Source organism: Pantoea sp. Taur (assembly GCF_009830025.1).
GTDB classification, from domain to species: domain Bacteria; phylum Pseudomonadota; class Gammaproteobacteria; order Enterobacterales; family Enterobacteriaceae; genus Pantoea; species Pantoea communis.
Genome location: NZ_SZZZ01000011.1, coordinates 57672 through 115342, shown reverse-complemented (window position 1 = coordinate 115342; position 57671 = coordinate 57672). Strand labels below are relative to the sequence as shown.

Sequence of the window (57671 nt, the reverse complement as noted above, 5' to 3'; positions counted from 1 at the left end):
TCCTCGTCAAGGATGAAGCGCAGGCCAAATCCCTGCTGGCCCAGTTGGAAAAGGGCGCGAACTTCCAGCAGCTGGCAAAAAAACACTCCACCTGTCCATCAGGACGTAACGGCGGCGACCTCGGTGAATTCCGTAAAGGCCAGATGGTGCCCGCCTTTGATAAAGCGGTCTTCTCCTGCCCGCTATTGCAACCTTACGGACCGGTGAAAACCGCCTTTGGTTATCACATCATCAAAGTGCTGTGGCGTAACTGATCACTTTTTACTTTTCATCTGCTGCAACACGTTGCTGCACTGGTTGGCGTCGGTATCACTGGGTGAAATCAGTGCCAGCAGTGCGGCGGCCGGCGCCACCACTGCGCCCAGCGCCACCGCAGCAGCGCCACGTGCGATCAGCGGCCCGGCTTTCACTCCCGCATCCGGATTTTTGAAGGTGCCACGCACATACAGTGGCGATCGCAAGGTGATGATACGAATGCCTTTGCTCTCTGGATTAATGGATAAGTCCAGCCTTTCATTGGCAAAGTTAACGTTGCCGGTGACATTAATCACCGCATTCTCCGTATCCAGCACAAACACTTTCGGCGTGGCGAGACCCTGACGGATATTGAGATCGGTGGCGGCACAGTTGATGCGCACCTCATCATCGCCAAACAGTTTGCCGACCACATAGTTACCGACATTCAGGCCGGCAATTTCCATCAGACTACGGCTGATCAATCCGTCATTCATCAGCAGTTTCAGCTCGCCGTTGCTGGTCCCCAGAATATCCGCCACCGAGTTGCCGGTACCGCTCAGGCTGGCATCGCCGTTTAACTGACCCAGGCTACGCTGCATCGCCGTGACATTCGGGAACAGCTGACGCAGTTGCAGCTTACGCGCATGCAAATCCGCGCGACCGCGCATCGGGCTCTTATCCCCTTCCAGATGAATGGTGGAGTTGATACTGCCGCCTGCCATGCCGAAGCGCAGCGGATCGAGCAGCAGGTCACCGTTTTTCAACTGCAGATGGGTATAAAGGTCGCTAAGCGGCAGCTTGCTGCTGTGTTCGATGCGTTTTCCGCTGAATTTCACATCCGCATCCATCACGTCCCAGCTTTTGGTATCAAACTTGTCATGTGGCAGCACGCGATCGGCCGGTTGCGTTGAAGCGTCACCACGCTGGGCTTTAGCCTGCTGGGTTTTCTCACTGCCCTTGCCCGAATTCACGCCAATCAGCGGGCCTAAATCCGCCATGCGCAACTGGTTCGAGGTTAATTCTCCGGTCAACGTTGGGCGCGGTTTCACCTGGTGATAAGCCAGCGAGCCGTGAATATCGCTATCGCCAATATGCCCATTGAAGTTTTCGTAACGGAACAGCGGCCCTTTCTCTTCATTGAAGCGCGCGATCAAATGGCCGTCAGTTTCGTACGGCGGCGTATCAGGCAGCAGCACGCCGGTTAAACCGTACAGATTCGCCAGCGTATCGCCAGCAAAACGCAGACGCACATCCAGCCCGCCGAGATTTAAAGGATCCTGCAACGTCCCGTCAACGCGCACGCGCGTGGTGCCGTTGCGCACATCCACCTGCAGTGGGAACGGAGTGGTTTTGCTGCGCAACGAGAGCATGCCGCCGATCTTGCCGTCGCCAGTTAATTTCTGATTGTTGTATGTCCCCTCCGCCTGCCAGCCAAAGACAAAATCGCCCGCGCCTTTCTGCTGGTCATTACCGCCCGCTACCTGCGCGTAAGGCACCGGTTTGCCCAGTGGATTAAGGGTGACGGTCACATCGGCTTTATTGATGGCATCGCGATAGCGAATCTGACCTTTGTCGAACAGAATATTATCGAGGCGGAAAGACCAGGCAGAAGGCGGCGCATTGGCATCGCTGTTCTCGCTGCTGGCTAAGTTGAAGGTCCAGTTATTCTTTTTATCCGCCGTCTGCACCAGCCGCGCATCGGGCAGCTGCATTTTAATCCACGGCAAATAAACCTGTTTATGCAGGAGCGCCAGCGGCGCAAGCGTGGCTTCAACGCGCTGCAAATGCACCATGGTGACATCGGGAATATTCGGCGGATTGCCCAGCATAATGTCATCGGCATGCACCTGCGGCCACGGCACCCAACTGCGCCAACCGGGTTCTTCGCGATTGCGCACCCAGGCAACACCCAGATCACCCCGAATGGCGAAAGGCCGGTTTAACTCAGTGGAGACTTTTTGGTTGATGGTTGGCTTCAGGCGGTTCCAGTCAAACGTGGCGATAATCACCACCACCACCACAACCAACAACAATAAAATCCCGAAAACCCAACTCAGGACTTTTCCCGTACGTGACATTCTGCTTCCTCCTTGCCCTCAACGTCTCACATAACTGTAGTCGAGACGTTGCGGATCGGGATCAGGGAAGCTCGAGCGCCAGGGATTCCAGCGTGCTGAAGGGAACAGGCCGCGAGAAGAAATAGCCTTGTGCCGCCATTGCAGGCGAATTGCGCACCTGCTGCCACTCCTCTTCGGTCTCCACGCCTTCAACAATAACGCCGTTGCAATAGCGATTGATCAACGCCAGTAGCATGGAGAACAGCGAGCGGCCTTCATCGGTAGAGCGCAGCAGCATGAACAGTTCGCGCGACAGTTTAATGTAGTCATAGCGCAGCTCAGTCAGCGCAGAGAAGTTTGCCATGCCTGATCCAAAGTCATCAAGCCACAGCGGGCCCAGTTCAGGCATCTTCGCCACCATCTCTTCCTGCGGCAATGCATGGTGCTCCGTGAGTTCAAATCGCACCCAGGGGAGTTGCGTAATCAACTGGCGGATATCGTCATGCTGCTCAATGGCTAACAGCGTCGGACCATCAATATTCACCGAGGCCACCAGCTGACGCTGACTGAAAAAGTGTGACCACTGTAATAACAGCTCAAGCTGTTCCTCGACGACATCAAGGCGCTGCGCGATAGTCAGCGCATCAAAATAGGTTTCGGGCGACAACCTTTTCTCTGGTGCGGAGGGGTGTGTCACCGCAGTCAGTAATTCAATAGCCAGTAAACGGCCGGAGACCTGGTAAATCGGCTGGAAAGTATAGAATCGTTGGCACTGCTGCCAGAAGAAACGCGTTTCCTGTTGTTGCTCCAGTTCAATTGAAATAGGCAGCCGATGACTTAAATTGTTCATCACCATGGTTTTTTCCTGGTAGGTGGTGGGTGCCTGCAAATTGTTTCTCAGCGGCAAGTATCGGCGAGTAACACGATAACTTTATTGGTCTCAGCCACCTCACGAGCAGTTGAGTGTATCAGCGCGTTTCAGGCTTAATCGGCAAAACAAGCGGCGCTTTGTCCGTTAAATCGCCGTGGAAAGTGGGTGCAGGCACCTTAAGTTAAATTAAAACATCGTTTTAAAAACCATTGACAGCTGCCATACCAGACGCGAGACTCGAGGGCAGAATTCACTACAGGCCGAAGACCATGACGCAGAAGAACATTGCCATCATTGGCGAATGCATGATTGAGCTGTCCGAAAAAGGTGAGAACATCAAACGTGGTTTTGGCGGCGACACGCTAAACACGGCGGTTTATCTGGCACGCCAGTCAGATAGCCAGCAGCTGCGGGTGGACTATGTCACCGCGCTGGGCACCGACAGTTTCAGTGACCAGATGATCGCTGCCTGGCAGCAGGAGCAGGTTCACACCCAGCTCATTCAGCGCCTCGACAATAAAATGCCGGGCCTCTATTTCATTGAAACCGACGAACACGGCGAGCGCACCTTCTGGTATTGGCGCAATGATGCCGCTGCGCGCTTCTGGCTGGATGGCCCAGAGTCTGACGCGATTTGCGCCCAGTTGGCCCACTACGATTACCTCTATCTCAGCGGTATAAGCCTGGCGATTCTGCCGGCCACCAGCCGAGAGAAACTGATGGCACTGCTCAGCGCCTGTCGCCAAAACGGTGGCAAGGTCATTTTCGATAACAATTACCGTCCACGTCTGTGGACAGACAAATCCAGCGCGCAACAGGCTTACGCTGAGATGCTACGTCATACCGATATCGCCTTCCTGACGTTGGATGATGAGCACCTGCTGTGGGGTGAACAGCCGCTGGACGCAGTGATTGCACGCACGCGCGAAGCCGGTGTACAGGAAATTGCCATCAAACGCGGTGCCGATTCCTGTTTAGTGGCGATAGGCGATGAGCCGCTGCGTGAAGTGCCCGCCATCAAGCTGGCAAAAGAGAAGGTGATCGATACCACTGCCGCAGGCGACTCTTTCAGCGCCGGTTATCTGGCTGTACGTTTAGCCGGAGGGAGGGCAGAAGATGCGGCCGCGCGCGGTCATCTCACCGCCAGCACGGTGATCCAGCATCGCGGAGCCATTATCCCTTTAAGCGCTATGCCGCAATAACCCTCCCCTCAACATTTCCCAGCGGCGCTATGTCAGGCACGACGCCTGGCGCCGCTGGATATCCGTTGGCACGATGCAGGGCGCCAGTCGTTCACTTTACCGCTGTTGATTTGATAATCACGACTTACACAATGCACAGGATAATTTGCCTTAAATCCCGAGATTACACTGTGAATTTTAACTAACCTCGCCAGCGATCCATCTTTGGCTCATATCCGCCTACGCCAGTTTAGCAACCCTTACCATATCAATTTAAATTCAATAGATTACGGACAGAAATCGGGCCGCCAGGCATAGTCCGAAACTGCAGAAATGGTGGGTTTTCGGCTGGACGCCAGCGCGAAAACAGACCATGTTTTAATCAACAACAGCAGGACGCTGTTAATCCGGCCGCGAACAAAATAATGACAACACGACTCGCTCAGGACTGATTTATGCACACAGAAATCATTAATATCTGGCCACACGGTGATGCGCCAGGCGCGAGTGATTCGCGCGCTCAACCGCAAATCGTCGATCTCGCCAAAGAGTACGAACCCTATGACCGTGCCGCGACCGGCGTGCGTTGCCCTGAAATGGCGATCTGGCATCCGGAAACCTCCAACGGCATTACGCTGCTGGTGGCGCCCGGCGGCGGCTATCAGCGAGTGCTGATTGACCGTGAAGGCAGTGCCCTCGCCACGTTCTTCACATCGATGGGGTATACGCTGGCAGTGATGACTTATCGCCTGCCCTACGATGGCCATCACGAAGGTCCCGATGCCCCACTGGCCGATGCACAACGTGCGGTGCGCGTGTTGCGCGATCGTGCGCAGCGCGGCATGAACGGTAAATACATTGTGATGATGGGCTTCTCAGCGGGTGGGCACGTGGCTGCCAGCCTGGGGACGCGTTTTGGTGAGAAAATTTATCCAGTGCAGGATCAGGCCGACAGCTTCTCGCCACGTCCAGATGCCATGGTGCTACTCTACCCGGTGATCAGCATGCGCGACGGTCTGGCACACGAAAGCTCGCGCACTCGCCTGCTCGGCGCATGGCCGGATCAGAGGTTGATTGATGCGTATTCCATGGAAACGCGCGTACATGCGCAGACACCGCCCACGCTGCTGATTCACGCTAGCGATGATGACGCGGTTTCGGTAAACAACAGCATGGTGTTTTTCAGCGCCCTGCGTGAGCACAAGGTGCCGGTGGAAATTCACTTTTATCAGAAAGGCGGCCATGGATTTGGCATTCGCGGCGTCGCGGATCTGCCCCTCGCCAGTTGGCCGATGCTGGTCACCGAATGGCTCCGCGCTAAGACATAATCCCCTTCATAATTTGAACCGCAGCGGCGCTGGCTGCATGCAGTCACCCCAGTCACCGGCTTAAGTCAGTGACTGGCGATGAACATACTTGCCGCCTTACTGCGGCTCAAATTATTTCAGGGATAATTCATGCCCTGAAACGCAGCGACGTGGCTGCATGGATGTGATGTTCAAAAGCGCCTCAAGGCGCTTTTGTGCTGCTACTCAAATTTTTTTGGCGATCTCATATGCCATGAATCATAAGACTTTATGACTCGGCCATGAATGATAAATCCTGCGTCATGACGAGGGTTGAGCCGGGTCGGTCGCACTCGCGCTGCCGTTACTTTCCGGTTTAGCTTCATCAGAAGCCGCCGGTGCCGCAGGCGCATCCGGTACCTTCATCACTTTATCCCAGCCGTCCTGCAGCATCTTCACGTTGGTCTCAGCTTCACCTTGTGGTTGAATCAGCACCATCGTCAATTCCTGCGTCAGCTGCTGGCGCAATTCCTGATTCAGCTGGTCACGCGTCAAGCCACTGAGAAACGCCTGACGCAGCTTTTGATACTGCTCCGGCGCGATATCCACCACCGCATTCTGCTGCGAGCGCAGACGCTGCCCCATCAAGATATCGGTATCCGTGCGCGCATAGGTGGCGAACAGCTTATTCAGTTCCAGCAGCTTCTGCGCCATCAGCGCATCAAACTCATCCTGCGGTAACCCTTTATCACGTACTGCCGCCAGTTCTTTCGCCACCTGGTTCATGTTCTGCGCCAGCGATGCGTTCGGGCTGTCCATGTTGATGGAACACTGCGCACGCTGGTAAAGCACGCGGCAATCAAAGCCCACCTGCACGCTCTGTGCTTTGCTGTCCGCCAGCGCGCGTTGCACATGCCAGAACAGCGCTTCACGCGCCAAATCACTCTGCCAATAGTGCTGTAAGTTCTGTGAGTCACGAATCGGTTGCCACGGCGTATCCCACACCAGCGACAGGCGATCCTGACTCATCCCGCCATTCACCAGATTGACGGGCTGATGCGGCAAAGGAGAGAGCGTAGGCAGCGCTGCGGGCGCAACCCGTTTACCCTTCAGTGCGGAGAAGGTTTTGTTGATTTGTTCTGCCATGCTGCGGCTGTCAACGTTGCCCACCACATACAGGGTCATGCCATCCGGCGTGTACCACTGCTGATAGAAACTGTTGAGCTGTGCAATATCCACCGGCGCACGCGGCTGCTCGCCCGGATCGTGCGCCAGCATCGCTGAACCCTTCAGGCGATAGCGCCACCAGACATCCTGGGTATTTGGCGGCCAGGTGGCAATCGGATCGGTCGCGGTCAGCGCGGTCGAAACCACCTGCTCATTAATGGTCATTTTCCCTGCGGTCGCCGCCAGCCAGTTCAGTGCTTCTTTCAGCAGCTCCGGGCGGTTGTTGGGCAAGCTCAGGTTATATTGGGTGTAATCGTACGATGAGATCGCTGGCGGCAACGGGCGTTGCGGATCCATGGCTTGCTGCCACAGTGCACGCTGTTGATTGGTATCCAGCGCGGTGTTGTGCACCATTGCCAGACGCGGTATCAGATGGCTGAAACCGGTTTGCTGAGCGCTCTCCACCAGTGAACCGGTGTTAACAATCAGACGTAATTCAATACGATCGCTTGGACGTTGTGGCGTGGTGAGTAACTGCCAGCTAAAACCATTGTCCAGTTTGCCTTCCTGCCATGCGGGATCGGGCTGGAGTGTCTCGGCGTGCGCGCCAAAGCCGGATGCCGCAAGGATTAATCCGCCAACCAAAAGTCGAATTCTGGTGCCCTGCATGTGAACCCCTACATAAACAGATCAACGCTCGTTATCGCGACATGTACGGTCACATCATTGGTGACCGGCGCGGCCCATAGCCGCCACGTTTAATGAAGAACAGACTCTTTGACCACAGGAAGGTCAGGATGTCGCGCAACGAGGTAAAAAATCGGGAAAAAAATCAATGGGGTTTATTATGCAAATGCCCGCTGTCAGGGCAAGCGACAGCGGGCATTTCTCAGGAAATTAACGCAAATAGACGATCAGACGCTGGTTTGTGAGGCGTTATTGACCTTTTTCGCTGAAGAAAGCGTCGCTTTCATCTGCTTCTCATCCAGCTGACCGACCCACTTCGCCACAACAACCGTCGCCACGCCGTTACCCACCAGGTTGGTCAATGCACGCGCTTCGGACATAAAGCGGTCGATACCCAGAATCAGCGCCAGACCCGCTACCGGCAAATGTCCGACTGCAGACAAGGTGGCCGCCAGCACGATAAAGCCACTGCCGGTCACGCCCGCTGCGCCTTTTGAGGAGAGCAGCAGCACCACTAACAACGTGATCTGGTGGAAGATATCCATGTGCGCATTGGTGGCCTGGGCAATGAATACCGCCGCCATGGTCAGGTAAATCGAGGTGCCATCAAGGTTAAAAGAGTACCCCGTTGGAATAACGAGACCCACCACCGATTTCTTACAACCCAGCTTCTCCATCTTGTCGAGCATACGCGGCAGCGCAGATTCAGATGAAGAGGTACCCAGCACGATCAGCAGCTCTTCTTTGATGTAGGCAACAAATTTGAAGATGTTGAAGCCGGCCCAGCGTGCAATCAAACCTAACACCACCACCACAAACAGCACGCAGGTGATGTAGAAGCAGATAATCAGCTGACCGAGCTGCACCAGTGAGCCCACGCCGTATTTACCAATGGTAAACGCCATGGCACCGAAGGCACCGATCGGCGCAAGGCGCATAATCATATTGATAACGCCGAAGATCACTTTGGAGAAGCTCTCAATGACGTTGAACATCACAGTACCGGCGTTACCCAGACGATGCAGGGCAAAACCAAACAGAATAGCGAACAGCAGCACTTGCAGGATATTACCGCTGGCAAAGGCACCGATCACACTACCCGGGATAATATCAAGCAAGAAGGCAACAACACCCTGTTCTTGCGCCTGCTGGGCGTAAACCGCCACGGCTTTGGCATCCAAAGTCGCCGGATCAACGTTCATCCCCGCGCCCGGCTGCACCACATTAACCACGACCAGGCCAATAATCAGCGCGATGGTGCTGACAATTTCAAAATAGAGCAGCGCAACTGCGCCAGTCCGTCCAACTGCTTTCATGCTCTCCATGCCGGCAATACCGGTCACCACCGTACAGAAAATCACGGGGGCGATGATCATCTTGATCAGCTTAACGAAACCATCGCCAAGCGGCTTCATTTGCGCGCCTAACTCAGGATAGTAGTGGCCTAACAGGACGCCGATGCCGATGGCAACCAGCACCTGGAAGTAGAGGCTTTTGAACAGTTTCATAACAGGTGTCCAGGTATAGACGGAATTCACCGCCGTTATTATGGAGAACGCATGCGGCAAGCCGCCTGGAAGCGAAAAACCTTACCGATTGCGGGAAAATAACACTCCGATAACAGGATTAATATACCCTTACATTCCTTACAAAAGTTACAAAACTCTAACTATGAACTGAAACGCTTCAGCAAACTATCTGACTGCAATTTCGTGAGGAAAATCAATAAACAATGTGATTATTCAGGATGTGACGAGCTGTCAAGCCAGCGTTGGTTGAAGACGTTAAGAGGGAGCGCTTCAGCGTATAAGTAGCCTTGCCCTATAGTAATTCCGCGTGCCAGCAGCCAGTCTCGCTGCTCATCGGTTTCCACGCCTTCAGCAATAACATCCAGATGAATGATGTCCGCAATCGCCGCGACAATACGCACCATGGTGTCATCATCCGGTAGCGCCGCGACAAAACTGCGGTCCATCTTCAGCTTGTTCACCGGCAGCGCTTTAAACTGATGCAGGTAATTGAGATTGGAATAACCCATGCCAAAATCATCCAGCGCCACGGCCACGCCGGTTTGCTGCAATGAACGCAGCAGCGAAATCGCTTGCTCGGCATCGCCAATCTGCGCGGTTTCGGTAATTTCCAGCACGAAATTGCCGGGTGCAATACGATGGCGCTCCAGCAAGCCCTGCAAATGGCTCACCATGCTGGGGTCACGCAACTGAACTGCCGATATATTGACGCTCAGCGGAATATTGATGCCCAGCTTCTGCCACGCGGCAAGGATGCGGCAGGCTTCTTCAAACACCCAGCGCCCAATCGCGGAAATCACCCCAATCTCTTCCGCGCTGGCGATAAACTCTTCTGACAAACCATAGCTGCCATCCGGCATACGCATACGCAATAGCGCTTCCGCGCCCGCCAGCTCACCGGTTTGCATATTGATTTGCGGCTGCAGATAGAGTGCAAATTGACCATCCTGCAACCCCTGCAGGATATCGTGCTCCTGCGTCAGGCGTTTTTGCGCCCGCTCAGTCAGCGCCGGATCAAAGAACAGAATCTGGTTTTTGCCCTGATGACGCGCCGACATCATGGCCGAGGTCGCGCGGTCGAGTTGCTCGCTGGCACTGACGACGCTGTCATCATGCAGCGCCAGGCCAATACTGGCGTTTGGACGCAGCTGAAGTTGATGCAGGTTCACCGGCTGGTTAATGCGAATCATCAGGTTGCGCGCCAGACGCATGGCGCGGAACGGGTTGTGCGCGCGCTTCATCAGCAGCGCGAAATCACTGGGTCCGGTTTGCGCCAGCAGGGTGTGGTCGTCAACGGTGCTACGAATCTTCTCCACCAGCGTCAGCATCAGGGTGTCGCGCTGTTCATCACTCAGTACACCGTTGGCTTCCTGCAACGTTTCAATACGAATCACCATCAATCCCCACGGCTGACGGCTATGGCGATGACTGGCGTGCTGATCCAGTAACGCAAGGAACAGGGCACGGTTGGGCAGGTCGGTCACGGCAAAATGGGTGGTCATGCGACTCATTTCATCATGAATCGACTCCAGCACCTGTTGATTGCGGTTGTAGCTGCGGATCAGCATGCCGATTTCATCGTCGCGATGATTATGCGGCAGGTCGAGCTTGTGCGTGAGAATGGCCTGCGGTGGCAACTCCTGCAAATCACGCGACAAACTTCTCAAAGGATGGACAATCAGACGATTGATACACCAGCTAATCGACACGGAGAGGATCAGCGCCAGCAGCAAATAGGTAGTGATCATCGTCGATAACGTGCTCAGCAGAAACTGATAAACGCGTGACGAGTCAGCCTGCAGCACCAGATAGGCAATCGGTTTGGGCAGCCCGGTGCGTTCAACCGAATAGAGCGGTAGTGTAATTTGCACCGGTAGCTCGAACAGACGCGCCACGAAACGCGGCACCGGTTTTTCCGGCACAAAATCGGCGTGCAGCGCCTGAAACGCATTCGGCAATACTACATCGGCACGAGACAGGATGCCCGCCGGTTTCAACGTATTCAGGATGCGTTCAGCTTGCGGAATATCGCCTTTCAGAACGGCTTCCGACAGCGGTTGGCGCACCGTGTGCGCGATATTTTCCATCTGCTGGGCGTAGTCAATCCTGCGCTGCTGCACAAAGTGGAATAACTGGATGACGATAAAAATGCTGATGGTCACCATTGCCACGGCGGACACCGTTGCCATCTGTTTTATCGTTAACGAGCGACTGACGCGCAACAAAACCCTCTCCCAACCACTTAAATCGACTATGTATACCCTAAATTATTCAAGGTGCAGGCAGGCGGCAAGGGAATGAATCCCCAGGAGCTTACTCAGGTAAGTGACTGGGATAAATGAGCACAGCCAACGCACCTGCAACTTGAAGAATGACGGGTATAGATGAAATGCGCAGCGAGTATATCGCAGGTCAGCATTTTTATGCGCCGGGATAAAGTCGAAAAAAGGCAGGAAGGGCGAGATAAAGTGGTGATTAGGAATTGTGCACGTTAAAGTCGCGGCGCAAAATTAGCGCCGCGCCCCCTGCTATTGCGGATAAGGCACCCAATCGCCGCCGTTCAGACGAATCCAGGGTTTACCCTGATACATCATCACCACCGCATTATCATTCTCGGACACCACCGGTGATTGCGGCAAATTATCCGCTAACACCGACATATTGACGTTCGGCGCGTTAAACACCTGACCATCCACCACACGGGAAATGATCTCGGAAATCGCCAGCAGACTGGTTGGTGTATCAATGCTCAACGGCTGTCCCTGGTGTGGCGCTTTCATCCCGACAAACTTAATGCCCACCGGCACATGCGTAATGCTCGGGCTGGGAATATCACGCAGACCGGACATCTGCATTTTATCGCCCTGCAGCGCAGCACCGTGCTCCGGTACCACCAGCACCATCACGCGGCGTCCTGATTTCTCCAGATTGGTCAGGAATGTATCCAGCTGATCAAACAGCATTTTAGCGCGCGGCTGCCAGTCAGCGGTGCGCGTGCTGCCGAGTTCGCGCGTGCCGTCATGCAACGGAATCAGGTTATAGAAGGTGGCACTGCGCGCATCGCTGCTTTTAGTCCGATCGTCGAGCCAGCGCTGCATCAATTGCCCGTCATTGAACACTGGCGAACCATCAAAGGAGGTCAATTCTGGCGCAATTCCCGCTTGTGACATCAGCGGTGCCTGCAAATTGCCCTCTTCACGCAGCTCTTTGAGATAGTTACCAAACACGCCGGTATGATCCATCATCAGTTCCTGCTTAAAGCCCAGTTTCGCCAGGTTATCAAACAGATAGCAGCGCTGGTCGGTGGCCTTATACAGATTAGAGTGTGAAGTCTGGCCACAGCTGGCACGCAGCAAACGAATCCCTGCCGGACCGCTGTAGCCGGTGGCAGAGTTGTAGTTGTCCAGCAGGATATCAAAATGCTTCCATAGCGGATGGTCACGCAATTGTGCTACATCCATGTCCGACCATGACAGCGAACAGATGTTAATCACTAGAATATCAAACGGCTGAGAATCCGCGGGCAGCGCATCCGGGAAATGGGTGGCGCGCTGGCGCTCACTGTCGTAGAAACGATTGAGCCAAGAGGTCAGATTGGCACTGGTCGGTGGTGCAGATTGGTCCAGTCCCTCCGGTGCTTTGGTCGCGGCTGGAGGGTTATTCAATGCCACTTCCGGTGTCGCCGCTTTGGTTGGCAGCAGATTCATCGCCGGTCCGGCAATGGTCAGCACGTTAAGCCAGATCAGCATCAGTGAAACCAGCACCGTGATGCGGATCCACTGCGCCACGAACATATAGATCACCAGCAGCACAAAGCCTGCGCCAATCATTTGCCAGTTGATAAAGCGCTCCAGCAGATCGAGCAGATAAGCTGAGGAGAAGCCCGCGACCTGGCTACCCTGGCTCATGATCGAATCCAGCCCCGGCAGCCAGGTGTCATGCCAGAACAGCGCAAAGCCAATCGGCAAGGATACCCAGTGACGCACACGATGCAAACGACGTGACGGCAGCGGGAACAGCAGCCACGCCAGGAACACCAGATTGCTCAGCGCATGAAAATTAAGGTAGCCGTACCACAACAGACCAAATTTGATCAGGAAGTAGAAATTCCAGCCGCCGAGACCGCGCCACCACGAAGCGTGCAGCGTCGAAGGTTTGTTATCACTCATTACGGTTTGGTATCCGTTTTAGCAGATTTGCGTTGCCACTGCCCTTCCGACTTCAGCGCACGCGGTGGCAGCAGACGCATCAGCAGGCTGGTGCTACTGCGCGGTAACCAGCGCACAAACAACGATTTCAGGAACAGTAAAATTAATAACAGCAGGATCGCCACCTGCACCCAATCCATCAGTGTCATCAGCGGCGATCTCCATCAAGATTGAGAACAATAGGTTGCGGGGTTTGCGCCCCACGCAGGTCAGAAGCGGACACCTTGTTTGCACGCGGGGCCTCAATCGGTGCCATCGGCACTTCACGCTGCGCCACCGGCGTCAGCTGGCGAATCTTGTGCACTTCCGACAAAATCTGGTTGTCCTCGAACCACACCACGCGGTTACTAAACAACTCATCGTGCGGCAGCGAGAAAATCGATTTCAACGCAATATCCAAATCGTTGAAGCGGCAGGATGACAGAAACAGATAGATGCGATCGTTAATCAGCGTCACCAAATCACCAAAACGACGCGGTTTACACAGCGTCAGAATCTGCTCGGGTTTCAGCTGCGGCACCGGGCGCAATGCCACCATCAGCCCCTTGTCGTTTTCCGGCAGCAGCGTATTACTCATCAGCTGCTGTACCGCCGAGCAGAACGGCTCCAGCTGCAAATACCCTTTTTGCTGCAGCGGCTGTAATGCCTGCATCAGCGCGGGCAAGTTGGCCGGAACATGACGCGTAAACTGCTGGCCCTGAATCCCTTCCAGCGTGGTGAGAAAGCGTGACAGCGTTTGAGCGCCGGGCACGATGGCATTGACGCCACATGCCAGCAATAATCGCTCATCGCTATACCTAAGACTGGTACTGATTTCGCGTACCACAATCTTTAATGCGTTACCGCGTGAGCGGCGCAAACTGTGGACCATTTTTGCCAGGGCATTGATATCCTGGTTATGGGCCAGACTAAAAATGACCGTGGCGGCGTTGGCCTGTTGCGCACGCGAAAATACGCTTTCATTATCGCTAAACAGCTGCCACTGGCTGGAAAGCGGCGGTGCGCCTTCCAGCACCCCTTCTTGTGCCAGAAATTGATTTTCATCATTAAGGCTAAGGGGGGTGGTTTGCTCAACGTCATTAATGGTAATGAATTGATTATCATTACAACTCAGGCGAATCGCACGGTCAGCCAGTAATTTGTCTGCGGAGTACCACCAGTTAATTCGATATTGCCAGCTATCCTGTTGAAATTCTAAATGTGCGACACCATCAAGTTGGCGAAAATAACGCTGTAGATGGTTACGCAGATGAATAATCGACGCCCCCGAGGTGATCAGTAACAGCGTGATTTGTTTTTTGATCAACAACCGCCGCATGCGTTTCACCCAAAGCGTGAGTTCATCCTCGGATAATTTACTCCACTGCGCAGCGTTGCTGTAAAACAGCACTAAACCACTGCGGCTATTCAGTACACGCGCGAAATCATTCTCCAGATGCTGCAGGCCGGTTTTATTGGCCGGCAGCGAAAATAAGGGAATGCGCGCTGGGCCCGTCAGTGGGTCCGGCGTAAGTAAAGACTGAGGCTTCTCATCTGAACTGACCAGGGTTGCCGCCTGTTGATGGCTCACCACCTGACGCAGCAGTACCCGCGCGTCTTCCTGACGCTGACTGGTAATCCAATAAAACCCCGGATTTTGCAGGGTAACTAATTCCTGCTGAACCTGTTGTAGGCCAAGCGCATAGCGATTTTTCATATTTGTTTCGCGATCAGAACAATCCAGGCTAGTTTAATATAGACGGCAACGATTGGAACTGCTGAAATAATTAAAACCTGCGCTATCTCAAATGATATCGATTTTTACATAGTCTGCGCATTTTTCCGGGTTTAAACTTTACAAAAAATAGAACCACAATTCATCCATTGCTGTTTTTTGGTGGCAAAAAGTAATGAAAACAGAGAATGCCTTTTCGCTGATCGCGTCTACCACTGAAGATCAGGATGACATTAATACCCTGAGCGAAGCCTTTTCCCTTAAGGCATTTCGTTACATTGATATTGCCCGCGAAGAGCGACTGAATAGTCTGCTGACGCGCTGGCCGCTGCTGCGTGAATTATCCGCCGACCAGGAGCCTGAACGCTAATGCCGGTCATTGCCTTACAAGGTTTGCGCGGCGGTTGTGGCGCAACATCACTCAGTGCGGCACTTGGCTGGGCGCTCAATGCTTTACAGGAGTCGGTGCTGGTCATCGACTTTTCTGATGCGAATCAACTGGCTGCCCATTTTAACTTGCCGCTCAATCACACTCAGGGCTGGGTTGCTGCGCTGCTGGAACAGCAGCCGTGGCAGCAGTGCGCGCAGCGCTATCAGACCGGTCTCGATTTCCTGCCGTTTGGCGCATTAACCTCTCAGCAGTGCTTAAGTCTGCAAAACGCCGACACCTCGTTCGCCACGCCGTTGCTGAAGGCGTTGCCGGCCCTGAAATCACACTATCGCTGGGTGATCCTCGACCTTCCAGCGGATCTGCTGCCGTGGCAACGATCCTTCGCCCTCCACGCCGATCGCCTGCTGCAGGTGCTATCGCTGGATGCTAACTGCCAGTTGCGGTTGCACCATCCGCGTTTTTTGCCGCACACGCTGTTTCTGATCAATCAATTCAATGCCAACAGTCAGCTGCAACAGGATCTGCATCAGCTGTGGCTGCGCACGCTGAAGAATCTGATTCCGCAGGTGATTCACCGCGATGAAGCACTGGCAGAAGCCTTAATGATGAAACAACCGGTGGGTGAATATCGTCCTCATGCGCTGGCGAGCGAAGAAATCAATACGCTGGCGAACTGGCTATTGCTGAACGTTGCGGGCGGTGCGGCGTGAATCCGTTGCGCTGGCTGCTGGTACCTCAGGCCTGGCAGGCGCTGCAAAGCCGTGCCCGCGTGGCGCGCCAGCACGGCGCGGGCCGCTTAACCGTGATGTTGCATCTGCTATGGTGCGTGCTCGCCTGGTCGCTGCTACGGCTGGAAATGCCCGGCTGGCAGCGCTTGCTGCAACAGCGTCAGCGCTACTATCCGCAAATCTCACCGCTACGTCCACGCCCGTTAGACGTTGTGCGTTACGCCATGCAGAGCCTGTGGCTGATGCTGGTGTTACCGCTCGACAACAGCGCACGCAGCGAGCGCAAACGGTTTAACGCGTTTGGCCCCCTGTTCCGCTGGCGCCAGCAGTTTTATCAATGGCTGGGAGCGCTTCCCGCGCACATGGCGAAAACGGGCATTCATCTGCGTACCGAACAGCAGTTGCAGAAACTGCCACCGCGTGTACGCCAACTGCTGTTTATTATCGCGGCGATTGTCGCCAGCCTGCTGGCGCTGTTGTGTATTTCACAGCCATTTGGCATCACCACGCAATTTGTCTTTGTACTGCTGCTGTGGGGCCTGGCGATGATGGTGCGCCGCGTGCCGGGCCGCCTTTCTACTATCATGCTGATTGTGCTGTCACTCACCATTTCCTGTCGTTATTTGTGGTGGCGCTACACTGAAACCCTGAACTGGGACGATCCGCTGAGTCTGACATTCGGTCTGCTGCTGATTGGCGCTGAAACCTACTCATGGACGGTGCTGGTACTGGGCTATTTCCAGACGCTGTGGCCACTCAATCGCCAGCCGGTCTCCATGCCACCCGAGATCACTTCCTGGCCCAGCGTCGATATCCTGGTGCCCACCTACAACGAACCGCTGAGCGTGGTGAAACCAACCATTTATGCCGCGATGGGCATCGACTGGCCGCAGGACAAGCTCAACATCTACCTTCTGGATGACGGCAGCCGCGAGGAGTTTCGCGAATTTGCCGCCAGCGTGGGCATCAATTACGTGGTGCGCCCTACCCATGAACATGCGAAAGCCGGCAACATCAATCACGCATTGAAAGTGGCCTGCCGCAGCGATTACGTGGCGATTTTTGACTGTGACCACGTACCGACGCGCTCTTTCCTGCAGATGACCATGGGCTGGTTCCTGAAGGATCACCGCCTTGCGATGCTGCAAACGCCGCACCACTTCTTCTCGCCCGATCCGTTCGAGCGTAACCTCGGTCGCTTCCGCCAGACACCCAATGAAGGCTCGCTGTTCTACGGCCTGGTGCAGGACGGTAACGATACCTGGGATGCGGCGTTCTTCTGCGGCTCTTGCGCCGTATTGCGCCGCGCCGCGCTGGATGAGATTGGCGGCATAGCGGTGGAAACCGTAACCGAAGATGCGCACACCTCGCTGCGTCTGCATCGTCAGGGTTACACTTCCGCCTATATCCGTATTCCACAGGCGGCGGGCCTCGCCACCGAGAGTTTGTCCGCACACATCGGCCAGCGTATTCGCTGGGCGCGCGGCATGGTGCAGATTTTCCGCCTCGACAATCCGCTGATGGGCAAGGGCCTAAAGCTGGTACAGCGGCTGTGCTACGCCAACGCCATGTTGCACTTCCTCGCCGGGATTCCACGTCTGATCTTCCTGCTGGCACCGCTGGCGTTTCTGCTGTGCCACGCCTACATCATCTACGCGCCGGCGCTGGCGATTGCTATCTATGTACTGCCACACATGGTGCACACCAGCCTGACCAACTCCCGTATTCAGGGACGCTGGCGTCACTCGTTCTGGAGTGAAGTGTATGAAACCGTGCTGGCGTGGTACATCGCGCGTCCCACCACCGTCGCGCTGTTCAACCCGCACAAAGGCAAGTTCAACGTCACCGCAAAAGGTGGCCTGGTCGAAGAGCGCCACCTCGATTGGGTGATCACCAAGCCCTACATGATGCTGGTGCTGCTGAATATCGCGGGCATCGGCATGGCGTTCTGGCGCATGGCGTATGGCCCGGCCAACGAGTTACTCACCATCTGGGTCAGCCTGGTGTGGGTGGTGTACAACATGATTATTCTCGGCGGTGCCGTAGCCGTTTCGGTGGAAGCGCGCCAGATTCGTGAAGCACATCGCGTGGAGATCGCCATGCCCGCCGCCATTGCACGTGAAGATGGCCATATGGTGCCGTGCACCCTGCGCGACTATTCAGATGGTGGTGTCGGTGTCGAACTGCGTGAGGCGGATGCACTGAAAGAGGATGAGCCGGTGTGGCTGCTGCTGCGCCGTGGCCAGCAGGAGTTCAGCTTCCCGTGCCAGGTTCAGCGTGTATTTGGCCGTCGCGCGGGGATTCGCCTGCATCAGCTCACCACCCGCCAGCATATTGAATTTATCCAGTGTACCTTCGCCCGCGCCGACACCTGGGCGCTGTGGCAGGACGGCTTCCCGGAAGATAAACCGGTGCAGAGTCTGGCCGATATTATGGTTCTGGGTTTCAAAGGTTACCTGCGTCTGGCGGAGTATGGCCCTGCCCCGCTTCGCCGTCTTTTCCGTGCACTGACTTCCCTGGTGAGCTGGCTGGCAACACTGCTGCCGCAGGGCATTAGCCGCGCACCTGCGGCAATCAAAACCGATTTTTCATAAGTTGATGATATGACCATGACGAGAAAACTGAGCTGGTTTACTGCCCTGCTGCTGGGCACTGCAACGCTGGCACAGGCCGCACCGCAGCCTTCTGCCCCTGAAGCACCGCGCGCCAGCGCACAGATACCGCTGCCGGTCGTCAGCCAGCCGCTGGATGCCAATGCCCCGCTGCGCGACAGCCAACTGCTGTTTAATCAGGTCGCGCCGCCGCCGGGCAGCATGACGCTGCGCGGCACCGAGCCTACCAGCCAGATCGAGTTCGGCGTGCGCAGTGATGAAGTGGTGACACGCGCCATGCTGACGCTCAGCTATCGCCCTTCACCGGCGCTGATTCCGACGCTGTCGCAGCTCAAGGTCTATCTCAACGATGAGCTGGTGGGACTGGTCACCGTGACCGCCGATCAGCTGGGCAAAGAAAATCAAACTCAGTTGCCGATCGATCCGCGCTTTATCGGTGACTTTAACCGCGTGCGCCTCGAACTGGTGGGCCATTACGCCAACGTGTGTGAAAACCCGGCCAACAGCACCATCTGGATGGATATCGGTAAAGAGAGCAAACTCGACCTGACGCTGCAAAAGCTGCCGTTGAAGAACGACCTGTCGCACTTCCCGGAACCGTTCTTTGATGCCCGCGACAGCCGCCCACTGCAATTGCCGATGGTGTTCAGCACTCAGCCTAACCTGCTGCAGCAGCGTGCCGCAGGGATTCTGGCTTCGTGGTTCGGCAGCAAAGCACAGTGGCGTGGTCAATCCTTCCCGGTCCTGTATAACCAGTTACCAAAAGAACAGCATGCGGTGGTGTTTGCCACCAACGACCATCGCCCGGACTTCCTGAAAGATCTGCCACCGGTGGAGAAACCCACGGTGGAAATGGTGAGCCAGCCGGACAATCCCTACGAAAAAATGCTGCTGATTCTCGGCCGCGATGACAACGATTTGCTGACCGCCGTCGAAGGTATTGCGCAAGGCGAACTGCTGCTGCGCGGGGATACCTCAACCATCGACAGTGTAAAAATGCTGGCACCGCGTCAGGCCTATGATGCGCCAAACTGGGTGCGCACCGATCGCCGCACCACGTTTGCCGAGCTGACGCAGTATCAGAACCAGCTGCAGGCCGATGGCTTGCAGCCGAACCCGATCAGTCTGACGCTGAACCTGCCACCGGACCTGTTCCTGGTGCGCGCACGCGGCATCGACATGGATCTGATTTACCGCTATACCTCGCCGATCCAGCAAGATGGCTCGCGCCTGGCGGTGCATCTGAACAATCAGTTCATGCAGGATTATCCGTTGACGCCGAAAGATACGGCAGGTCAGCAGATCATGCGCATTCCGCTGATGCAAGGCCTGCAGGACAGCAACCGCCAGTTGACCATCCCGGCGTTGCGTCTCGGCGTGGTCAACCAACTGCGCTTCAGCTTTGATTACGCCAACACCTTTATCGGTGGCACCGCTGACGGTCGCTGCGAAACCGTCACCGCCGTCGGTCATCACGTGGTGATCGATGACAACTCCAGCATCGATTTCTCCGGCTATCGCCACTACATCGAAATGCCTTCACTGGGTGCATACGCCAACGCCGGTTTCCCTTACAGCCGCTATGCCGATCTGGCGCAGACGCTGGTGTTAGTGCAACCAAAACCTGCTAATGGTGAAGTCAGCACCATGCTGAACGCACTGGGCGCCATCGGTGCCCAGACCGGCTATCCGGCGTTGCGCGTGCAGATGAGCGATGACTGGAACCAGGCAAAAGATAAAGACGCAGACCTGCTAATGATCGGCGGCATTCCGCAGGATCTGCAGGATGACAAAAAGATCAACCTGCTGGCGGATGCGGCGCGTAGCTGGATCAACATGCCATCACGCCCGATTACCGCGCAGAACGTACCGGTGTCCGCCAGCGATCGTGCGGTAGAGAGCCAGACCGGTATCCGCTCACGCGGCCCGATGGGTGCCATCGTCGGCTTCCAGTCGCCGTTTAACGATCAGCGCAGCGTGGTTGCGCTGCTGGCCGACAGCCCGCGCGGCTGGGATCTGCTGAATAATGCCCTGCTCGATAGCGGCAAGCGCGCCGCCGTGTTCGGTTCTGCTACCGTTGTGCGCGAGTCGGGCGTCACCAGCGTGCGCGTCGGCGATACCTACTTCGTCGGTCATCTGCCGTGGTGGGAGCGGCTGTGGAATCTGCTGGCAACGCATCCGGTGTGGCTGGCGATTTGTGCCGTGGTGGTGGTGATCTTGTTTGCTCTGATGGCATGGCGCCTGATGCGCATGGTGAGCCGTCGCCGCCTGGCCGAGCTGGAAGACGATGAATAAACTGCCACTCGGTCTGCTGATTGCCACTATCCTGGCGGGCTCCGGCATGGCTGCCGAGGGTCCGCAGGTGTCACCGGTCGCATGGCTACTCATGCAGATTCGCACCGGTGAATCCACCAACAAGTATGATTTGGTGCAGCAGTCGCTTTATCGCCTGGAAAAAATCGACCCTGATAATCCGCAGGTGCTGGCAGCGCAAATTCGCATGGCACTGCGTCAGGGCGATCAGGCAAAAGCGCAGACGCTGCTGGATGAACTGAAGAAGGTCGCGCCCAATGACGTGGCGACGCGTGAATCCGAAACCGGCCTGCGTCTGATGAGCGCTGAAGGGCGCCAGCAACTGCAGCAGGCGCGTTTGCTGGCCACCGCAGGTCGCGTTGAAGAAGCGAAAACGGCCTGGGATGCCTTGTTCCACGGCGTGTTCCCGGATGTGAATACTGAACTGGAATACTGGCGACTGGTGGCACGTTTACCCGGTCAGCAGCCCACCGCTTATCGCCAGTTGCAGGCGCTGGAAGCGCGTTATCCCGGCAATATTGGGGTTGAACTGCAGCTGGCGCGCATGGCGTTTGATAACAATCAGCCAGGCGAGGCGCTGGTGCAGCTGCGTCGTCTGGCCAATCGTGACGGCGGGCGTGATGCCGCCTCCGAACTCTGGCTGCAACAGATTCAAAATCAGCCGGTGTCAGACAGCACGGTTGCCAGTCTGAAGCAGTATCTGCAGGTATTCACTTCCGGTGATGCGCAACAGCGCGGCGAGGAAGAACTGGCCCGACAGCAGAAGCTGCTGGCCGATCCCGCTTATCGTCAACGCATGCGCGGGCTGGCGCTGGTCGATGCTGGTGGAGGCGCAGGTGCCATCGCGTCACTCAGCGTCGCGCTGAAAGCCAACCCGAATGATGCCGAACTGATGGGCGCGATGGGTCAGGCGCAGGCGCGAGCCAATAACCGCGCAGCGGCGATCGGCTGGCTGCAGAAAGCGATTCAGGCCGGACAGGCCAGCACCCAGATTGGCAAGTGGCAATCACTGTTGCAAACCAACCGCTACTGGCTGGCGATCAACAACGGTGACGACGCGCTAAAAAAAGGCGATGTGGCCGGTGCGGAACGCCAGTATCGCAGTGCGCAGGCCATTGATAACCGTGACAGCTGGGCGTTGATTGGCCTCGGCGATGTCGCGCAGGCGCGCAAAAACGACGCGCAGGCAGAACAGTACTGGCAACAGGCGCTGCGCCTGGATCGCAGCAATACCACCGCCGTGCGCCGACTGGCAGCGCTGTATCAGCAGCAGTCACCGGCTCGCGCGATGGCGTTTATCAATGCCCTGCCCACCGCGCAACAGCGGTCGCTGGCGGAGACGTTGCGTTCACTGCGCAGCGACAGCCTGCGGGCTGAAGCCGATGCGCTGGCCCAGCAAGGTCAGTGGCATCAGGCGGTGGTGAAATATCGCCAGGCCGCGCAGGATAACCCCAACGATATCTGGCTCTCGTATCGTTTAGCCGGTGCGCTACGCAGCAGTGGCGAAGAAGCACAAGGCGCCCAGGTGATGGATGCCATGGTGCGTCAGCACGCGCAGGAACCCGCCGCGCTCTATGCCTGGGCGCTGTGGCTCTCGTCCGGCGATCAGGATGATGCGGCACTGGCGGCACTGCATCGCCTGCCGGAAACGCGTTGGGACAGCAATATGCACGAGCTGGCGGACCGCTTAACGCAGGATAAAGTCTACGCTCGTGCCAGTGAGCTGCGCGCCAACGGCAATGAATCTGCCGCGCTGGCGCTGTTGCAACAGCAGCCGGCCTCGACGCGACGTGATATCACCCTGGCGGATTGGGCTCTGGAACGCGGCGACGCGAAATCGGCGCTGGCGAGTTACCAACACGTACTGCAGCAGGATGCAACCAACAATGATGCAGCACTGGGCCGTATCGAAGCACTCATCGCTCTGAAGCGCACCGGTGAAGCACGCACAGCGCTGCAGGCTTTACCCGCCAGCGTGGCGCAGCAAAATATCAACAGCGGACGCCGCGTGGCGCTGGCCTGGCAAAACAGCGGCGACACGGCGCGTGCCCAGCAGCTTTTCAATGATTTAAAAATGCGCGCCGCCAAAGAAGCCCCGTCGCAAAGCAAAGCGCTGGTGTATCGCGATGCCGCACGGCTGGAAACACAGCAGCAACAGCCGGATGCGGCGCAGCAGGACTATCGTCTGGCAATGACGGCCAGCGGTATCAGCGCCGGCGCACCGCAGGATAATGACAGCTACACCCGTTCGACGCGTAACGATGCCAGCGATGACTGGCTGAAGCGCGGCATTCGCAGCGATGCCGCCGATCTCTATCGCCAGCAGGACACCACCTTCACGCTCGAACAGGATTATTCGCGCGATAAAGGCACCGGCGGTATCTCCGATTTCACCGCGCATACCACCATGATGCAGGCGGAGACCCCGCTGGCCGACGGGCGCAGCTTTTTACGCGTCGATCATGTTCTGGTATCGGCGGGCACTTTCTCTACCAGCAATAGCAGCCACAGCGAACGCTTTGGTAGCTGTAATGATGATAACTCCGGTGGCTGTAGCCGCGACTTTACCCAGCGTGATGAAGGCACGGCGATAGGCGTTGGCTGGCATAACGATCGCTGGTCTGGCGATATCGGCACCACACCGCTCGGCTTTGAAGTCACTAACTGGGTGGGCGGTCTGAGCTGGAAAACCGACGTGGAAGATATTGGCGTGACGTTCACCGCTTCACGCCGACCGATCTCCAGCTCGCTGCTGGCCTATGCCGGTGCACGCGATCCGTCGGCCAACGGCGGTAAAACCTGGGGCGGCGTAGTGGCAACCGGTGGTTCGGTGGGGCTGAGTTACGATCAGGGCGGTGCGAATGGCGTATGGGCCGATATCAGCGCCCACCAAATTACCGGAGAAAATGTCGCAGACAACAGCCGTGAACGCCTGATGGCAGGCTATTACTACAAGTTGATCAACGAAGATAATCGCCGTGCCACCGTCGGACTGAACAGCATGCTGTGGCATTACCAAAAAGACCTTAGCGACTACACCTTCGGCCAGGGGGGCTATTACAGTCCGCAGCAGTATTTCTCGCTGGCGGTGCCGGTCACTTATCGCCAGCGCACCGAGAACTGGTCGTTTGATCTGGGTGGCTCGGTCTCCTGGTCACAATCGCAAACCGACGGTCAGCAGCGTTATCCGGTCAATCCTGGCTTTACGCTGGCTTCCAACCCGACCTCCGACAGCAGCTCCGGCAACGGTTTCGGTTACACCCTGCAAGCAGTGGTAGAGCGACGCATCACGCCGCACTGGTCAGTCGGTCTCGCGATGGATATTCAGCAAGCCAAGGATTACACCCCGAGCCACGGCTTGATCTACATGCGTTATTCAATGGGCGGCTGGAATGGCGATATGGATATGCCACCACAACCGCTTGAACCGTATGCGGACTTCAAATAAAAAAGCCGCACTTCGTTGATGAAGTGCGGCCCTTTCAATTACGTAGTACGTTGCACTGCTACAAAAATCGCGCTATGTGCTGACAACGCGATATATCGCGAAATATTTAACGCTTTTCCTGATACGCCAGCCAGGTCAGTAACTGCAAGCTGGCGGAGAAGTAGTTCTGATCCGGCGCTAAACGATCGCTGAGATAACCGGTTTGATTCAGGGTCAGGTCGCGAATCGCCAGCAAGCCGCCGTCCATATTGTATGGCGCAGGGGTGTTGGCGAGCACATCAAACCAGGCCGGTGTCGTCTGGCGACCATAACCCTGCCAGACGCGCTGGAACGGCACCAGACGCAGGCTTTGCGGGTCATACCACCAGATATTGAGAGGAATACGAATCGCATCGTAGCTAAAGCGATTGGAGTAACCCACTGCCGGTGCCACTGAACCATCGGCATTCAGCGCCACCCAATCGAGCGGCAGGCCGGTTTTGCCAAAGTGCATATCACCGAGCAGTTCCATGCCGTCATCGATCAGGTTATTCCATACGCGCAAATGGCTGCGCTCAGCAAACTCCTGCCAGGCGGCAAACAGGAAATAAGAGGGATTCAGCACCACATAGCTGTTTTTATTGAAGCCCTGTGCCCCAGGCAACATCACCGTGTGGCCGCCAAACGTGATCACGTTTTGTTTGACGATGGCGCGCTGAATACGGTCAGAAGTTGACTGATAATCACCGCCCCACTTTTGGCCTGCGCGCTGCAGTGCCCACGCAATCAGCACATCGCCATCAGAGGCATTGTTCTTGTCGGCAATCGGGTCTGAAGCACCCGGCGTGTAACGCCAGTAGAACAGATCGTTTTGCGGATTACGCAGATGAGTGCGCGTCCACTTCCACAGCAGATCAAACGTGGTGCGGTCGTCGTTCGCGACGGCCAGCAGCATGCCATAACCCTGACCTTCGGTATGACTGACATTATTGTTGGCCGTGTCACTGATACGTCCATCGCCGCTCATAAAGCGGCCTTTGAAGGTGCTCCAGCCATCTGCAGCAGCCTGGGCGCTGAAAAACATCACCATGAAACACAGCATCCATTGACGCCAGAAGCGCATGACTCTCATCAAACAATCCTATTGATATCGGTAATGCAGCGTGTTGCCGTCATTCTTTTCGAAGGTAACCGGCACCGCAGCGCTGCCGCCCTGTGCCTGCAGCCACTGTGAATAAACACCGGCCAGCACGGCGCTCATCGCCAGCTGCCAGCGCTCTGCACCCACCTTGCTGTCGCCCTGCGGCAGCGCATGATGCTGAATCAGAATGGCATTTTCCAGCGGCTGAAGCTGGGTGAAACCCCAACTAAAGCGCGCCAGTTGCAGATTCATCTCGCGTTCCAGATCCTGCACGGTGCGCGCTTCCGCTAAAGGATAGCGCGCTGCCAGCGATGCGCCCACATTGTTGAGGAAGCCTTCGGCTTCCTCGCCCGCGTTGTCCAGCATCCCTTCAATCATCACGCTGACCAGATCAAACCAACCCGGCTGATGCGGATGGCTGACGCGCGCGGTTGCCTGCTCACTCATTTAGTTGTCTCCGAACAGATAACGGAAGTACAGATTCGCTGTGCTCTCGTTGTAATCGCCAAAGGTGTCGTAGCCTAATTGCCCACCCACAGTGACATCTTTGTTGATCTTGTAATCCGCACCGGCGTGCAAGTTGTAGCCAATACCGTTCTTGCTCTCGCCGCTGTAGTAAGCGCTTTTCACGTAACCCTGATCGGCCAGACTCTGCATTTGTGCCTGGTAAGTCGGATCGTTCGGGAAGTAAGCGCTCTTATCCTGGCTGTAGGATTGATAACCCACCGAACCGCCAACGTTCACTTTCAGATCGTCGAACTTGCGGGAGAACTCAATCGGGAACGAGACCGATGCATAGTTCTGCGGGCTGAAATAGCCGCCCTGACCGTAGCTGAAGTAACTCAGGTTTTTCGAGTAATCCATCCACGACAGGCTCATGCCCACTTTCAGCTCGCGATCGTCGTAGTGGAACGGACGCACATACGCACCGGCAGTCGCCTGCACGCTGTTGTTACTCGCCACGTTTTCACCGATGTAGCTGTAAGCGCCGCCGCCGACATAGAAACCGGCATCGCCGTTATCGTAGCTCAGCAACGCGTTACCGCCGTTTTTGGTCACGCGACCCCAGCGCTTACCGCTGGTTTTATCTTCCACGCCCACATAGGAGAGCAGGCTGTCGGTCATCGCACGACGTTCACCGGTGAGGATCAGCGTCAGGAAGTCAGTGAGTTTCGGTGACCACTGCACGCCCCCCACCAGGGTACTCAAATCCTGTCCCAGTGGCGTACTGCCGAGGTCGATTTTGTAGCTGTCGCCTTTCAATGCCAGGTTCAGCTCAACACCGGTGGCTTTCTGCGAATCAGTGGATGAAGACGGGACATCGTCAATTTTGGCATCGCCAGACGCCACCACATTACCCTGCACCAGGGCATTGGTGCCGAAACGACGCCACGCGTCGCCCGCCGCACTGCCCGCCGTGAGCGAGACAGGTGTCATAGTAAAGTCAAAGCGCGATTCGCCAAACGGGACGGTGGAGAAAGTCAGTGGCGCTTTGGCTTCGGTCAGTTTGCTCAGACCCGATTCGCCGTCACGACCACGTACCTGCATGCCACCCTGAATCCAGGTGCCGGTTTTCTCTTGCAGATCGTCCATCATACTGTCGATCTGGCGCAGCGTCTGGCTCTGCTGGATTGCCGGTGTATTGCTGGCCAGCGTGGTCCCCGTTGCGCTGCTGGTGACATCCGGTGCCGATTGCCATGGCATCACAGCGCCATAAGCAGACGGAGAACGTCCCACCGGCGAAGTACCCCGGTTGATGAACGGGTTATCCGCCAATGCCAGACCACCCACGCTTGGTGTATCACCGTTGGTGGCACCCTGCAGACCAATCAACTGCCCGCGCGCGCTGCGCAGATAGCTCATGGCCTGGCTGTGATTGCCATTGGCTTCAGCCACGCGCGCCAGTAACAGCTGGCGATCCGGTGACTGCTCATTATTCAGGCCGCGTGTCAGGGTATTGGCTTTATTGACGTCATTATTCGCCAGTGCCACGTTGATGGCACCGGTACGCGCATCTTGCGTTGGCGTATCCTGGGTCATCAGGTAGTCATACACCACACCCGCTTCTTTGTTCATCTTGCCGGACTGATACAGTCGCGCCATGGCGAACATCAGATCGCGGTTCTGTGGATCGTGCTGCAGTGCGCCCACCAGCTTGTCGTAAGCCGCGGCGTACTGCTTCTGTTCACGCAAACGATCCACTTCGTTGATCACGTAACCGTTGCGAATACCCGCCAGCTGCGTTGGTGTACTGCGCGCCTGCAACTCCGGGCTGCTGAGGAAGCTCTGCGCTTCGGTATTCAGACCCGCCTGGTTGAGCACCGCGACCTGTGCAGCGTAATCACCGGCATTCCCCTGAATGCCGCGCTGCATATTGCTGCGCACCACAGAGACAGCGGTGGTGAGATCGCCCGCTTTCGCCAGCTTCTGTGCCAGGTTACCGGCATCCACCGGGTTGGCCGGAGGTGACGAGGCCAGCGCACGCAGGGTATTCGCCGCTGCAGCATTCGAGCCCTGCGCCAGATACTGATCGGCGGTGGTCATCTGCAGGTTGAAGTTCACACGCTGCGCCAGCTCGCGCATATCGCTGCTCTTGCTGCCGTTCGGTATGCGAGACAGCAGTAAACTCGCCTGCTGCCAGGCACCGCTCTCGCTGGCGTTCAATGCGCCAGCATACAGCTCTGCCGTGCTGGCGCCGCTGCGCATTGACGGCTGCATGATATTGGCGGCCATCATATTATCGCCCTGTGCGCGATAAATACGCGCCAGGTCGAGGCGTAACCAGCCATCATTCGGGAAGCGCTGAATACCGCTGTTCAAGGTGGCTATCGCGGCGCTGTTGTTGCCCGCCGCCAGCTCACGCTTAGCCTGCGCACGAATCGGATCGGTGCTGCTGCCGCGCGGGGCCACGCTCTGGCGCACGCTATCCGGCAGAGAAGCCAGCAGCGTGTTGGCTTCGGCACTGCGGTTCTGCTGACGCAGCACGTAGAACAGGCCTTCTTTGGCGTTACGGTTGTTCGGATCGGCTTGCAGGATAGAGCGATAAGTTTGTTCTGCCTGGTCGAGTTGGTTACTGCGACGCTGCACGTCCGCGCGGAACAGCTTAGCTGAAACGCCTTTCTCGCCATCGGCCTGCGCCAGGGGTTCACTCAAGGCTAATGCCTGCGCGCTGTCACCGTTTTTCAGCGCCTGCTGCGCGGTCGCCAGTTGAGCATAGAAGCGCGCATCGGCTGCCTGCTTCTGGCGCGTCTCGCTCTGATCGCCGCCCATCTGCGCGGCGCGCGTCAGATAATCAGCCGCTTCGGCATAGCGCCCGGCACGCTGGGCCACATAGCCCATCCCTGCCAGTGCATCGGCATCCTGCGGGTTCGCCTGCAGCACTTTCTCAAAGTTGTTCTGCGCGTTGCTGACGTCACCACTGTTCAGTGCGGTGAAGCCAGCCCCCTTCTCAGCACCGCCGACATTTTTACGGTAGTAATCCATCACCGCATTATCCTGCGGATGGCGCTGCTGCCAGGTCTGGTACAGGGAAGCATCAGACGCCTGCGGCCCGAGCCACAGCAGCGCCTGGCGCAGTGAACGGTCAGCGTCTTTATTGCCATCCGCCAGCGTGCCCAGCAGATCAATACCCTGACGACGGGTCGATTCCTGATAGGTCAGTGCCTTGCCCAGCGCCAGTTTCGCGCCGGTATCCTGTGGATGATCGGCCGCGAATTGACGCAGCGCTTCGACCGCCTGCGGCAGCAGGGCACGGTCTCCGGCCATGGTCAGGTAATATTCCGCCGCCACGCTCGGTGGTGGCTCATTACCATTAAAGGTATTGCGCCAGGTTTGCAGCGAAGCTGCAATATTGCCGCTGCGGGCCTGCTGGCGCGCTAACGACAGCTGCGCCTGTGGGATGGTTTGCAGCTGACGCGCATTATCCAGCTCGGTGAGGTGCGGATCGTTTGGCGATGCGGCACTCAGTCGCGCGCGCCACTGCGCCGCTTCCGCGCTGCTGCCGCTCTGCTGGGAATAGAGCGCCAGCAAATAGAGCGCCTGAGTGTTGTTGGGTTCCACCATCAACACTTTTTGCAGCGAAGATTTGGCCAAATCGTCATGCGCTTTCTGATGCCAGTAAGCCGCCTGATCAAACAACGCTTGTAACGCAGGATTGGTGCTCTCCGCCGCCAGCAGCGGCTGAGAGAACGCCAGTGCCCCACCCAGAATAAGGGCATGACGAATACCGGCACTCAACAGATTTTTTTTCATTGTTTTTATCCTTACTTCTTGCCGGACTTGCTATCAGCTTTCGGGTTGAGGCGTCGCCATGCATGACGCTTCAGCATCGCCCATGCGCTACCGCCGACCAGCGTTGCCAGCACCAGAGCGGCCAGCGCCATCAGCACCGAATGCTGGTTGGCATACCACACCACCATCATGTACCACGGCATTTCGCCACTCGGGAACTGTGGGCCGACGCGGAAACTGCGAATACCGTTTTCATCAGTGATGATGGCGGTATCGCCACGAATGCCCGCGTTAATGCGCGCCGAGTTGAGATCTTCATGCAAACGCAGCAGCTGTTGATCGCTGGTCGCCACCGTCATCACCACCAGGCGATCGGCATTCCACGGCGAGCGGTAGCTGACAAAGCCACGCCACGCTTCGTTGGAGGAGAAGTAGCGATCGGCATCCAGCTGCTGAAGATTCCAGTCGCCGGTCAGCCAGCCACGCAGCTTGTCCCAGGTCGTCGGATCTTTCACGCCCAACGTATTACCGCTGGTCTGATAAGGCGTGTTAGCCAGCATCTGCTGATTGAATTCACTGTTCTGTGTGGTGCTCACCGCCAACAGATCACTGTCCTGCAGGCGTGTCAGGTTAGTGCCACCATTTGGCAAACCAAACAGCACCTGGTTCTGCACCAGCGGTACACCGGTCGCGTTACCCGCACGTGAAGACATATCCAGCAGCGTGGAGATCTCTGCATCGGTCGGTTTTTCTGGCAGCAGCAAAGTGGTCTGCGAGAAGTCCGCCAGACGCGAGAACGGGAATGATGCGCCAACGAAGTACGACAGGTTCGGCAGCATGGTGAAGTGACGCGTGTGGCTCAGATCGATCCACGAATCATCTTCGATGCGGCTCTTGATGTTGTTGTTGAGCAACACACCACATGGCGCGTCCGCTTTCGGTTTGATGTTGAAGTACAGCGCCAGCTGGTTATCACCGTAAATCAGATACGGCTCCAGCTTCAGGGTGTAGTGCTCCTGACGGGCGTCGCCGCCCAGACGATGCCAGGCGCTCTCCAGCAAGCCGACTTTGTTTACGGTCAGGTTGCGCAGGAAGGTGCCGTTAAGCATCACGTTGAGGAACGATTTGTTCTCATCAATCCAGCTTTCCGACGGGAAGCGGTAGTGCAGCTCGACCGGAATAGTGTCGCCATCCCACATGAACAAATCGGGTGCCGCGCGGAAGTTCACGCTCAGCGCATCATGCCAGATGCCGGTGGTGGTCAGACTCTGATCTTTACGCAGCAGCTCGCTCAACCGCACCGGACGAGTGGTATTGATCCAGCGCGGCGCGTCATACGGCTTACGCAGGCCAATCGGCTGCGGCTGCACGTTCAGGCTGCTGGCATCGGTCGCCAGCGGTTGCGTGGTCAAACGGTTTGCCGCCTGACGCAGCTGAGCATCATCCGCACCGACAACTAACAGCAGTTTGTAAACCGGGTTGTTCGGGTTATCAATCACCTGCAACAGCGGACCGTTGGTGGCAGGTAAAGTCACAGAACCGATCTTCTCACCGGGATGACCAATCAAAATGCCGTTGTGCTCAGGCAGATCGCCACGCACCACCGGGAAACGAATGCCGCGATAGTCCGATTGAATACCCATCCATGATGCCACTAACGCCGCCGCGCTGATGCTGTCCGGCGTGGCATTGGCGGCAAAGCCAAAGGTCACGCTGGCTGGCGTCATACGCTGCGCATCCATAAACGGACGCGGGAAGTTGCGCAGGCTGGTGCCGATATTCAACTGCTGGCCTTCGAGGCTCAGCGTGGTTTTAGGCAGAATCGACACCTGATACTGCTGTGCACTCTCTTTTTCGCACAGCAGTTTGTCGGCATCGTTAATTTTGAAGCTGAGGTTGTTGCTTGAGACCACCATTGCAGCTGGGATATCCAACTGGTAGTCGCTGACATCGCTGTCGCTCGAACCCAGCGGCAAAGTGCCCAGCGGCTGACCATTCAGCATCAGCTGCAACGAGGTATTACGCGCCGCCAGTGCTGCTGAAACGCGCAGCGACAAATTCAGACGCGCGTTGGTGATCACTTCATCGCTCGGCAGAGTAAACACGATGCCCGATTGCAGCTGACCGCCCGTTAAGGTGATGCCCTGCGGCTGGCCCATCTGCGCCACGGAAATGGTGCTGCTGATAGGTTGATTGAGCATCGCAGAAGCGGAAACCACGGGTGCGGCGACTGATGCCGCAGGTGCCACATCAGGCAGCACCATCTCTGGCGCTGGCGTGGTAGCAGGCGGCTCCGTCTGTGGTGCAGCCGAGTTCGTGGCGTTGGCTGCTGGCATATCCGTCGCAGCCGGGGCAGTATTTTCAGTTGCTGGTGCATTTTCAGTGGGCGCATAAGGTGTTGCACCCGCCGCCTGCTGCAACTGGGCATCCGCTTCACTCTGGATGCCTTGCGGTGGCGGCACGTTGGACAAGGCCGAACTATCCTGCGTTACCGCAGGGGTTTCTGCCCAGGCCGGGGCGAGCATCAGCGCCGTCGCCAGCGAGCTTGCCAGCAACGTTTGCGTCAAATTCTTCATACTGCGCTGTCCTCTTTCACTGCCGACTGGTTTTCACGCTTATGCTTCTCACGGCGATCTTTCCAGGTCAGCCAGAACAGCTCAAATACGGTACGAATAATGGTGCCCAGCGATACCAGCGGGTTGTCCTGCTTATACTCGGGCTGGATCCACGCATCGGCGCGCGCCAGTACCACACGCACCAGCTCACGACGACGCGATAGCGGCATATCACCAAAGCGCAGACGAATGGTCTCTTCATCGCCGGAGATTTTGCTCACCGGAATAGTGATGGCACCGGATTTCAGCAGCAGATCAATCTCTTCAATTTCATCATGCTCATGACGGTTGTCCGGTGCATCCAGTTGCGCGCCGCCCATCGACAGGTCGCTGGTTTGGGTGCGTGATGAGATACCGCTGGCGTAGTGAATCACCGCCGGAATCTGCACTTCGATACGAATGGTTTTACGTACCTGCTTGGTTTCGCGCGCCACGGCAATCGCCGCCATCAGGATGATCAGGCTGAACACCGCCCAGCCGACGTTGAGGGCGATAACATAGGGATCAACACCGAAGTAATCATGTGCCGTTGCACGCACCACACCCGCGACGATACCAATGGTCAGCAGTACCGCGACAATCACATGGGGGCGGACGATGTGGAAATCGAAGAAGCCCTGGTCCAGCAGGCCCCCCTTATCCGTTACGTTAAATTTACCGCGCTTTGGTGCCAGCATGGTCAGCAACGTCGGGATCACAAGGTGGAAGCACATCACGGTTTCGTAGATTTCACCCCAGAAGGTGTAACGGAACTTGCCGTTCATGCGGGAGTTGACGTACAGCGACATCACCAGATGCGGCAATACGTAGGCGAAGATCAGCGACGCCGACGAGTGGATGATGTTCAGGTTGAACAGCAGGTACGCCAGCGGCGCGGTCAGGAATGCCACGCGCGGCAGACCGAACTGGAAGTGCAGCATGGCGTTGAGGTAGCAGAGACGCTGCTGCCATTTCAGACCACGGCCAAACAGCGGATTATCCACACGGAAGATCTGCGTCATGCCACGCGCCCAGCGGTTACGCTGAACCACGTGCAAACCGAGACGCTCGGTTGCCAGACCTGCAGCCAGCGGAATCGCCAGGAAGGCAGACCCCCAACCCAGGCGCTGCATTTTCAATGCGGTGTGCGCATCTTCGGTCACGGTTTCCACCGCAAATCCACCAATCTCTTCCAGCGCGCTACGGCGAATCACCGCACAGGAACCGCAGAAGAAGGTGGCGTTCCAGTTGTCGTTACCCTGCTGAACCGGGCCGTAGAACAGCGCGCCTTCGTTCGGAATGGTACGCGCTGCACGCAGGTTACGTTCAAACGGGTCCGGTGAATAGAAATAGTGTGGCGTCTGCAACAGCGCCAGCTTGGGATCGTTCAGGAACGGACCGACGGTCGCCTGCAGGAAAGTACGGGTGGCGACGTGGTCACAGTCAAAGATGCAGATCAGCTCACCCTTGGTGATTTTCATCGCATGGTTGAGGTTACCGGCTTTCGCATGACTGTTGTCGTCACGGGTGATATAGCCCACCCCTACATCGGCGGCAAAAACCGCAAACTCGCTGCGCTTGCCGTCATCCAGCAGATAGACCTTGAGCTTGTCACGCGGATAATCGATGCACTGCGCCGCCAGCACGGTATCACGCACTACGTCGAGGCTTTCGTTATAGGTCGGGACATAGACGTCAACGGTAGGCCACAGGCTGGTATCGTCCGGCAACGGTTCAATGGTGCGTTTTAATGGCCAGGTGGTTTGCAGGAAGCCGAGAATCAGAATCAGCCAGACATACAGTTCGGCCAGATATAAGCCGATGCCAAGAATCGCTTCAATCTCGGAATTAAACTGCAGCGTCTCCGTGGTGCGCCACCAGATATATCGGGTCGACATCAGCGCAGAAAGGATAACCATGATGACAGTTATTTTGCGGCTTTTGCTGAAGCCCAGTAAAAACATCATCCCGATGCTGATTAAGCCAAAAATATATTGTTTTTGGCTGTCCATAGGCGTGATGACGATTACCGCGGCCACAGGTGCAAGCACCAGCAGCAGCAGGTAAAACCCGAGTTTACTCATGATTCACCCTAAAGAAGCTGTGTTGTTATTATTGCTAATACCGCCAGGCAAATGCCTGGCGATTAATAATGGCTGCGGATAGGTGCCTGAACTTCACCGTTACCCACGGTAATATTCAGGATATTGGCTACGCGCTTCGCCACCAGTTCGATATCAAAGGCTGCGGCTGATGCCGGGCTGAAATCATAAACTGATTGTTGTGAAGCATTGGCTTCCGCGACGCTTTCATCACGATGCACCACGCCTAATAAATTCTCGCCCAAACGCTGCTGCATAAAGCCAGTGACTTCACGGCTAATATTGCGGCGATTGTCACTTTGGTTAAGCACGAAATAATGACCACGCTTATTATTGAGTGGCTGACCTATCATGCGGTCATTTTCAATTTGCGGCAGTAAAGAGACCGAGGCGGTATCTGCCAGCATCACCACTAAATGCATATCGGCCAAAGCGGCCATGGCTTTAAGTGCCGGACCTGGGCCTGGCGGGAAATCGGCAATAATGACCAGTCCCGGGTAATTTAAAACCGTGTCCAGACCGCGGCGCAGGAAATGCGGATCTTTAATCAGGTTCTCTTCAAAACGCTCACGCTGATCTTCGGTCACATCGCCATAAGGCATGACGAAAATATTACCGCCGGTGGTCAGGATGGATTGGCTCCAGTCAGCCTGCTCTTCAGAGCGCGCAACAAAGCCGCGACCATCGTGCAGTGGCACCCCAAAATGAAGGCGCAATGCGTTCTGGACATCGAAATCGATTGCCAACACCTTGCTGCCAGCGCGAGCCAGGCTCCATGCAAGGTTGGCCGCCATGGTGGTTTTCCCTACTCCCCCTTTTGGCGAGCACACACAAACTAACGGCATAGCGCAATCTTCTCCAATAGCGGTTTTAAGGGTGTTTCTTTTGAAAGATGAGCAGGTTCCGTCGCACGTGAGCGGAACAGGGCACCAAAACGTGAGGGTGCAGAAGCTGCCGGACGCGCCGGTTCAACCGGAGCGGTAAAGGTAGACGCGGGCGCACTGAACGTTGTTGTAGCCTGCGGCGCTTCAGCCGATGTCGCGGCAATCGGTGAGGCTAAAGGCGCTGGAGCAGGGTTCGCTACAGGTGCGGGAGCCGGCGTCACTGTAGGTACCGCAGCGATAGGTGCGGATGCAGATAAAGGTGCAGCCGCCGGTTTCGCTGGCGGCGGTGGAAACAGCGACGTCGTGGCCTGACGCTCAACATGGGTCGCTTTCGGTGCCTGTGAGATGACAGAAGGCGCCGGTTTAGCCGCGGGTGCAGGCGGGAAGAGAGACGAGACTCCCGCAGGCGACGTGGCTGGCGCAGGTTCTGCAGGCGCAGTGGCCGCCAGGCTGTCGAGAATCGAACCGCGTGAAGTGCTGGCCGCAGGTGAAATTGCCGCCGGTGCAGCAGCGGGTGCGCTGAACTCATCACCGCGAATCGGCTGCGGCTGTGGCAGGTCAATACGCTGGCCGCTGCCTAGCTCAGGCTCATTATCGGTCGCTAATTGGCGAATGATCGCCCACTGGCTGTGATCCGCTTCCTGCGATTGCCCAGACATATCCTTAAAAGCGATATCGAGCGTTTTGGTCTTTTCTTTAAAACGCTGCAGATCGTCGTAATTCTTCATGATCAGAGCCTGTAAAAGCGGGAGGGAATTTTCCGCGAATATATCACACACATTAAAAGAGAGTGAGGGAATTCTGATTACAAAAACGGCGTATTCAACAAAAGACTTTTATCAATATGATTGAAATTCTGGCAATGCAAAAAGCGTGCAGATATTTAAGGCCGGAGATTTATTAATATCGATTAACTGAAATAATAACGACAAAAACATTCACCTAAGCTACTGATATGAAGCAGAAGTGGTTCAAGTTGCGGATTTAACAGGTGCGTGATTATGCTCACATAATCCTGACGCTATTCAGAATTTGCCTTAACGATTTAACCCCTAATCAGGACCAATCGATTACTGATGCACTGGAGTAATACATTTCCAGGCGATTCTGGCAGAAACATTTCTCTTGTTAGCATCCCTGAAGTATAACGCAGGAAAAAATAAAGGCTCCCGCAGGAGCCTTTATTCATTTTTGGCGTTGTTAATTACACGCCCACTGGCTGATTCTCGTCCTGATCCACCGCGAAACAGGCAATTTGCTGCTCGCCATATTGCTTAAGTTTGGGCTGCAACTGGACGCAGGTACCAAAGCGGCGGCGGCAGCGCGCGTTAAACGCACAGCCCGGCGGCGGATTGAGTGGACTTGGCAGTTCGCCGGTCAATTTAATCCTTTCACGACGCTCATCTGGATTCAAACGTGGCGTGGCTGACAACAAGGCCTGCGTATAAGGATGACGCGGATTGCTGAAAATGGCCTCTTTACTGCCGCGCTCAACGCAACGACCTAAATACATCACCATCACTTCGTCTGCGATATGCTCCACCACCGACAAATCATGAGAAATGAACACATAGGACAAACCCAAATCCTGCTGTAAATCCATCATCAGGTTGAGTACCTGCGCACGCACGGAAACATCGAGCGCAGAAACCGGTTCATCGGCGATCAGCACGTCCGGATCGAGCATCAGCCCACGCGCGATGGCGATACGCTGACGCTGGCCACCGGAAAACATATGCGGATAGCGATCGTAATGCTCGGTTTTCAGGCCCACCTTCGCCATCATCTCCAGCGTTTTCTCGCGACGTTCCGCTTTAGTCAGAGAGGTGTTAATCAACAGCGGTTCTTCGAGAATCTGGCTGATTTTTTTGCGCGGATTAAGCGAGCCGTACGGGTTCTGGAACACGATCTGGATTTTCTGACGACGCAGTTTTTGCGCCTGTGGATCGTGTTTCAGCAAATCCTGACCATGCCAGTAAAGCTGGCCTTCGGTCGGTGTTTCAATCATGGTCAGCAAGCGTCCAAGTGTGGATTTTCCACAGCCCGACTCACCGACCACCGCTAGCGTTTTGCCGCGTTCAAGGTTGAACGAGACGCCATCCAGTGCTTTCACCAGGCGCTCCTGGCCAAACAGCCCTTTCTTCACCGGGTAGTGTTTTTTCAGGTCGATCGCCTGCAGCAGGTAATCCTGCTGAGTATTATCAAGACTCATAAGTCGGTCTCCCGGCATCATCCAGTGGGAAATGGCATTTAGACTGGCGACCCGGAATGTCACGCAGTTCAGGTTCTTCACGACGGCAGCGTTCGGTCACATACGGACAGCGCGGATTGAGCAGACAGCCGGTTGGACGATCATATTTGCCCGGCACCACACCCGGCAGCGAAGCCAGACGCGCTTTATCTGCGGCAAACTCCGGCAACGCGCGCAGCAGCGCTTGGGTGTAGGGATGACGCGGGGCTTTGAAGATATCCACCGCTTTCCCGCTTTCCACTACCTGTCCGGCGTACATTACGATGATGTGCTGTGCGGCTTCTGCCACCAGCGCAAGATCGTGCGTAATCAGGATCAGTGCCATGTTCTCCTGCTTCTGCAACTCCAGCAGCAGTTCGATGATTTGCGCCTGAATGGTCACATCCAGCGCCGTCGTTGGTTCATCGGCAATCAGCAGCTTAGGTTTGCAGGCAATCGCCATGGCGATCATCACGCGCTGGCTCATACCGCCTGACAGCTGATGCGGATAAACATCAAGACGCGATGCCGGATCGGGAATACCGACCTGATCCAGCAGGTCGATAGCACGCTGACGACGGGTGCTTTTGCTGCCGCCCTGATGCACCTTCAGCGCTTCCATGATCTGGAAGCCCACGGTGTAGCACGGGTTAAGGCTGGTCATTGGGTCCTGGAAGATCATCGCCACTTCAGCGCCCACCAACTGGCGGCGCTCTTTCTCGGAGATCTTCTGCAGGTCGCGCTGGTTGAACTCCAGCTTTTCCGCCATTACGCGGCCGGGATAATCAATCAGCCCCATAATCGCCAGCGAGCTGACCGATTTACCGGAGCCGGATTCGCCCACAATTCCCACCACCTGGCCTTGTTCAACCTGGTAGCTGATACGGTCTACTGCACGGAACGGTGTTTTTTCGTCGCCGAAGTGCACCGACAGTTTTTCTACATTTAATAGTGCCATCTCGGTGCCTCTTTACTGCTTGAGTTTCGGGTCGAGTGCATCACGCAAACCATCGCCCATGAGGTTGAATGCCAGCACGGTGAGTAGGATGACGACACCAGGGAACGTCACTACCCACCAGGCACTTTGCGCATACTGCAACACGTCGGAGAGCATGGTGCCCCACTCCGGCGTTGGCGGTTGCGCCCCCATTCCGAGAAAGCCCAACGCCGCCATATCGAGGATGGCGTTGGAGAAACCTAATGACGCCTGCACGATCAGCGGTGCCAGGCAGTTAGGCAGAATATTGACGAACATCTGGCGCAGCGTACCGGCACCCGCCACGCTGGAAGCGGTGACGTAGTCGCGATTCACTTCCACCAGCACCGCAGCACGCGTCAGACGGATATAGTGCGGCAGCGCGACGAAGGTGATCGCCAGCGAGGCGTTGACAATCGACGGACCAAAGATCGCCACCAGCACCAATGCCAACAGCAGGCTTGGCAGCGCCAGCATGATATCCACCAGACGCATGATCACCGCGTCGACGACGCCGCCGAGGTAACCTGCCATCAGACCAAACACCACGCCAAGGATCAGCGACAGCACCACCACCAGACAGCCAACCAGCAGCGATAAACGTGCGCCGAACATCAGGCGTGACAGCACATCACGGCCCACGTCATCGGTGCCAAAGATAAATTTCCAGCTGCCGCCTTCCTGCCACACCGGCGGATGCAGCAGCGCATCACGGAACTGCTCTGACGGCGCGTGTGGCGCCAGCACATCAGCGAAGATGGCGATCAGCAGCATCAGAATGATGTAAACCAGGCCAATTACTGCGCCTTTATTGCGTTTGAAGTAGTGCCAGAATTCCTGAATCGGGGTCATCGGCTTGGGTGCAGCGCTTACGCTTGCGGGATCAACAGTTGTCATGATGCCCCCCTTATTTCTTATGTCGAATGCGCGGATTGACCACGCCGTACAACAGATCAACCAGCAGGTTGACCACGATGATCAGAATTGCCACCAGCAATACGCCGCCCTGCACCACCGGATAGTCACGACGCTGCAATGCTTCGATTAGCCAGCGACCCAGTCCCGGCCACGAGAAGATGGTTTCCGTCAGAATCGCGCCCGCCAGCAAAGTGCCGACCTGCAGACCAATCACGGTGACCACTGGCAGCATGGCGTTACGCAGCGCATGCACCACGATCACGCGCATACGCGTCAGGCCCTTAGCGCGCGCAGTGCGGATATAATCTTCACCCAGCACTTCCAGCATTGAAGAACGCGTCATACGCACGATCACCGCCAGCGGGATAGTGCCGAGCACAATGGCCGGCAAAATCATGTGCATCACCGCATCTTTGAAATCGCCCTCTTCACCCCACAGCAGCGTATCAATCAGCATAAATCCGGTGAGTGGGTGGCTGTCATCAAGGAAAATCGTATCACTGACACGCCCGGATACCGGCGTCAGGTTGAGCTGCACCGATACCAGCATGATCAACATGATGCCCCACCAGAAAATCGGCATGGAGTAACCGGTCAGGGAGATACCCACAGCGGTGTGATCAAACACAGAACCGCGTTTTACCGCCGCCAGCACGCCAACCGGAATGCCCACCGCAATCGCGAAGAGCATCGCGCAGATGCCAAGTTCCAGCGTGGCTTTGAAACGAGGGACAAACTCATCCCATACCGGGATGCGGCTTTTCAGCGAGATGCCGAGATCGCCGTGCAGCACACCATTAATGTAGGTGATGTATTGTTTCCACATCGGCTGGTCGAGGCCAAATTGGGCCATCAGCTGGGCGTGACGCTCGGGAGAGATACCGCGTTCGCCGGCCATGATCAGTACCGGGTCGCCGGGGATCAAATGGACAAACGCAAAGGTCAGTAAGGTAATACCGATGAACGTTGGGATGACAAGGCCCAGACGTCGGAGTATGAATTGCAGCATAAGCCGGATTCTCAGTCATTTCCCGTGGCGTTGCCGCCAGGGACTACATTGCTCACAACACGCAATCGACAAAGCCGATCGCGACGCAAGAAGCGCTTCAATATAAGAAATTAGCCGGAAAAAAAGTGCGGAGACCGGGCGGCAAAGGTGCCGCCCGAGGGCCAGCAGCGCTGGCCCAGACCGCGATAATCCGAAAGGTTATTCCTGGATATCGACGTTTTCGAAGTGATGTTTACCTAATGGATCAACCACATAGCCAGTCACTTTCTTGCTCACCGGCTCATACACGGTAGAGTGAGCAATAATCAGCGCCGGAGCCTGGTCATGCATCACTACCTGAGCCTGTTTGTAGAGCTCAATACGTTTGTTGTGATCGGCTTCTGCACGTGCAGGCTGAATCAGATCTTCAAACGGCTTGTAGCACCAGCGTGAGTAGTTAGAACCGTCTTTGGCGGCGGCACAGCTAAACAGGGTGGCGAAGAAGTTGTCCGGATCCCCATTGTCACCGGTCCAGCCCATCATGACAGTCTGGTGTTCACCGGCTTTGGCGCGTTTCAGGTACTCGCCCCACTCGAAGGTGACGATCTTGGCTTTCACGCCAATTTTCGCCCAGTCAGCCTGAACCATTTCCGCCATACGACGGGCGTTCGGGTTGTAAGGACGCTGTACCGGCATCGCCCACAGGTCGATAGAGAAACCATCCGGCATGCCGGCTTCTTTCAGCAGCTCTTTCGCTTTGGCAGGATCGTAAGCGTAATCTTTCACATCGTCGTTGTAGCCCCACATTGTTGGTGGGATCAGGTTTTTCGCGGCCTGGCCAGCGCCCTGATACACAGCGTCGATGATGGCTTGTTTGTTCACCGCCATGGTCAGTGCCTGACGCACTTTCACGTTATCCAGCGGTTTTTTCTCGGTGTTGAATGACAGGTAACCGACGTTCAGACCAGGCTGCTCCATCAGGTTAATTTTGTCATCTTTCTTCATGCTGGCGATGTCAGCCGGGTTCGGGTACGGCATCACCTGGCACTCACCCTTCTGCAGTTTGGCGTAACGCACAGACGCATCAGGCGTGATAGAGAACACCAGACGATCAATCTTCGGCTTGGTGCCCCAGAAGTCCGGGTTGGCTTTATACAGAATGCGTGAATCTTTCTGATACTGCTGCAGCACGAATGGACCGGTGCCCACTGGATTGAGGTCCAGCTTCTCTGGCGTGCCGGCTTTCAGCATGTTGTCCGCATACTCTTTTGACAGGATCGAGGCGAAGTCCATGCCGAGGTCAGCAATGAACGGTGCTTCAGGACGGCTCAGGGTGAAGCGTACGGTGTAGTCGTCAACTTTCTCGATTTTCTCGATCAGCTTCGGCATATCCATACCTTCGAAGTATTCGTAGCTGCCGCCCGATACACCGTGGTACTTGTTGTTTTTGTCGAGCTGGCGCTCGAAGGAGAACACGACGTCGTCAGCGTTGAAGGTACGCGTTGGCTTAAAGTCTTTGGTGGTTTGCCACTTCACGCCTTTACGCAGATGGAAGGTATAGGTTTTACCATCTTCGCTAACGTCCCATTTTTCAGCCAGGCCAGGCTGCAGCTCGGTAGTACCGGTTTTGAACTCAACCAGACGGTTGTAGATCGGCACGGAGCTGGCATCGTAAGTGGTACCCGATGTGAAGAGCTGTGGGTTGAAGCCTTCCGGCGAACCTTCTGAACAATATACGAGGGTTTTCGCCTGGACACCCGCGGCAACAGTCATAGCAATCAGGCTAAGACCGACCTTCAGCATCCTGGATTTAGCCAGGGAGTTGATCATGTTTTGCTCCATTGTGATGTGATGTTGTGTGCGTCGCCCGACCTCTGAATTTTTTTATGCGGTTCGGGCAGCATGCGAGTGGTTTATTTTGTCATCCGATAGCCAATGGCTCCTCAGAATCGCCCTACTCTGCATGTTATTGACGCATCAATTTGTCAACAGTTGCAAAGAACGTCAATACAAGGTGGGGTTATTTACACAGAGTGTGAGTAAGTGCAAGCAACGATAAAAAACAGGGTTATTGCGCTGAGCCAAAATTTAAAAAGGTGATAAAGCGCGCAATGCCGCGTGATTGTCTGGCTATACAGTCAAATGACAGTGATTATCACCGCTAAAAAACACACAAAAGTTATTGGTAAACGTCGAATAACTGAACGATTCGTCGTGCGTTATGACGTTCAGGCAGCGAAATATGCTGGTGTAATGGCATAAGAAATCAGCAAAAAGCATTAATCGGTCATAAGAAGAATGTGTCGCGAATTAAGCGTGCAGGGTTGATTGCGTGAGGGGTCGAGTCGGTAAAGTTGGAATAATAGCGGGTAAATGTGATTTGTCGGATGGGATAGGTGAATTACAAGGTTAGGTGCAAACAACATCGCTTTTAAATGGTGCGCTGCTCAGGGAAGGCGGCTCGATCGCAAAGACGGCGTAAATACATCCCTGTAGCCTCGGTCGCCGCATCCCTGCGGCGAACGCTTTGCTCCCCGAGCCCCCTTCCCATCGCTCATCAGCATTGATGCTGCTGTTTTGAAAAGCAGCACGCATCTAAGCAACAGCATGTTTTCTTTATGACAGCACGCACAAAGCCGAATGTTCGCTTCCTAAAGCACGCACAGAATCAAACGAAGGAGGGAATGCGGGGCCGCGGAGTAAAGCGTTACACGCCATGGATGGCGTGTGTCGAGCGATCAGGGACGAGACAGCGGCTTTACGCAGCGGCCCCGTATTCACTCCTGGCTGCACCGGTTTCGCTTTTGAAACCCCGCACAGAAGCAACAGTTTAACCTCTGGACACACGCACAGAGCCGAATGCCAGCTTCTCAAAGCCTGCTCATAATCAAACGAAGGAGGGAATGCGGGGCCGCGGAGTAAAGCGTTACACGCCATGGATGGCGTGTGTCGAGCGATCAGGGACGAGGCAGCGACTTTACGCAGCGGCCCCGTATTTGCTCCTGACTGCACCGGTTCCGCTTTTAAAAGCGCGCACAAACTTAACAACTCCGCCCCTGGCAACAAACACAAAGCCAAATGTTCACTTCCAAAAGCGCGCACAGAATCAAATGAAGGAGGGAATGCGGGGCCGCGGAGTAAAGCGTTACACGCCAGGGATGGCGTGTGTCGAGCGATCAGGGACGAGGCAGCGACTTTACGCAGCGGCCCCGTATTCACTCCTGACGACACCGGTTTCGCTTTTGAAACCCCGCACATGAGCGTATTCCATCCTGACTGCACCGATCCCACGATAAACAGACGAAAAAAAACCTGCTTTTTCAAGCAGGTTTCTTCAAATATGGTCGGCGAGAGAGGATTCGAACCTCCGACCCACTGGTCCCAAACCAGTTGCGCTACCAAGCTGCGCTACTCGCCGATGGGGGCGAATATTACTGCTCCCCCTTGGGAGCGTCAATCCCTTTTCCGTAAAATCCGCCCGATCGCCTGGAAAGCAAACAGCGCCGCAAAAAGCCCTGCCGCTCAACACCTTCCAGAAAACCCTTACAACGCTTTAGCAGGTGTCGCCGTCGGTGCCTGACACCAGTTATTCGCCGCTTTAATCCCGCCATCCGGCGAACTGTAGCCCAGGCAGCCTAAAATGGTATCGAACAACTCAACATGACGATGGGTTTTCCCCACGCGCTGCTGCGCCTGTAAACGCTCGAAGTTACTGCGGTTGGTGGGATCTTCAAGATATTTATCAGAGGCCCAAACCATCATCGGCACGCGGAACTGCTCCGGCGGCGCCATCTCACGCGGCGTGCCGTGTAAGTGCATATTATCGCTGATCGACTCACCATGATCGGCGGCATAAAACACAATCGCCTTCTTATCACGCAGCTGATCGAGCACGCTATCCAGCATGGTATCGACGTAAAGAGTCGAGTTGTCATAAGCATTGATCAACTGCGCTTTACTACAGGTCTCATCCACGCCCATACATTCCGGCTGATAACGGGCGAAGCTGCGCGGATAGCGCTGTGAATACAGATAATGCGACCCCTTAGTGTGCAACACCACCAGATGCTTACCTTTCGGGAAACGTTGCAGCGAGGCCTGCAGTTCTGGCACCAGCAGCATGTCATCCACCGCTTTACCCTGATTACGCTTCTCAGAACCAATCTGCTCGCGGAACGAGAAATTATTCACATCGGCGTTATCGTAGAACCACACTTCACTCTGCATGGCGAACAGCTCAGAGGTAAAGCCCAGCTCCTTCATCACCGCAAAAACGTTCTGCTCTTTCAGCGTGCGGCCAGGGTTATCCATGGTGCCGCCCTCGCGCACAAACATACAACGCAACGACAGCTTAGTGGCGGTATCACAAGATTCACCACGGAACGCCACCAGATTCTTCTCTTTTGAAAGCTTCGGCGTGGTATCGCGGTCATAGCCCAGCAAACCCATGTGGTCCCAGCGCGTGGTCTCGCCAATCACAAACACCACATAGGTATCATCAATGCCCGGCGGTGCCACGTAAGTAAACTTCTTCGCTGGATCGAGCAGTTCCGCCCCATCCATCTCTTCATCGACTTTGGTCCAGGCAAACAGACCTAGCGCCGCAATCCAGTTAGAAGGCAAATACGAGTGCGCCACCACCCCGCCGTAACTTGGTAGGTCGATATTGGTGATCTCTTCATTCACTTTTTGCAGTTTGTCGAAGTAGCGAATCGGCAACCACACCAGCGCTACGCTCAACAGCATGATCAGCGCAGGCTTCAGACGCTGGCCCGGCGTTTTCAATTGCTCAATCAAGGTCTGGCTAAGGTTATTACGCCAAATCAGCAGCAGCGGCAGCGCGCTGACCAGCACCATCCACAGCACAAAGCGCATGCCGACCACTTCTTTAGAGAGATCGACATCAGTGGTCATCACTGAGGCCACGATGCCGTAGCCGATCACCACATTAAAGAAAGCCATGTAATAGGCGGCAGCCACGGAAATTACCACGGTTAACGTGGCAAGGATGCGATAAACCCACTTACCGCCCAGCGATAGCAGACGCATCAGGAAAAACGTCAGCAGCACCGCAGCGGTCACTTCTGCGACCGCAGAAAACCAGTTAGAGAGGGTGGATTTTGTTAGGAAGCCGTCAAATCGGCGATAAAAAATTGGCAAATTCAACAAGATGCCGAGATAGAGCGCAAGCAACAGCGACAGCTTTTGCTGCGTTAACGTTTTGATATAATTCATTTACTTATTCATTCCTGACCCGGTGTCAATAAACCAACCTTAAATGTGACTATTTAAAGTCAATAGAGTTCGTCCGTGAGCGAGAAAAGCGCAAGCAACGAGCAGGAACGGGACGAATCTGAACCGGAACGGCAATGAAGGCGCATGCAGCGCAGCAGTAGAACATTTAACCAATGGTAAGACCAGACAATAATTGATCTGACCCCATAAAATGATAAAAGGCCCCTGATGGAGCCTCTCTTTGGACTGGCAGCGACCTTAGTTGATGATATTCAGAGTCACATCAATGTTGCCGCGCGTGGCGTTAGAGTATGGGCAAACAATGTGTGCCGCATCCACCAGTTTCTGCGCTTCGGCTGCATCCATCTCTGGCAGGTGGATATTCAATTTGGCTTCGATGCCAAAACCGGTTGGAATTGGGCCGATACCGACTTCGCCTTCAATCCACGCATCTTTTGGCATGGTGATTTTGTCACGGCCGGCCACAAACTTCATCGCTCCGAGGAAGCACGCTGAGTAACCCGCGGCGAACAGCTGCTCTGGGTTAGTGACTTCGCCGCCTGCGCCGCCCATCTCTTTTGGCACGCCCAGTTTCACATCCAGCACGTTGTCAGACGAAGTGGCACGACCATCACGACCGCCGGTGGCTTTGGCTTTTGCGGTATAAACAACTTTATCTAAAGACATATTAACCTCACTATTCGCTATATAATCGCGCACTATATATCTATGCGCAGTTTTGACGTTGATATCCATGACGCCGCGTTAGCGACATCCAAAATGCTTTATTTGGCGCGGTTAAGATTGGTGCGCAAATCGTCCAGCTGATTTTTCAAAGCAATCAAGGTGTCATCGTCACAGGCGGTGGCACAGCGTACCGCCTCGGGAATGCTTTGTGCTCGTTCACGCAGCGCACGACCTTCATCTGTCAGGGTCACCACCACCTGGCGCTCATCGCGACGCGAACGCTGACGGCGTAACAAACCAGCGGCTTCTAAGCGTTTCAGCAGCGGCGTCAGCGTGGCTGAATCAAGGAAAAGCTGCTCGCCAATCTCCGATACGGTCACATCATCCTGATTCCACAGCACCAGCATCACCAGGTATTGCGGATAGGTAATCTCCAGCTCAGCCAGCAGCTGGCGATAGACTTTGTGCATCGCGAGATTCGCCGAATAGAGCGCGAAGCAGAGGTGTTGATCAACCTGGAGTGGCGTCTGCTGCACTTTTTTGTCATCTTGATTACTGTTCATGCGATTCAATATAGATAGCGCGCTAGATAATTGCAAGCGACTTTATTCCGGAGAGTGAAAGATGCGTGATTCACTGGAAGAGCAAGCGCGCCGTTATGCCACGCAAGCACATGCTGCTGCGGGCCAGCGTCGCAAATACACCGATGAGCCATATATTGTGCACCCGGCGGCGGTGGCCGAACTGGTGCGCAGCGTCACCGATGATGAACAGATGATTGCCGCCGCCTGGCTGCATGACACCGTAGAAGATACCCCAAGCACGTTACAGGACATTGAGAGCCATTTTGGACAGCGCGTCGCGCAGCTGGTCGATATGCTGACTGACAGCGCGCAGCCCGAGGCGAAAAACCGTGCCGTCCGCAAACTGGCGCACTTCCGCCATACCGCCGAAGCCTGTCCCGATGCGCAAACCATCAAGCTGGCCGATATCATCGACAACACCCGCGCCATTGTGCATTTCGATCCCGACTTTGCACGTATCTACCTGATTGAAAAACAGATCCAGATTCAGTTGTTGAATCAGGGCGATCCGCAATTGTGGCAGCAGGCAGAGAAGATCATTCAGCAAGGGATTGATCAGCTGGCGCAGCCACCGCACAGCGTGCCGGAGAGTTGGTTTGTGAAACAGGCGGCAAAATACGGCGGTTTAAGCTAAAAAAAACCCGCCGTGCAGGCGGGTCAGAGAACCGATAGTCTTCTTACTCGAGTAACTGCCGTCCCAGGTAGGGATTTGCTTGCAGCAGTTTCATCAGTTTACGTGCCGTAGCGGATGGGCGCGTGCGTTGCGCCTCCCAACTTTTTACAGATGAAACGCTCACCCCCATCACGCGGGCGAACTCATCCACCTGCATGCCGGTCATTTCGCGTAAACGCTGTGGCTCGGGAACGGATACTGCGTTGAGTGTAATTTCTGATACGGAAGGCTGTGCATCACGTGTCAAAACAATCTGCTCAAGGCTACTCAATAACTCGACCATTGGATCTTTTATTTCCATAGAGAACTCCTTAAAACTCACTATGAAGCACGTGAAAGTAGAGAGGTAAGCGCCACCAGGCGCTGAAACTCGGCCAAGTCAGGCTGTATCCCGCAGCGGTCTTTTCAATTTTTTATTAAACCGTTACGGGACACAGCCTGTTGCACACTGCGAAAAAGATGTCATAGCAATGCAACAATCAGCCGGGTTACTAATTATGGGTCAGATCCCCGGCTTTGCTGCCTGATTACTGATTATTTTTTATTCTTACTTATGCCGCAGAAGGATCGATCACCATAAGCAATTGACCTGCCTGCACTTGCTGCCCGGCATGGCGATAGAAACTATGGATTTTTCCACTGACTGGCGCCACGATCGGGATTTCCATCTTCATGGATTCGAGTATGCCTACCGTGGCACCCGCTTCAATCTCACTGCCTTCGTCAACCAACCATTGCCACACGCTGCCCGCCACCTGGCTCTCTACCGGGCTACACCCTGCAGGCACCGTAATCTCTTCACTACTCTGTTCCTGCAGCTGACTGTCGAAGGTGAATTGCCCTTCTGCGCGCCAGCGCGCCAGTTCACAGTCAAAAGCCTGCTGACGTTGCTGCTGGAAGGCGTCGATTTCCTCCGCCTGCTCCACCAGCATCGCCTGATAATCTGCAAGGCGGAATTCGCCCTCTTCGCTACGCAGCGGATAGTCACCCCACGGGAAACGCTCGCGAATGGTGAGTAATTCCTCAGCGCTAACCGGATAAAAACGGATTTGATCGAAAAAGCGCAGCAGCCACGGCTGAGTGAACGCCGGGGTTTGTCGATCGCGGTTCCACATCTGCATGGTGCGCCCGACAAACTGATAACCGCCCGGCCCTTCCATGCCATAGACGCACATGTAAGCGCCGCCAATACCTACCGAGTTTTCTGCTGTCCAGGTGCGCGCCGGATTGTACTTCGTGGTCACCAGGCGATGACGCGGGTCGAGCGGCGTCGCCACGGGCGCACCGAGATAGACATCGCCCAGCCCCATCACCAGATAGGCGGCGCTGAACACGATCTCCTTCACCTCATCAATGCTGGTAAGGCCATTGATGCGGCGGATAAATTCAATATTGCTGGGGCACCAGGGTGCATCAGGTCGCACTGACTGGCTGTAGCGGGTAATGGCCTCACGGCATGCCGCATCATCCCAGCTGAGCGGCAACCACACGGTACGAGAGGGCACGGCGGCCTCGCTCAGATCGCCCAGCTCTCTATCAATGTGCAAAATTTGCGCCAACAGCACACTTCTTGCACAGCGCTGTGCATCGTAGTGCACCTGCAGCGAACGAATGCCCGGCGTTAATTCCAGCTGACCCGGCAGAGAATGGGCTTCCAGCTGTTGCATCAGCGCGTGCACGCGGAAACGCAGGGCGATATCCAGCATCAAATCGCCATACTCTACCAGCAGGAAACGGTCACCTGCCGCACGCACACTGAGCGATGGGCGGCCATTTTCTGCCGCCTGATGGTGCAATAGTGGATCAATAAGGGGCAGCGCAGCGTTCACTGTAAGCGGTACTGATTGCAGTTTGATGATCGCTTCACGCTCTGCCTGCGCCAGTTGATCCGCACTGCTGAGATCGATCGGCAGGAAGCGCACGCGATCCCCTGCTTTGAGCTGTCCGAGCTTCCACAGATCGGCTTCGATCACCGTGGCCGGGCAGACAAAGCCACCGAGCGAAGGACCGTCCGGACCGAGGATCACCGGCATATCGCCGGTAAAATCCACCGTGCCAAAGGCATAGGCGTTGTCGTGAATATTGGAGGGATGCATACCCGCTTCGCCGCCATCGCTGCGCGCCCAGGTCGGTTTGGGGCCAATCAAGCGGATGCCGGTGCGGCTGGAGTTGTAGTGCACCTGCCACTCGGCGGCAAAGAACGCCTCGATGTCTTCATCGGTAAAGAAGGTCGGTGCGCCGTGCGGGCCGTAAATCACCCGCAGCTGCCATTCGCCGTTGAGTTCCGGCACCAACTCGCGAGGCAAGTCTGCCGTTGCCAGCACCTGCGGATCGGCAAGATGCAATACATCGCCCGCCCGCAAAGCGCGCCCGGCGTGGCCGCCAAACTTGCCGAGCGTAAAGGTGCTGCGGCTGCCGAGATAGCGCGGCGTATTCAAGCCGCCCGCCAGCAGCAGATAGCTGCGGCACCCTTCGCTCACATCGCCCAGCGTCAGGGTTTGCCCAGCCTGCGCGGTGACAATCTGATGCATCGTTAACGGCTGCTGATCCAGCTGCGCGGCAATCGGTGCGCCGGTCAGAACAAAACTGCACGCCTGATTAAAACGCAGCGTGGGGCCACGCAGGGTGATCTCCAGCCCCGCCGCCTGGGCGTTGTTATTCAGCAGGCGATTCCCTAACTGGAACGCGCGGCTGTCAAACGGGCCAGACGGCGGCACACCGACATGCCAGTAACCGACACGGCCAGGCGCATCCTGCACCGTGGTCAAGGTGCCGCCGCTGAGGATATCCAGCGTGGGCGGTTGCCACTGCACGCCGCCCAACGTGGCGGTGATGATGCGGCCTTGCTGCACTTCCGGCAGGGAACAGAGATGGCGCAACCACAGCAGATTGGTTTCGATACCGTACAGCTCGGTGGCGTCCAGCACCTGTGCCAGACTGCGCAATGCCATTTCACGGCTGGCCGCATGCACAATCACTTTCGCCAGCATCGGATCGTAGAACGGCGATACTTCCATGCCGGTTTCCACGCTGCTGTCAATGCGCAGCGTGGCGTCTTCACTTTCCGTCGGGAACTGGACGTGACTGAGCAAACCGGCACTGGGCTGGAACTGTTTGGCCGGATCTTCAGCGTACAGGCGCACCTGAATCGCATGGCCTTGCGCTTCGGTCGATAAGGTGTGCAGCGGCGGCAACGTTTGTTGCGCCAGCTCCACCATCCAGCGTACCAAATCCACGCCATACACCATTTCAGTGACGCCGTGCTCCACCTGCAAACGGGTGTTCACTTCAAGAAACCAGAACTGCTGGCTGGCATCATCGTAGACATACTCCACGGTGCCCGCGCTGCGGTAGTTGACCGCACGCGCCAGTCGCACCGCAGTTGCTTGTAGCTCAGCGCGAACCGCCGCACTCAATCCCGGTGCGGGCGTCTCTTCCAGCACTTTTTGGTTGCGGCGCTGAGCAGAACAGTCACGCTCGCCAAGGGCAATCACATTGCCAGCACCATCGCCAAAGATCTGCACCTCAATGTGGCGCGCGCGGGCGATAAACTTCTCTAAAAATACGCCATCGTCGGCGAAATTATTGCCTGCCAGACGTTTAACACGCGTAAACGCCGCATTGAGCTGTTCGGCATCATCACAACGCTGCATGCCAATACCGCCGCCACCGGCGGTGCTTTTCAGCATCACCGGGTAGCCAATCTTCTCCGCCATCACTCGCGCTTCGTCCAGCGAAGTCAGTAAACCACTGCCCGGCAGCAGCGGCACCTGATTCTCCTGTGCCAGCGCACGCGCACGATGTTTTAAACCGAACGCGGCCATCTGCCCGGCACTCGGCCCGAGGAACTGCACGCCGGCCGCTTCACAGCGCGTCACAAACTCGGGATTTTCGCTGAGGAATCCGTAACCGGGATGCACTGCCTGCGCCCCGCTCTGTGCGGCAATTTCCAGTATTTTTTGCTGATTGAGATAAGTGTCTCGCACCTGCCCCTCGCCCAGCGACCAGGCTTCATCGGCCAGTCGCACATGGCGCGCGTGGCGATCGGCTTCGGCATACACCGCAATCGCGCGGATGTTCATCGCTTGCAAGGTACGGATGATGCGCACAGCAATCGCGCCACGGTTGGCAATCAATACGCGATCAATCATGAGTGAAATCTCTTATTACGGCAGGTCGTCCTGCAGGGACAATGACGGCTTAAAAACGGGTCGTCCCGTTGCGTCAAAGATTCACCACACGCTGACTAAGATCGGCGTCGGGTTGTAACCGTTACAGGGATTGTTGAGCTGCGGGCAGTTGGAGATCAGCACCAGGATATTCATCTCCGCCACCATCTCGACGTATTTACCCGGTGCAGAAATACCATCGGCGAAGGTCAAACCACCGTCGTGCGTCACCGGCACGTTCATAAAGAAGTTGATGTTGTGGGTGATATCGCGACGCGTCAGGCCAAATTCTGGCTTCTCAGCCACCGCCAGCATCCAGCTGTCACGGCAGGAGTGCATATGGCGCTTCTCCAGGTCGTAGCGCACGGTGTTGCTTTCACAGGAGCAGGCGCCGCCCAACGTATCGTGGCGACCACAGGTATCGGCAGTTATCGTCAGCATCGGGCGATCCAAGCTGGAACGCAGCACGCTGCCCGCACTGAGGAACACATTCTTTTGCCCGCGCAGCGTATCGCTCATGCTGTAACGCTCGGCAGTGTCGTCGGCGTTGAAGAACAGGGTATCGGCAGCCTGATTCCCTTCCAGATCGGTGATACGCAAGGTCTGGCCCGCTTCGATGCGCTGCAACCAGTAATCACCGGCGTTCACCTGCTGCTGGAATTTAGCTTCGGCGGGATAGAGTAAGCTTTCAGTGATCATCAGATTTCTCCTTGCAGCTGATAGAGTGCGTTGTTGCGCAGTCCGCGCTGGTTTTCGGCACGCGCCAGGCAAATGTCCGGCAGCGGCGCGCGCTGGGCGTCCAGTGCGATCTGCACCGGCTGGCGCGGATATTCGCTGCTTACATTCAGCGGATGCGGGCAGGTGTGTAGGATCACCAGCGTGTCCATGGCGAAGCGCAGCCGCACCTGTGCGCCAGGTGCACCCTGCTGCTCCAGTTGCAGCGTGCCGTTATCATCGGCGCGCACCCTGGCAAACAGGTTGAGGCAAGAGGCCATATCACGCTGGCCGAGGCCGTATTTCGCCAGCTCGACGAGGAAACTGTCGTAGCCGTTTTGATGGCGCAGATTGCGAGCCTGCTGATAGTCGCTGGCGCCGAAGCGTGCGGCAGTGTGCTCAGCATTCAAGGTGCCGCAAACGCTCTCATGCCAGCCGAAGCTGTCTTCTTCGATGCCGCAAAAAATGCGCCCCATATCGGAATAAAGGCAGTGCCCGGCCGTCAGGCGGAAAGTGTGCTGGCACTTCAGCGTATCGGGCGCGTTGTAGCGCTCCAGCAGATTTTCCGGGTTGTGGAACAGCATGCCGACGTTGGCACCGCCTTCAATATCGGTCAGTGTCAGCGCCGTACCGCTGCGCATCACCAGCGACCAGTGCGATCCCGCCGGTAACAGGGTTTGATAAGCATTCATGTGTTGCTCCTTTAAGCCACCTGCGGCTCAGATGGCAGCGCAACATCAGGCTGTGTGCGATCCAGCGGCAGGTCGTAAGTGATAGTCGCGCCCCAGGCTTGCGGCGCGTGCGGGTCATGACGCAGTTTGTCGAACACCAGCAGGCGTGAAGCCAGGCTGAAGCCCTCTTTCAGGTCATGCGTGATCATAAAAATGGTCAGGTTGTGCTGCTGCCACAGGCGGGTAATCAGCTGGTGCATTTCACTGCGGATACCGGGATCGAGCGCACCAAACGGCTCATCAAGCAGCAGGATACGCGGCTGTTTCATCAGCGCCTGTGCCAGCGCCAGGCGTTGCTGCATGCCGCCCGAGAGCTGGTGCGGGTATTTGTTTTGCGCATGCTCCAGGCCAACCTGCGCCAGCATTGCCTGCGCACGCTGACGAATCGCCTGCCGCTTTTTGCCCCACACACGTCCCAGCCAGCGGGCGCTGCTGAACTCTTCCGCCAGCATCACGTTGCCGAGCACCGTCAGATGGGGAAACACCGAATAGCGCTGGAATACCACGCCGCGATGGGCATCGGGTTCGTCGGGGATGGGTTCACCGTCCAGCAGCAGTTGGCCTTTGGTCGGCGATTCGGTGCCAAGTAGCATGTTGATGAAAGTGGTTTTGCCACAGCCGGACGCCCCGACAATCGCCACAAACTCGCCCTGCTCGACGTTGATGTTGAGACGTTCCAGCACCACCTGATCGCCGTAATGCTTTTCGAGGTTTTTCAGTTGCAGTAATGGCATGGTTCGCTCCTGAATCATTTCGCGTGATACCACGGCCAGCAGCGACGGCTGATCAGCCGCAGCAGCAGGTCGAGCACAAAGGCCAGCAGCGCAATCCACGCCACGTAAGGCAAAATCACATCCATCGCCAGATAACGGCGCATCAGGAAGATGCGATATCCCAGCCCTTCGGTGGCGGCGATCGCTTCAGCAGCAATCAGGAACAACCACGCTGATGCCAGCGACAGACGCACCGCATCCAGCAGGCGCGGCATCATCTGCGGCAGAATCACGCGCCACAAAATCTGCGCGCTGTGCCCACCTAGCGTCTGCGCTTTCACCAGCTGCTCGCGTGGGATTTTCTCCACCTGCAGCTGCAAATCGCGCGCAATCAGCGGAGTAATGCCGATCACGATCAGCACTACTTTCGACACTTCACCGAGGCCAAAGCAGATAAACAGAATCGGCAGAATCGCCAGCGGCGGCACCAGCGCGACTACCGTCACCAGCGGTGCCAGCACTGCCCGCACCACCGGCAGCGCGCCGGTGAACAGGCCAATCGCCAGCGCCAGCAGTGCGCTGATCGCCACCCCACTCAGCAGGCGCATCAGGCTGGCGGCGGTGTCGGTCCACAGCAGGTATTCCCCGGTGCGCGGGCTGGGCTGAAACGCCATGCGACTGATGGCGTCCCCCATCGCGTTAAACCCTGGCAACAGTTTGTCTGCGGCGTTCAGGCTGAGACGCGCATCCGACGCGAACAGATAGACCAGCAGCAGCGCCAGCAGCGGCAGGATGCCAAGCAGCAGGCGACCGAGCGGCAGCGGTTGGTAGTTGATCAATTTACGCATCGGCATCGTCTCGCTTAAAGCTGACCCGCAGCGGCCAGTTTGGTGAACTCATCGGTGAAGCGCAGTTTCAGGTTGTTGTTATCACCCCAGTTGCCTGCTGGCGTTTCCACGCCCACCACATCAGCACTCGGTGCGCCTTCACCCAGTAAACCGTGCTTGAAGGAGAACTCTGCGACCAGCTGCATGGTGGCTTTCAACTGCGGGCTGTCGACAAAATCGAGGGTGGTTTTGGCATCGCTGAATAAGTGAGTGGCGGCCAGCTGCTGATCGAAGCCCGCCAGATCGGTGCCGGAAGCCTGCGCCATTTGCGTGCGCGCAGCTTTGGCGCTGTCACTCGCGCCGGACATGGTTTTCAGCGTTTCATACCAGGCACCGGTCAGCGCCTTGCCCAACTGCGGATACTTTTTCAGCGTGGCGGTATTCACCACCAGCAGATCAAGGATTTCGCCCGGGATCTGTGCAGAAGAGAAAATCAGATGGCTGTCCGGTTGCTTTTCCGCTTCGGCCAGCAGCGGGTTCCACGTGACGATGGAGTGAACGTCAGACGTGCCGAACGCCGCCACCAGATCGGCATCCGCGGTGTTCACCACTTTGACATCCTTCTCGCTCATGCCCGATTTCTCTAGCGCACGTGCCAGCAGATAGTGAGAGACCGAGAGTTCAACCAGATTGATCGGCTTGCCTTTCAGCGAGGCAATGTTGCCTTTGCCTTTCAGCAGAATGCCGTCATTGCCGTTGGAGTAGTCGCCGACAATCAGCGCGGTGCTGTCCACGCCGCCGGTGGCAGGAATGGTCAGGGCATCCATGTTGGTCATGGTGCAGCCGTCAAAGCCGCCGGCGGTGTACTGATTCACCGATTCGATGTAGTCATTGACCTGCACAAACTGGATGTCGATGCCGTATTTATCGGCCCATTTTTTCACGATGCCGCTCTGCTGGGCGTAATCCCATGGCATCCAGCCCGCGTAAATGGACCAACAGATCTTGAAGGAGGGTTTGTCGGCGGCCAGCGTATTGACGCTGAACAGTGCGACGGTGCAAAGCAACAGCAAGCGAAGGCAGGCTTTGATCATGATGGTTCCTCTGGCGTTAACGGGCGAAATAAAAGCAGGAGGCGGCGAGCAACGATCTCGCTTTCCTCCCGGGCTTTTGTCCCGCCGTGTAACCGTCAGAGGACGGTCGGTCACTCTCGGACCAGCATCTTTCGACCGGAACCCTAGTGACCCATTGCAAATTGTCTGGCGACATCGGTTGCCCGCTATCGCTCCTGCATCTGCATAAACACATTCAAAAAAAGTGCCAATATTTCAATCCATTGAAAAATAACATCATTCACGTTATTTCCAGTTTGAACAGCTCGCCTCGTGCACAGCAATGCAGCGTGAGCGCACCAACATGAAGCGCACCTTCCACCGCGAATATTGATGCACCTCGCAGTTTTAAACGAAGCTCGAAAAAACTTTTACTTACTGTTCAAAGGGTTATTGCTGTCATGTGCCTGTCATCTTTGAACCAATTCAATATTGGTTCGCTTCTTGCCTAAGCTGATAAAGCCGATTGCTCAGCCTTTCATCAGTAAAAGTGCTGGTTAATACGGAATTACCGATCTTTTTCTGATGCTTAAACAGGCGAACCAATCATGAGTCACACGTCAGATAGCGCCCGCAACTCCAGTTCTGCTCTGGAGCAACTGCGTCAACTGATCCAGCAACAGGAGCAGCAGCCCGACCGCGCGCTGCCCACGGAACGTGAACTGGCAGAGCGTTTTGGCGTCGGACGCCGTGAGATCCGCCGTGCTCTAGATGTGCTGGAAGAGGAGGGACGCATCTGGCGCAAACAGGGTAAAGGCACCTTTGTTGGTCCTGCTGCACCGGTGCAGCCGCTGGCGCTGCACGACCTGCCGCAGCAGTCGAATCTGCTGGAAGTGATGGAAGCGCGCTTGCAACTGGAGCCAGGGTTAGCGCGACTGGCCGCCCTGCGCGCCAGTAAAGAGCAGATTGCACTGATGAAGCGCCTGCTGGAACGCATGAATGGCATCACGGCACCGGAGGATGGCGACCAGCACGAACTGTGGGACAGCGCCTTTCATCGCGCTATCGCCGAAGCCGCCGGTAATCGCTTGATGCTGGGCCTGTTCGACGCCGTGGATGCCGTGCGCCGCGATCCAGGTTGGCAGCATCTGCGCGTACAGGCACGCACCCCCGCCCGCCTCAACAACTATGACGACCATCATCAGCGCCTGGTGAATCACATCGCGCAACGCCAGCCGCATGAAGCCGCTGCCGCGATGCGCGAACACTTACTGGCACTGCAACAGGCGCTGCTTGAAGCGCTTTACAACCATCAGGAGGAGACGCCATGAACGATCACCCGGTGCTTAGCGTTCGCAACCTGCGCGTGCAGTTTCGCGGTTCGCCCGTTACGGTATTGGACGATATCTCTCTGACGCTGCACGCGGGTGAAACGCTGGCACTGGTTGGGGAATCGGGCTGCGGCAAAAGCATCACCTCACTCACATTGATGGGCCTGCAACCCGCCAGTGCTGAGATTTTACAAGGCGAGATGCAGTTCGACGGGCGCAGCCTGCGCGATCTTAGTGCCAGCGATTACGCTAGCCTGCGCGGCAATCAGCTGGCGATGATTTTCCAGGAGCCGATGACCTCGCTCAATCCGGCCTTCACCCTCGGCGATCAGCTCAGTGAAGCGGTGATGCGTCATCGCCGCGTCAATCGCCGCACGGCGATGGAAGCCGCGCTGACCATCCTGCAAAAAGTGCAGATTCCCGCCCCGGAGATGCGCCTCAAAGCCTACCCGCATCAGTTGTCTGGTGGTATGCGCCAACGCGT

At 56.2% G+C, this 57671-nt stretch carries 41 protein-coding genes, 1 tRNA gene and 1 riboswitch (2 of these 43 cut by a window edge); of the genes, 11 read left to right on the top strand and 31 right to left on the bottom strand.

What is annotated here, in order from left to right; translation table 11 throughout:
• Positions 1-254: the 3' portion of a peptidylprolyl isomerase PpiC gene (ppiC, locus tag FD744_RS15870; protein ID WP_034827827.1), read on the top strand. 28 nt of this gene lie to the left of the window's left edge; only the last 254 of its 282 coding nucleotides appear in the window; its start codon lies beyond the left edge, outside the window; it ends in the stop codon at positions 252-254.
• Here the strand turns inward: ppiC and FD744_RS15865 are convergent, their stop codons facing one another.
• The gene (locus FD744_RS15865; RefSeq protein ID WP_160868690.1) at positions 255-2315 is read right to left on the bottom strand and encodes an AsmA family protein; all 2061 of its coding nucleotides are present in this window, start codon (positions 2313-2315) and stop codon (positions 255-257) included.
• A 61-nt stretch (positions 2316-2376) separates the two neighbouring features.
• Positions 2377-3150 (bottom strand): cyclic-guanylate-specific phosphodiesterase, encoded by a 774-nt coding sequence (gene pdeH / locus FD744_RS15860; protein ID WP_038643818.1) that lies wholly within the window; start codon positions 3148-3150, stop codon positions 2377-2379.
• A 284-nt stretch (positions 3151-3434) separates the two neighbouring features.
• Here pdeH and FD744_RS15855 point away from each other — a divergent pair, with 284 nt between their 5' ends.
• Both FD744_RS15855 and FD744_RS15850 read left to right on the top strand, forming a co-directional pair.
• On the top strand, positions 3435-4367 hold the full coding sequence (locus FD744_RS15855; protein ID WP_160868689.1) for a sugar kinase: 933 nt from the start codon (positions 3435-3437) through the stop codon (positions 4365-4367).
• Positions 4368-4801: 434 nt separating this feature from the next.
• Complete coding sequence (locus FD744_RS15850; RefSeq protein WP_034827823.1) at positions 4802-5674, top strand: alpha/beta hydrolase; 873 nt, start codon at positions 4802-4804, stop codon at positions 5672-5674.
• A gap of 279 nt (positions 5675-5953) precedes the next feature.
• Here FD744_RS15850 and FD744_RS15845 read toward each other — a convergent pair whose 3' ends face one another.
• The 6 genes from FD744_RS15845 to bcsE form a co-directional block, all read right to left on the bottom strand.
• Positions 5954-7468, bottom strand: coding sequence for a pitrilysin family protein (locus FD744_RS15845; RefSeq protein ID WP_058960384.1), 1515 nt, complete (start codon positions 7466-7468; stop codon positions 5954-5956).
• Positions 7469-7713: 245 nt separating this feature from the next.
• Positions 7714-8994 carry a dicarboxylate/amino acid:cation symporter gene (locus FD744_RS15840; RefSeq protein ID WP_034827821.1) on the bottom strand — a complete coding sequence of 427 codons (1281 nt, stop codon included), beginning with the start codon at positions 8992-8994 and terminating at the stop codon, positions 7714-7716.
• Between the two features lie 230 nt (positions 8995-9224).
• The gene (gene hmsP, locus FD744_RS15835) at positions 9225-11237 is read right to left on the bottom strand and encodes a biofilm formation regulator HmsP (RefSeq protein ID WP_182057602.1); all 2013 of its coding nucleotides are present in this window, start codon (positions 11235-11237) and stop codon (positions 9225-9227) included.
• 306 nt (positions 11238-11543) lie between these two features.
• Complete coding sequence (bcsG, locus tag FD744_RS15830; RefSeq protein WP_160868688.1) at positions 11544-13184, bottom strand: cellulose biosynthesis protein BcsG; 1641 nt, start codon at positions 13182-13184, stop codon at positions 11544-11546.
• On the bottom strand, positions 13184-13372 hold the full coding sequence (gene bcsF, locus FD744_RS15825; RefSeq protein ID WP_038643825.1) for a cellulose biosynthesis protein BcsF: 189 nt from the start codon (positions 13370-13372) through the stop codon (positions 13184-13186). The genes bcsG and bcsF overlap by 1 nt, the downstream gene beginning before the upstream one ends.
• Positions 13372-14919 carry a cellulose biosynthesis protein BcsE gene (gene bcsE / locus FD744_RS15820; RefSeq protein WP_160868687.1) on the bottom strand — a complete coding sequence of 516 codons (1548 nt, stop codon included), beginning with the start codon at positions 14917-14919 and terminating at the stop codon, positions 13372-13374. Before bcsE ends, bcsF begins: the two co-directional genes overlap by 1 nt.
• Before the next feature lie 193 nt (positions 14920-15112).
• On the opposite strand from bcsE, the gene bcsR reads away from it, so the two are divergent.
• The 5 genes from bcsR to bcsC are packed head-to-tail and all read left to right on the top strand — an operon-like array spanning position 15113 to position 24429.
• Positions 15113-15307 (top strand): cellulose biosynthesis protein BcsR, encoded by a 195-nt coding sequence (bcsR, locus tag FD744_RS15815; RefSeq protein ID WP_034827811.1) that lies wholly within the window; start codon positions 15113-15115, stop codon positions 15305-15307.
• Positions 15307-16038, top strand: a complete 732-nt coding sequence (gene bcsQ / locus FD744_RS15810) for a cellulose biosynthesis protein BcsQ (RefSeq protein ID WP_160868686.1) — start codon at positions 15307-15309, stop codon at positions 16036-16038. The genes bcsR and bcsQ (FD744_RS15810) overlap by 1 nt, the downstream gene beginning before the upstream one ends.
• The gene (gene bcsA / locus FD744_RS15805; protein WP_160868685.1) at positions 16035-18650 is read left to right on the top strand and encodes a UDP-forming cellulose synthase catalytic subunit; all 2616 of its coding nucleotides are present in this window, start codon (positions 16035-16037) and stop codon (positions 18648-18650) included. The genes bcsQ (FD744_RS15810) and bcsA (FD744_RS15805) overlap by 4 nt, the downstream gene beginning before the upstream one ends.
• Positions 18651-18659: 9 nt before the next feature.
• On the top strand, positions 18660-20963 hold the full coding sequence (gene bcsB / locus FD744_RS15800) for a cellulose biosynthesis cyclic di-GMP-binding regulatory protein BcsB (protein WP_160868684.1): 2304 nt from the start codon (positions 18660-18662) through the stop codon (positions 20961-20963).
• The gene (gene bcsC / locus FD744_RS15795; RefSeq protein ID WP_160868683.1) at positions 20956-24429 is read left to right on the top strand and encodes a cellulose synthase complex outer membrane protein BcsC; all 3474 of its coding nucleotides are present in this window, start codon (positions 20956-20958) and stop codon (positions 24427-24429) included. The genes bcsB (FD744_RS15800) and bcsC overlap by 8 nt, the downstream gene beginning before the upstream one ends.
• A gap of 106 nt (positions 24430-24535) precedes the next feature.
• Here bcsC and FD744_RS15790 read toward each other — a convergent pair whose 3' ends face one another.
• The 16 genes from FD744_RS15790 to FD744_RS15715 form a co-directional block, all read right to left on the bottom strand.
• Positions 24536-25540: a glycosyl hydrolase family 8 gene (locus tag FD744_RS15790; protein ID WP_160868682.1), complete on the bottom strand. Its 1005-nt coding sequence runs from the start codon at positions 25538-25540 to the stop codon at positions 24536-24538.
• A gap of 9 nt (positions 25541-25549) precedes the next feature.
• On the bottom strand, positions 25550-25996 hold the full coding sequence (bcsD, locus tag FD744_RS15785) for a cellulose biosynthesis protein BcsD (protein WP_034827794.1): 447 nt from the start codon (positions 25994-25996) through the stop codon (positions 25550-25552).
• A complete protein-coding gene (locus FD744_RS15780) occupies positions 25997-29800 on the bottom strand; it encodes a cellulose biosynthesis protein BcsC (RefSeq protein ID WP_160868681.1) in 3804 nt (1267 codons plus the stop codon).
• 11 nt (positions 29801-29811) lie between these two features.
• On the bottom strand, positions 29812-32355 hold the full coding sequence (gene bcsB / locus FD744_RS15775; protein ID WP_097118490.1) for a cellulose biosynthesis cyclic di-GMP-binding regulatory protein BcsB: 2544 nt from the start codon (positions 32353-32355) through the stop codon (positions 29812-29814).
• Positions 32352-34457 carry a UDP-forming cellulose synthase catalytic subunit gene (gene bcsA / locus FD744_RS15770; protein ID WP_160868680.1) on the bottom strand — a complete coding sequence of 702 codons (2106 nt, stop codon included), beginning with the start codon at positions 34455-34457 and terminating at the stop codon, positions 32352-32354. The genes bcsB (FD744_RS15775) and bcsA (FD744_RS15770) overlap by 4 nt, the downstream gene beginning before the upstream one ends.
• A 62-nt stretch (positions 34458-34519) precedes the next feature.
• Positions 34520-35320 (bottom strand): cellulose biosynthesis protein BcsQ, encoded by an 801-nt coding sequence (gene bcsQ, locus FD744_RS15765; RefSeq protein ID WP_034827788.1) that lies wholly within the window; start codon positions 35318-35320, stop codon positions 34520-34522.
• Entirely contained in the window at positions 35311-36087 is a 777-nt protein-coding gene (bcsO, locus tag FD744_RS15760) for a cellulose biosynthesis protein BcsO (RefSeq protein ID WP_160868679.1), read from the bottom strand. Before bcsO ends, bcsQ (FD744_RS15765) begins: the two co-directional genes overlap by 10 nt.
• A gap of 476 nt (positions 36088-36563) precedes the next feature.
• Positions 36564-37571, bottom strand: coding sequence for a dipeptide ABC transporter ATP-binding subunit DppF (dppF, locus tag FD744_RS15755; protein WP_160868678.1), 1008 nt, complete (start codon positions 37569-37571; stop codon positions 36564-36566).
• Entirely contained in the window at positions 37561-38547 is a 987-nt protein-coding gene (gene dppD, locus FD744_RS15750) for a dipeptide ABC transporter ATP-binding protein (RefSeq protein ID WP_038643846.1), read from the bottom strand. The genes dppF and dppD overlap by 11 nt, the downstream gene beginning before the upstream one ends.
• 12 nt (positions 38548-38559) lie before the next feature.
• Positions 38560-39462, bottom strand: coding sequence for a dipeptide ABC transporter permease DppC (gene dppC / locus FD744_RS15745; protein WP_034827779.1), 903 nt, complete (start codon positions 39460-39462; stop codon positions 38560-38562).
• Between the two features lie 10 nt (positions 39463-39472).
• Positions 39473-40492 carry a dipeptide ABC transporter permease DppB gene (dppB, locus tag FD744_RS15740; protein WP_034827777.1) on the bottom strand — a complete coding sequence of 340 codons (1020 nt, stop codon included), beginning with the start codon at positions 40490-40492 and terminating at the stop codon, positions 39473-39475.
• Between the two features lie 198 nt (positions 40493-40690).
• A complete protein-coding gene (dppA, locus tag FD744_RS15735; protein ID WP_034827775.1) occupies positions 40691-42301 on the bottom strand; it encodes a dipeptide ABC transporter periplasmic-binding protein DppA in 1611 nt (536 codons plus the stop codon).
• A 1511-nt stretch (positions 42302-43812) separates the two neighbouring features.
• Positions 43813-43889: transfer RNA gene (locus FD744_RS15730), tRNA-Pro, on the bottom strand.
• Positions 43890-44014: 125 nt separating this feature from the next.
• Positions 44015-45706, bottom strand: coding sequence for a kdo(2)-lipid A phosphoethanolamine 7''-transferase (gene eptB, locus FD744_RS15725; RefSeq protein ID WP_160868677.1), 1692 nt, complete (start codon positions 45704-45706; stop codon positions 44015-44017).
• 258 nt (positions 45707-45964) lie between these two features.
• Entirely contained in the window at positions 45965-46393 is a 429-nt protein-coding gene (locus FD744_RS15720) for an organic hydroperoxide resistance protein (protein WP_034827959.1), read from the bottom strand.
• Between the two features lie 98 nt (positions 46394-46491).
• Positions 46492-46956: a MarR family winged helix-turn-helix transcriptional regulator gene (locus FD744_RS15715; RefSeq protein ID WP_034827771.1), complete on the bottom strand. Its 465-nt coding sequence runs from the start codon at positions 46954-46956 to the stop codon at positions 46492-46494.
• A 61-nt stretch (positions 46957-47017) separates the two neighbouring features.
• Between FD744_RS15715 and FD744_RS15710 the strand changes: the two genes are divergently transcribed.
• Positions 47018-47611, top strand: coding sequence for an HD domain-containing protein (locus FD744_RS15710; RefSeq protein WP_160868676.1), 594 nt, complete (start codon positions 47018-47020; stop codon positions 47609-47611).
• 43 nt (positions 47612-47654) lie between these two features.
• Here the strand turns inward: FD744_RS15710 and FD744_RS15705 are convergent, their stop codons facing one another.
• The 7 genes from FD744_RS15705 to FD744_RS15675 form a co-directional block, all read right to left on the bottom strand.
• Positions 47655-47951 carry an HTH-type transcriptional regulator gene (locus FD744_RS15705; RefSeq protein WP_034827767.1) on the bottom strand — a complete coding sequence of 99 codons (297 nt, stop codon included), beginning with the start codon at positions 47949-47951 and terminating at the stop codon, positions 47655-47657.
• 250 nt (positions 47952-48201) lie between these two features.
• Positions 48202-51801: an urea carboxylase gene (gene uca / locus FD744_RS15700; protein ID WP_160868675.1), complete on the bottom strand. Its 3600-nt coding sequence runs from the start codon at positions 51799-51801 to the stop codon at positions 48202-48204.
• Between the two features lie 81 nt (positions 51802-51882).
• Complete coding sequence (locus FD744_RS15695) at positions 51883-52518, bottom strand: urea amidolyase associated protein UAAP2 (RefSeq protein ID WP_160868674.1); 636 nt, start codon at positions 52516-52518, stop codon at positions 51883-51885.
• Complete coding sequence (locus FD744_RS15690) at positions 52518-53225, bottom strand: urea amidolyase associated protein UAAP1 (RefSeq protein ID WP_160868673.1); 708 nt, start codon at positions 53223-53225, stop codon at positions 52518-52520. Before FD744_RS15690 ends, FD744_RS15695 begins: the two co-directional genes overlap by 1 nt.
• Before the next feature lie 11 nt (positions 53226-53236).
• Complete coding sequence (locus FD744_RS15685) at positions 53237-53998, bottom strand: ABC transporter ATP-binding protein (protein WP_160868672.1); 762 nt, start codon at positions 53996-53998, stop codon at positions 53237-53239.
• Between the two features lie 14 nt (positions 53999-54012).
• Positions 54013-54825 carry an ABC transporter permease gene (locus FD744_RS15680; RefSeq protein ID WP_058961099.1) on the bottom strand — a complete coding sequence of 271 codons (813 nt, stop codon included), beginning with the start codon at positions 54823-54825 and terminating at the stop codon, positions 54013-54015.
• Between the two features lie 14 nt (positions 54826-54839).
• Positions 54840-55898 carry a putative urea ABC transporter substrate-binding protein gene (locus FD744_RS15675; RefSeq protein ID WP_160868671.1) on the bottom strand — a complete coding sequence of 353 codons (1059 nt, stop codon included), beginning with the start codon at positions 55896-55898 and terminating at the stop codon, positions 54840-54842.
• Positions 55899-55961: 63 nt separating this feature from the next.
• Positions 55962-56056, bottom strand: a riboswitch (guanidine-I (ykkC/yxkD leader).
• Positions 56057-56464: 408 nt separating this feature from the next.
• Here FD744_RS15675 and FD744_RS15670 point away from each other — a divergent pair.
• Both FD744_RS15670 and FD744_RS15665 read left to right on the top strand, forming a co-directional pair.
• Positions 56465-57187 carry a FadR/GntR family transcriptional regulator gene (locus FD744_RS15670; RefSeq protein ID WP_160833346.1) on the top strand — a complete coding sequence of 241 codons (723 nt, stop codon included), beginning with the start codon at positions 56465-56467 and terminating at the stop codon, positions 57185-57187.
• Positions 57184-57671: the 5' end (the start) of an ABC transporter ATP-binding protein gene (locus FD744_RS15665; protein WP_160833345.1), read on the top strand. It continues 508 nt past the right edge of the window; 488 of the gene's 996 nt are visible here — the first part of the coding sequence; its start codon is at positions 57184-57186; its stop codon lies off the right edge, out of view. The genes FD744_RS15670 and FD744_RS15665 overlap by 4 nt, the downstream gene beginning before the upstream one ends.

Coding starts and splice junctions, on each gene's coding strand:
- FD744_RS15855 (WP_160868689.1), top strand. CDS start 3,435: ATGACGCAGAAGAACATTGCCATCATTGGCGAATGCATGATTGAGCTG.
- FD744_RS15720 (WP_034827959.1), bottom strand. CDS start 46,393: ATGTCTTTAGATAAAGTTGTTTATACCGCAAAAGCCAAAGCCACCGGC.
- FD744_RS15790 (WP_160868682.1), bottom strand. CDS start 25,540: ATGAGAGTCATGCGCTTCTGGCGTCAATGGATGCTGTGTTTCATGGTG.
- bcsQ (WP_034827788.1), bottom strand. CDS start 35,320: ATGCCGTTAGTTTGTGTGTGCTCGCCAAAAGGGGGAGTAGGGAAAACC.
- FD744_RS15715 (WP_034827771.1), bottom strand. CDS start 46,956: ATGAACAGTAATCAAGATGACAAAAAAGTGCAGCAGACGCCACTCCAG.
- FD744_RS15690 (WP_160868673.1), bottom strand. CDS start 53,225: ATGAATGCTTATCAAACCCTGTTACCGGCGGGATCGCACTGGTCGCTG.
- dppC (WP_034827779.1), bottom strand. CDS start 39,462: ATGACAACTGTTGATCCCGCAAGCGTAAGCGCTGCACCCAAGCCGATG.
- bcsC (WP_160868683.1), top strand. CDS start 20,956: ATGAATAAACTGCCACTCGGTCTGCTGATTGCCACTATCCTGGCGGGC.
- pdeH (WP_038643818.1), bottom strand. CDS start 3,150: ATGGTGATGAACAATTTAAGTCATCGGCTGCCTATTTCAATTGAACTG.
- FD744_RS15840 (WP_034827821.1), bottom strand. CDS start 8,994: ATGAAACTGTTCAAAAGCCTCTACTTCCAGGTGCTGGTTGCCATCGGC.
- bcsD (WP_034827794.1), bottom strand. CDS start 25,996: ATGAGTGAGCAGGCAACCGCGCGCGTCAGCCATCCGCATCAGCCGGGT.
- dppD (WP_038643846.1), bottom strand. CDS start 38,547: ATGGCACTATTAAATGTAGAAAAACTGTCGGTGCACTTCGGCGACGAA.
- bcsB (WP_160868684.1), top strand. CDS start 18,660: ATGACCATGACGAGAAAACTGAGCTGGTTTACTGCCCTGCTGCTGGGC.
- bcsB (WP_097118490.1), bottom strand. CDS start 32,355: ATGAAGAATTTGACGCAAACGTTGCTGGCAAGCTCGCTGGCGACGGCG.
- FD744_RS15705 (WP_034827767.1), bottom strand. CDS start 47,951: ATGGAAATAAAAGATCCAATGGTCGAGTTATTGAGTAGCCTTGAGCAG.
- eptB (WP_160868677.1), bottom strand. CDS start 45,706: ATGAATTATATCAAAACGTTAACGCAGCAAAAGCTGTCGCTGTTGCTT.
- FD744_RS15670 (WP_160833346.1), top strand. CDS start 56,465: ATGAGTCACACGTCAGATAGCGCCCGCAACTCCAGTTCTGCTCTGGAG.
- bcsE (WP_160868687.1), bottom strand. CDS start 14,919: ATGAAAAATCGCTATGCGCTTGGCCTACAACAGGTTCAGCAGGAATTA.
- FD744_RS15675 (WP_160868671.1), bottom strand. CDS start 55,898: ATGATCAAAGCCTGCCTTCGCTTGCTGTTGCTTTGCACCGTCGCACTG.
- FD744_RS15680 (WP_058961099.1), bottom strand. CDS start 54,825: ATGCGTAAATTGATCAACTACCAACCGCTGCCGCTCGGTCGCCTGCTG.
- FD744_RS15865 (WP_160868690.1), bottom strand. CDS start 2,315: ATGTCACGTACGGGAAAAGTCCTGAGTTGGGTTTTCGGGATTTTATTG.
- FD744_RS15685 (WP_160868672.1), bottom strand. CDS start 53,998: ATGCCATTACTGCAACTGAAAAACCTCGAAAAGCATTACGGCGATCAG.
- bcsF (WP_038643825.1), bottom strand. CDS start 13,372: ATGACACTGATGGATTGGGTGCAGGTGGCGATCCTGCTGTTATTAATT.
- bcsQ (WP_160868686.1), top strand. CDS start 15,307: ATGCCGGTCATTGCCTTACAAGGTTTGCGCGGCGGTTGTGGCGCAACA.
- FD744_RS15845 (WP_058960384.1), bottom strand. CDS start 7,468: ATGCAGGGCACCAGAATTCGACTTTTGGTTGGCGGATTAATCCTTGCG.
- FD744_RS15710 (WP_160868676.1), top strand. CDS start 47,018: ATGCGTGATTCACTGGAAGAGCAAGCGCGCCGTTATGCCACGCAAGCA.
- dppB (WP_034827777.1), bottom strand. CDS start 40,492: ATGCTGCAATTCATACTCCGACGTCTGGGCCTTGTCATCCCAACGTTC.
- uca (WP_160868675.1), bottom strand. CDS start 51,801: ATGATTGATCGCGTATTGATTGCCAACCGTGGCGCGATTGCTGTGCGC.
- bcsR (WP_034827811.1), top strand. CDS start 15,113: ATGAAAACAGAGAATGCCTTTTCGCTGATCGCGTCTACCACTGAAGAT.
- FD744_RS15780 (WP_160868681.1), bottom strand. CDS start 29,800: ATGAAAAAAAATCTGTTGAGTGCCGGTATTCGTCATGCCCTTATTCTG.
- FD744_RS15695 (WP_160868674.1), bottom strand. CDS start 52,518: ATGATCACTGAAAGCTTACTCTATCCCGCCGAAGCTAAATTCCAGCAG.
- dppF (WP_160868678.1), bottom strand. CDS start 37,571: ATGAGTCTTGATAATACTCAGCAGGATTACCTGCTGCAGGCGATCGAC.
- bcsG (WP_160868688.1), bottom strand. CDS start 13,184: ATGAGTGATAACAAACCTTCGACGCTGCACGCTTCGTGGTGGCGCGGT.
- bcsA (WP_160868680.1), bottom strand. CDS start 34,457: ATGAGTAAACTCGGGTTTTACCTGCTGCTGCTGGTGCTTGCACCTGTG.
- bcsO (WP_160868679.1), bottom strand. CDS start 36,087: ATGAAGAATTACGACGATCTGCAGCGTTTTAAAGAAAAGACCAAAACG.
- FD744_RS15850 (WP_034827823.1), top strand. CDS start 4,802: ATGCACACAGAAATCATTAATATCTGGCCACACGGTGATGCGCCAGGC.
- dppA (WP_034827775.1), bottom strand. CDS start 42,301: ATGATCAACTCCCTGGCTAAATCCAGGATGCTGAAGGTCGGTCTTAGC.